Source organism: Streptomyces sp. ITFR-16, from assembly GCF_031844705.1.
Classification (GTDB): Bacteria; Actinomycetota; Actinomycetes; order Streptomycetales; family Streptomycetaceae; genus Streptomyces.
Genome location: NZ_CP134609.1, coordinates 3029429 through 3085959, shown reverse-complemented (window position 1 = coordinate 3085959; position 56531 = coordinate 3029429). Strand labels below are relative to the sequence as shown.

51 protein-coding genes, 1 pseudogene and 3 CRISPR repeat arrays (2 of these 55 running past the window's edge) are annotated in these 56531 nt (G+C 71.6%); of the genes and pseudogenes, 29 read left to right on the top strand and 23 right to left on the bottom strand.

Translation table 11 applies throughout. The features are described 5' to 3' along the window. From RLT58_RS13575 to RLT58_RS13565, 3 genes are all read left to right on the top strand, one after another. Positions 1 to 113, top strand: the end of a protein-coding gene (locus tag RLT58_RS13575; RefSeq protein ID WP_311310662.1) for a hypothetical protein. 457 nt of this gene lie to the left of the window's left edge; the window shows 113 of its 570 coding nt (coding positions 458-570); the start codon falls outside the window, past its left edge; its stop codon occupies positions 111 to 113. A 288-nt stretch (positions 114 to 401) separates the two neighbouring features. Next, positions 402 to 1211, top strand: coding sequence for an RNA polymerase sigma factor (locus tag RLT58_RS13570; RefSeq protein ID WP_311314508.1), 810 nt, complete (start codon positions 402 to 404; stop codon positions 1209 to 1211). Beyond that, positions 1211 to 2344 (top strand): hypothetical protein, encoded by a 1134-nt coding sequence (locus RLT58_RS13565; protein WP_311310661.1) that lies wholly within the window; start codon positions 1211 to 1213, stop codon positions 2342 to 2344. Before RLT58_RS13570 ends, RLT58_RS13565 begins: the two co-directional genes overlap by 1 nt. A gap of 186 nt (positions 2345 to 2530) precedes the next feature. Here RLT58_RS13565 and RLT58_RS13560 read toward each other — a convergent pair whose 3' ends face one another. After that, positions 2531 to 3445, bottom strand: a complete 915-nt coding sequence (locus tag RLT58_RS13560; RefSeq protein ID WP_311310660.1) for a L,D-transpeptidase family protein — start codon at positions 3443 to 3445, stop codon at positions 2531 to 2533. Positions 3446 to 3653: 208 nt separating this feature from the next. Between RLT58_RS13560 and leuE the strand changes: the two genes are divergently transcribed. After that, positions 3654 to 4322 (top strand): leucine efflux protein LeuE, encoded by a 669-nt coding sequence (gene leuE / locus RLT58_RS13555; protein ID WP_311310659.1) that lies wholly within the window; start codon positions 3654 to 3656, stop codon positions 4320 to 4322. Between the two features lie 22 nt (positions 4323 to 4344). Here leuE and RLT58_RS13550 read toward each other — a convergent pair whose 3' ends face one another. Beyond that, positions 4345 to 5769: an FAD-dependent monooxygenase gene (locus tag RLT58_RS13550; RefSeq protein WP_311310658.1), complete on the bottom strand. Its 1425-nt coding sequence runs from the start codon at positions 5767 to 5769 to the stop codon at positions 4345 to 4347. 58 nt (positions 5770 to 5827) lie between these two features. Here RLT58_RS13550 and RLT58_RS13545 point away from each other — a divergent pair, with 58 nt between their 5' ends. Further along, a complete protein-coding gene (locus RLT58_RS13545) occupies positions 5828 to 6472 on the top strand; it encodes a TetR/AcrR family transcriptional regulator C-terminal domain-containing protein (RefSeq protein WP_311310657.1) in 645 nt (214 codons plus the stop codon). A gap of 45 nt (positions 6473 to 6517) precedes the next feature. Here the strand turns inward: RLT58_RS13545 and RLT58_RS13540 are convergent, their stop codons facing one another. Beyond that, the gene (locus RLT58_RS13540) at positions 6518 to 9031 is read right to left on the bottom strand and encodes a YfhO family protein (RefSeq protein ID WP_311310656.1); all 2514 of its coding nucleotides are present in this window, start codon (positions 9029 to 9031) and stop codon (positions 6518 to 6520) included. 268 nt (positions 9032 to 9299) lie between these two features. Between RLT58_RS13540 and RLT58_RS13535 the strand changes: the two genes are divergently transcribed. Together RLT58_RS13535 and RLT58_RS13530 are read left to right on the top strand one after the other, a co-directional pair. Continuing rightward, positions 9300 to 10847 (top strand): hypothetical protein, encoded by a 1548-nt coding sequence (locus RLT58_RS13535; protein ID WP_311310655.1) that lies wholly within the window; start codon positions 9300 to 9302, stop codon positions 10845 to 10847. Further along, the gene (locus tag RLT58_RS13530; protein WP_311310654.1) at positions 10844 to 13174 is read left to right on the top strand and encodes a glycosyltransferase; all 2331 of its coding nucleotides are present in this window, start codon (positions 10844 to 10846) and stop codon (positions 13172 to 13174) included. The genes RLT58_RS13535 and RLT58_RS13530 overlap by 4 nt, the downstream gene beginning before the upstream one ends. Positions 13175 to 13253: 79 nt before the next feature. Here the strand turns inward: RLT58_RS13530 and RLT58_RS13525 are convergent, their stop codons facing one another. Together RLT58_RS13525 and RLT58_RS13520 are read right to left on the bottom strand one after the other, a co-directional pair. Further along, positions 13254 to 14633, bottom strand: coding sequence for a polysialyltransferase family glycosyltransferase (locus RLT58_RS13525; RefSeq protein WP_311310653.1), 1380 nt, complete (start codon positions 14631 to 14633; stop codon positions 13254 to 13256). Next, positions 14630 to 15610 carry a glycosyltransferase family 2 protein gene (locus tag RLT58_RS13520; RefSeq protein WP_311310652.1) on the bottom strand — a complete coding sequence of 327 codons (981 nt, stop codon included), beginning with the start codon at positions 15608 to 15610 and terminating at the stop codon, positions 14630 to 14632. The genes RLT58_RS13525 and RLT58_RS13520 overlap by 4 nt, the downstream gene beginning before the upstream one ends. A 220-nt stretch (positions 15611 to 15830) precedes the next feature. Between RLT58_RS13520 and RLT58_RS13515 the strand changes: the two genes are divergently transcribed. From RLT58_RS13515 to RLT58_RS13460, 12 genes are all read left to right on the top strand, one after another. Continuing rightward, a complete protein-coding gene (locus RLT58_RS13515; protein ID WP_311310651.1) occupies positions 15831 to 17216 on the top strand; it encodes a DUF6716 putative glycosyltransferase in 1386 nt (461 codons plus the stop codon). Positions 17217 to 17332: 116 nt separating this feature from the next. Next, positions 17333 to 18568, top strand: coding sequence for a cytidylyltransferase domain-containing protein (locus tag RLT58_RS13510; RefSeq protein WP_311310650.1), 1236 nt, complete (start codon positions 17333 to 17335; stop codon positions 18566 to 18568). A 10-nt stretch (positions 18569 to 18578) separates the two neighbouring features. Next, entirely contained in the window at positions 18579 to 19514 is a 936-nt protein-coding gene (locus RLT58_RS13505; RefSeq protein ID WP_311310649.1) for an N-acetylneuraminate synthase family protein, read from the top strand. A gap of 11 nt (positions 19515 to 19525) precedes the next feature. After that, positions 19526 to 20584: a hypothetical protein gene (locus tag RLT58_RS13500; RefSeq protein ID WP_311310648.1), complete on the top strand. Its 1059-nt coding sequence runs from the start codon at positions 19526 to 19528 to the stop codon at positions 20582 to 20584. A gap of 163 nt (positions 20585 to 20747) precedes the next feature. After that, a complete protein-coding gene (locus RLT58_RS13495) occupies positions 20748 to 21974 on the top strand; it encodes an amidohydrolase (RefSeq protein WP_311314507.1) in 1227 nt (408 codons plus the stop codon). 138 nt (positions 21975 to 22112) lie between these two features. Continuing rightward, positions 22113 to 23153 (top strand): BMP family lipoprotein, encoded by a 1041-nt coding sequence (locus tag RLT58_RS13490; RefSeq protein WP_311310647.1) that lies wholly within the window; start codon positions 22113 to 22115, stop codon positions 23151 to 23153. 301 nt (positions 23154 to 23454) lie between these two features. After that, positions 23455 to 25089, top strand: a complete 1635-nt coding sequence (locus tag RLT58_RS13485; protein ID WP_311310646.1) for an ABC transporter ATP-binding protein — start codon at positions 23455 to 23457, stop codon at positions 25087 to 25089. Further along, positions 25086 to 26201, top strand: coding sequence for an ABC transporter permease (locus RLT58_RS13480; RefSeq protein WP_311310645.1), 1116 nt, complete (start codon positions 25086 to 25088; stop codon positions 26199 to 26201). The genes RLT58_RS13485 and RLT58_RS13480 overlap by 4 nt, the downstream gene beginning before the upstream one ends. Next, the gene (locus tag RLT58_RS13475; RefSeq protein ID WP_311310644.1) at positions 26198 to 27487 is read left to right on the top strand and encodes an ABC transporter permease; all 1290 of its coding nucleotides are present in this window, start codon (positions 26198 to 26200) and stop codon (positions 27485 to 27487) included. The genes RLT58_RS13480 and RLT58_RS13475 overlap by 4 nt, the downstream gene beginning before the upstream one ends. Continuing rightward, positions 27484 to 27906 carry a cytidine deaminase gene (locus tag RLT58_RS13470; protein ID WP_311310643.1) on the top strand — a complete coding sequence of 141 codons (423 nt, stop codon included), beginning with the start codon at positions 27484 to 27486 and terminating at the stop codon, positions 27904 to 27906. The genes RLT58_RS13475 and RLT58_RS13470 overlap by 4 nt, the downstream gene beginning before the upstream one ends. A gap of 126 nt (positions 27907 to 28032) precedes the next feature. Beyond that, a complete protein-coding gene (locus RLT58_RS13465; protein ID WP_311310642.1) occupies positions 28033 to 29310 on the top strand; it encodes a thymidine phosphorylase in 1278 nt (425 codons plus the stop codon). An 83-nt stretch (positions 29311 to 29393) separates the two neighbouring features. Then, complete coding sequence (locus RLT58_RS13460; protein WP_311310641.1) at positions 29394 to 29738, top strand: STAS domain-containing protein; 345 nt, start codon at positions 29394 to 29396, stop codon at positions 29736 to 29738. Between the two features lie 19 nt (positions 29739 to 29757). Here RLT58_RS13460 and RLT58_RS13455 read toward each other — a convergent pair whose 3' ends face one another. The 4 genes from RLT58_RS13455 to RLT58_RS13440 all read right to left on the bottom strand — a co-directional run bounded on the left by RLT58_RS13455 (position 29758) and on the right by RLT58_RS13440 (position 33313). Continuing rightward, positions 29758 to 30093 (bottom strand): hypothetical protein, encoded by a 336-nt coding sequence (locus RLT58_RS13455; RefSeq protein WP_311310640.1) that lies wholly within the window; start codon positions 30091 to 30093, stop codon positions 29758 to 29760. Further along, positions 30090 to 31082, bottom strand: a complete 993-nt coding sequence (locus RLT58_RS13450; RefSeq protein ID WP_311310639.1) for a sigma-70 family RNA polymerase sigma factor — start codon at positions 31080 to 31082, stop codon at positions 30090 to 30092. The genes RLT58_RS13455 and RLT58_RS13450 overlap by 4 nt, the downstream gene beginning before the upstream one ends. Positions 31083 to 31195: 113 nt before the next feature. Beyond that, positions 31196 to 31903, bottom strand: coding sequence for a L,D-transpeptidase family protein (locus tag RLT58_RS13445; RefSeq protein WP_311314506.1), 708 nt, complete (start codon positions 31901 to 31903; stop codon positions 31196 to 31198). A 105-nt stretch (positions 31904 to 32008) separates the two neighbouring features. Next, the gene (locus tag RLT58_RS13440; RefSeq protein WP_311310638.1) at positions 32009 to 33313 is read right to left on the bottom strand and encodes an MFS transporter; all 1305 of its coding nucleotides are present in this window, start codon (positions 33311 to 33313) and stop codon (positions 32009 to 32011) included. 63 nt (positions 33314 to 33376) lie between these two features. Here RLT58_RS13440 and RLT58_RS13435 point away from each other — a divergent pair, with 63 nt between their 5' ends. Beyond that, complete coding sequence (locus tag RLT58_RS13435; protein WP_311310637.1) at positions 33377 to 34330, top strand: LysR family transcriptional regulator; 954 nt, start codon at positions 33377 to 33379, stop codon at positions 34328 to 34330. A 51-nt stretch (positions 34331 to 34381) separates the two neighbouring features. Then, positions 34382 to 34895: a CRISPR direct-repeat array (repeat unit 29 nt; unit sequence GGGACCATCCCCGCACGCGCGGGGAGCAG). Positions 34896 to 35041: 146 nt separating this feature from the next. On the opposite strand, the gene RLT58_RS13430 is transcribed toward RLT58_RS13435, so the two are convergent. Both RLT58_RS13430 and RLT58_RS13425 read right to left on the bottom strand, forming a co-directional pair. Continuing rightward, positions 35042 to 35239, bottom strand: coding sequence for a DUF397 domain-containing protein (locus RLT58_RS13430; RefSeq protein ID WP_311310636.1), 198 nt, complete (start codon positions 35237 to 35239; stop codon positions 35042 to 35044). Then, positions 35236 to 36083: pseudogene (locus RLT58_RS13425) on the bottom strand (Scr1 family TA system antitoxin-like transcriptional regulator). The gene RLT58_RS13430 and the pseudogene RLT58_RS13425 overlap by 4 nt, the downstream one beginning before the upstream one ends. A gap of 222 nt (positions 36084 to 36305) precedes the next feature. Between RLT58_RS13425 and RLT58_RS13420 the strand changes: the two are divergent. The 4 genes from RLT58_RS13420 to RLT58_RS13405 all read left to right on the top strand — a co-directional run bounded on the left by RLT58_RS13420 (position 36306) and on the right by RLT58_RS13405 (position 38992). After that, entirely contained in the window at positions 36306 to 36668 is a 363-nt protein-coding gene (locus RLT58_RS13420) for an ATP-binding protein (RefSeq protein WP_311310635.1), read from the top strand. 56 nt (positions 36669 to 36724) lie between these two features. Further along, positions 36725 to 36996: direct repeats of the CRISPR family, unit length 28 nt; unit sequence GGACCATCCCCGCACGCGCGGGGAGCAG. Between the two features lie 397 nt (positions 36997 to 37393). Continuing rightward, a complete protein-coding gene (locus RLT58_RS13415) occupies positions 37394 to 37636 on the top strand; it encodes a hypothetical protein (RefSeq protein WP_311310634.1) in 243 nt (80 codons plus the stop codon). Then, entirely contained in the window at positions 37617 to 38144 is a 528-nt protein-coding gene (locus RLT58_RS13410; RefSeq protein ID WP_399131455.1) for a DUF6879 family protein, read from the top strand. The genes RLT58_RS13415 and RLT58_RS13410 overlap by 20 nt, the downstream gene beginning before the upstream one ends. Continuing rightward, positions 38144 to 38992: a helix-turn-helix domain-containing protein gene (locus tag RLT58_RS13405; RefSeq protein ID WP_311310632.1), complete on the top strand. Its 849-nt coding sequence runs from the start codon at positions 38144 to 38146 to the stop codon at positions 38990 to 38992. Before RLT58_RS13410 ends, RLT58_RS13405 begins: the two co-directional genes overlap by 1 nt. A 1461-nt stretch (positions 38993 to 40453) precedes the next feature. After that, positions 40454 to 40970: a CRISPR direct-repeat array (repeat unit 28 nt; unit sequence CTGCTCCCCGCGCGTGCGGGGATGGTCC). A 117-nt stretch (positions 40971 to 41087) separates the two neighbouring features. On the opposite strand, the gene RLT58_RS13400 is transcribed toward RLT58_RS13405, so the two are convergent. Then, complete coding sequence (locus RLT58_RS13400) at positions 41088 to 42755, bottom strand: hypothetical protein (protein ID WP_311310631.1); 1668 nt, start codon at positions 42753 to 42755, stop codon at positions 41088 to 41090. A 141-nt stretch (positions 42756 to 42896) separates the two neighbouring features. After that, positions 42897 to 43682: an alpha/beta hydrolase family protein gene (locus tag RLT58_RS13395; protein WP_311310630.1), complete on the bottom strand. Its 786-nt coding sequence runs from the start codon at positions 43680 to 43682 to the stop codon at positions 42897 to 42899. Positions 43683 to 43785: 103 nt separating this feature from the next. Between RLT58_RS13395 and RLT58_RS13390 the strand changes: the two genes are divergently transcribed. Both RLT58_RS13390 and RLT58_RS13385 read left to right on the top strand, forming a co-directional pair. Then, positions 43786 to 44940, top strand: a complete 1155-nt coding sequence (locus RLT58_RS13390) for an adenosine deaminase (protein ID WP_311310629.1) — start codon at positions 43786 to 43788, stop codon at positions 44938 to 44940. Positions 44941 to 45074: 134 nt separating this feature from the next. Then, entirely contained in the window at positions 45075 to 45401 is a 327-nt protein-coding gene (locus RLT58_RS13385) for a hypothetical protein (RefSeq protein ID WP_311310628.1), read from the top strand. Between the two features lie 82 nt (positions 45402 to 45483). On the opposite strand, the gene RLT58_RS13380 is transcribed toward RLT58_RS13385, so the two are convergent. The 5 genes from RLT58_RS13380 to afsQ1 form a co-directional block, all read right to left on the bottom strand. Continuing rightward, positions 45484 to 45687 carry a PspC domain-containing protein gene (locus RLT58_RS13380; protein WP_311310627.1) on the bottom strand — a complete coding sequence of 68 codons (204 nt, stop codon included), beginning with the start codon at positions 45685 to 45687 and terminating at the stop codon, positions 45484 to 45486. A 91-nt stretch (positions 45688 to 45778) separates the two neighbouring features. Beyond that, positions 45779 to 46327, bottom strand: coding sequence for a VanZ family protein (locus RLT58_RS13375; protein ID WP_311310626.1), 549 nt, complete (start codon positions 46325 to 46327; stop codon positions 45779 to 45781). A gap of 89 nt (positions 46328 to 46416) precedes the next feature. Next, complete coding sequence (locus tag RLT58_RS13370) at positions 46417 to 47034, bottom strand: GerMN domain-containing protein (RefSeq protein ID WP_311310625.1); 618 nt, start codon at positions 47032 to 47034, stop codon at positions 46417 to 46419. Next, complete coding sequence (locus tag RLT58_RS13365) at positions 47031 to 48569, bottom strand: ATP-binding protein (RefSeq protein ID WP_311310624.1); 1539 nt, start codon at positions 48567 to 48569, stop codon at positions 47031 to 47033. Before RLT58_RS13365 ends, RLT58_RS13370 begins: the two co-directional genes overlap by 4 nt. Next, positions 48566 to 49243, bottom strand: a complete 678-nt coding sequence (afsQ1, locus tag RLT58_RS13360) for a two-component system response regulator AfsQ1 (protein WP_026171255.1) — start codon at positions 49241 to 49243, stop codon at positions 48566 to 48568. Before afsQ1 ends, RLT58_RS13365 begins: the two co-directional genes overlap by 4 nt. 192 nt (positions 49244 to 49435) lie before the next feature. Here afsQ1 and RLT58_RS13355 point away from each other — a divergent pair, with 192 nt between their 5' ends. Further along, positions 49436 to 50179 (top strand): SigE family RNA polymerase sigma factor, encoded by a 744-nt coding sequence (locus RLT58_RS13355; RefSeq protein WP_311310623.1) that lies wholly within the window; start codon positions 49436 to 49438, stop codon positions 50177 to 50179. A gap of 187 nt (positions 50180 to 50366) precedes the next feature. Here RLT58_RS13355 and RLT58_RS13350 read toward each other — a convergent pair whose 3' ends face one another. Then, a complete protein-coding gene (locus RLT58_RS13350) occupies positions 50367 to 51044 on the bottom strand; it encodes a uridine kinase family protein (protein WP_311310622.1) in 678 nt (225 codons plus the stop codon). A 140-nt stretch (positions 51045 to 51184) separates the two neighbouring features. On the opposite strand from RLT58_RS13350, the gene RLT58_RS13345 reads away from it, so the two are divergent. Next, positions 51185 to 51601 (top strand): hypothetical protein, encoded by a 417-nt coding sequence (locus RLT58_RS13345; RefSeq protein ID WP_311310621.1) that lies wholly within the window; start codon positions 51185 to 51187, stop codon positions 51599 to 51601. Positions 51602 to 51666: 65 nt separating this feature from the next. Here the strand turns inward: RLT58_RS13345 and RLT58_RS13340 are convergent, their stop codons facing one another. Genes RLT58_RS13340 through deoC form a run of 3 tightly spaced genes read right to left on the bottom strand, consistent with a single transcriptional unit; the run spans position 51667 to position 54945 of the window. Continuing rightward, positions 51667 to 52563, bottom strand: a complete 897-nt coding sequence (locus RLT58_RS13340; RefSeq protein WP_311310620.1) for an aldehyde dehydrogenase family protein — start codon at positions 52561 to 52563, stop codon at positions 51667 to 51669. Beyond that, the gene (locus tag RLT58_RS13335) at positions 52553 to 53992 is read right to left on the bottom strand and encodes an aldehyde dehydrogenase family protein (protein ID WP_311310619.1); all 1440 of its coding nucleotides are present in this window, start codon (positions 53990 to 53992) and stop codon (positions 52553 to 52555) included. The genes RLT58_RS13340 and RLT58_RS13335 overlap by 11 nt, the downstream gene beginning before the upstream one ends. A 5-nt stretch (positions 53993 to 53997) precedes the next feature. After that, the gene (gene deoC / locus RLT58_RS13330; RefSeq protein WP_311314505.1) at positions 53998 to 54945 is read right to left on the bottom strand and encodes a deoxyribose-phosphate aldolase; all 948 of its coding nucleotides are present in this window, start codon (positions 54943 to 54945) and stop codon (positions 53998 to 54000) included. A gap of 123 nt (positions 54946 to 55068) precedes the next feature. On the opposite strand from deoC, the gene RLT58_RS13325 reads away from it, so the two are divergent. Then, positions 55069 to 55707 carry a PH domain-containing protein gene (locus RLT58_RS13325; protein ID WP_311310618.1) on the top strand — a complete coding sequence of 213 codons (639 nt, stop codon included), beginning with the start codon at positions 55069 to 55071 and terminating at the stop codon, positions 55705 to 55707. A gap of 63 nt (positions 55708 to 55770) precedes the next feature. Here the strand turns inward: RLT58_RS13325 and RLT58_RS13320 are convergent, their stop codons facing one another. Then, positions 55771 to 56531: the final stretch of a phospho-sugar mutase gene (locus RLT58_RS13320; protein WP_311310617.1), read on the bottom strand. The gene runs 883 nt beyond the window's last position; only the last 761 of its 1644 coding nucleotides appear in the window; the start codon falls outside the window, past its right edge; it ends in the stop codon at positions 55771 to 55773.

Below are 56531 nucleotides of genomic sequence, written 5' to 3'. Positions count from 1 at the left end.
TCGGCGACGAGGCCCCCAGAGGAGCCGGCCTGCGCCAGGTCCTCGACATCTCGACGGAGGGCCAGAAGGTGCTGCGGGCGGCGGTGTCACGACGGGCCCGGGTGCGGCGCTGAGGCGGGGCGGGGCCGGACGGCGCTCCGCGGGAAGTGACGAGGACGACCGGGGCCGCCACCCCCCACAGGAGAGGCCCCGGTCGTCTTCCGCGGGGCCGCAGGACGACCCCGTACTCATCTCAGCGCCGTGGGTGCGTTTTCTGTCACACCGGAGTCGGGCCGCAGAATGTTGCGGGTTGTACAAGTCATGGACGCGATGCCCGCGAAGGACGTAGCGTGCTGAGTCGCGCAGGGTGGCGCGGCAGTGGTGACCAGCTGCGATTCAGGACAGCAGGGCAGGTTGAGGGAGTGCTGGGGGACGACGCGGGGCTTACTGCCGCGGTGCTCGCGGCGCAGGACGGGGACGAGGACGCCTTCCGTACTGTGTACCGCGCTGTGCAGCCGCGGCTGCTGGGCTACATACGAACGCTGGTGGGCGAGCCGGACGCCGAGGACGTGGCGTCCGAGTCCTGGCTGCAGATAGCCCGGGACCTCGACCGCTTCAGCGGTGACGCCGACCGCTTCCGGGGCTGGGCGGCGCGGATAGCCCGCAACCGGGCCCTGGACCATCTGCGGATGCGCGGCAGGCGCCCCGCCATCGGCGGCGACGAGTCGGAGCTGTCCGAGAAGCCGGCCGAGTCCGACACGGCCGACGAGGCCATCGAGTCCCTGGCCACCGGCCGCACCATGTCCCTCATCGCCCAGCTGCCGCAGGACCAGGCGGAGGCCGTCGTGCTGCGCGTGGTGGTCGGGCTCGACGCGAAGAGCGCGGCGCAGACGCTGGGCAAGCGGCCGGGGGCCGTCCGCACCGCCGCCCACCGGGGACTGAAGCGCCTCGCCGAACTGCTGCGGGCGGACAGCCAGGACGGCTCCGAGAGCCAGGACCGTGCGGACGGTCCGGCGGAAGGCGGCGCTCCGCACGGCGGCGGGGCGGCCGGTGCGGTGGGTGCGCCCCGGGGCCCGGTCGACGGTACGGCCCCGGCCCGGCCCGCACCGGACAACGCGGCAGGCCGGACGGCGGAACTCGGTGCCGTGCCCGCGCAACGCCCCGCCCGCACCGGCCTGGTGGCGCCCGCCGGTGTGACGCATTCGCGTCTGTGGACGCAGAAGGACATGTGATGGCCGACGAGCAGTACGAATGGCTTGACAAGGACGCGGCGGAGAAATTGCTCCGCCGCGAACCGGTCGATCCTGCCGACGGCCGGACCCGGCAGGAAGCCGAGCGCCTCGCGGCGGCCCTGGACGAAGCGGCCCGCTCGGCCCTGCCCGCCACCCGCGAACTGCCCGGTGAGGCCGCCGCCCTGGCCGCCTTCCGCGCCGTCCCCCGCCCCGCTTCCCGTACCGCCGCCGCCCGCTCCGTCGTGGCCGCGGACGATTCGGCCGAGGCCGAGGTGCTCGCACCCGTACACATAGGCAGGGCCGCCTCCGGCGCCGGGCCCGCGGGTTCCCGCGGCGCCCGGCCGATCCGCTGGAGCCGGCCGTTGCGCTTCGGCCTGGTCGCCTCGCTCGCGTGCTGCGCGATCGGCGGGGTGGCCGTGGCCGCCGGGAGCGGGATGCTGCCCGGCCCCTTCGGGCGGCACACCCCCGCACCGGCCACCTCGGTCTCCGCCGCCGCGTCCCCCCAGGAGCTGGGCTCCGGGCTCACCACCGACGACGAGACCTCCGCCCCGCCGCCCGGCGCCCCGGACCCGGGCACCCCGTCACCGAACGCCCCCGACCCCGGCGCCACCACCGGGGCCGAGACCGAACGCCCCGGTCCCACCGGTCCCACCGGCCAGTCCGGCCGCACCGACGGCGAACGGGGGAGCACCGGCGAGGACCGCTCCGGCGGTGCGACGACCGGTCCCGCCGACGGCACGGGCGACAAGGGCGGCGAGGACCGCTCGGGCGACGGCGGTGACAACGGCTCGGGCGCCTGGTACGCCAAGACGCTGAAGGCCTGCCGCGACTACCGCGACGGCAAGCTCGACGACGACCGCAGGCGCCGGCTGGAGGCGCTCGCCAAGGGCGCCCGCAACCTGGACCGGTTCTGCGACCGGATACTCGGCACGGACGACGACCGGGGCGGCGACGAGCAGGGCGGCGAGGGGAACAGCGGGCCGGGCGGCGGCGACGCCTCGGGCTCCCTCCCGGCCGCCCGGTTCACCGTGTCCCCGCAGCCCTCGGTCGCCGGCCTCGTCCCGGGCCCCGGTGCGGGGGACTCCACACCCTCGCTCGCCCCGGAACCGGCCGTCTCCGGCGCGGCCCGCTGAGGGTCCGCACCACCCGCCCGCCACCAGGTGTGACGTTTTTCGGGGCGCGGGCGCAGTACAGAGTGAGCCGACTGGTCATCGGCAGCGCCCGGAGCCGGGGTTCCCCCCGTACCTACGGCTCGGCGCAATGGCGCGGGCGGGACACGTTCCCCCGGTCCCGCCCGCGCCCCTCATCCGCGTCGGCGGTCACTTGTAGATGACGACCTTGTCGCCGTTGCGCACCTGGGCGAACAGCGAGGCGATCTTCCCCTCGTCCCGGACATTGACGCAGCCGTGCGAGGCGCCGTTGTAGCCGCGGGCCGCGAAGTCCGACGAGTAGTGCACCGCCTGGCCGCCGCTGAAGAACATCGCGTACGGCATGGCCGTGTGGTAGATCGTCGAGACGTGGTGCCGGGACTTCCAGTAGACGGAGAAGGTGCCTTCCCGGGTCGGTGTGTACTGCGAGCCGAACCGCACGTCCATCGACGAGACGACCTTGCCGTCGATCATCCAGGACAGCGTCCGGCTGTTCTTGCTGATGCAGATCACCCGGCCCGTCAGACACCGCTTGTCCGGCTTGGCGACCGGCAGTGTGGTCGGCGGGTTCAGCTCGGCGGCCGTGGGCTCGTGCGTCATCCCGAGCAGCTTCTGCCAGGTGACGGTGTCGGTCTTCCCGGTCCGCGCCAGTCCCCGCTTGCCCTGGAAGGACTGCACGGCGGCGACCGTGACGGAGCCGTAGTAGCCCGTGGGGCTGCGGTCGAAGTGGCCGATCTGCCGCAGCCGGGCCTGCAGCTCACGCACCTGCTTGCTCTGCGCGCCGCTCGCCATCAGCACCTGGCCCTGCGGATCGGGGGAGGGACTGGCCTTCGCGGAGGACGAGGGCTTCGCGCTGGGCTTGGCGGACGGACTGGCCGGGGCCGGCTCGCTCGCGCCGGGCTTGGCGTCGTCGGCGGGCGAACTGCTCGCCGGCGCCGACGGGTCGGCGGCCGCGCTGCCGGCGGGCTGCACCTTGCACCCGGCGGTCACGGCGGCCAGCGCCAGAACGGTGACGGCGGCGGCCGCTCCTGCCCCCCGGCCGCCCCTGCGTGCGCCACCGCGCCCGGTCCTGCTGATGCGTATCATCTCGGCCCCCTGAATCTGCGGTATTCCAGGGGACGGATTCCCGCTCCGTCCGGTTGCCGAATCCTGCGGACGGTGGCCGAACCGGTATCGAGACGCATCGGTTACCGGGACGTGGCCGGTGCGGGGCCGGGGCGAGCGCCCCCGCGCCCCGTCCCAGCACGCGAACCCCCCGGCCGCACTGTCGTACCCGCGTGCGACACTCCGTTTCATGCTGGGTGTGACCGATCTTCCGACCTATCTCGCCGGCCTCGTGCTCATCGTTCTGCTGCCGGGGCCGAATTCGCTGTACGTGCTGTCCGTCGCCGCCCGGCGCGGGGTGCGGACCGGGTATGTGGCCGCCGCCGGGGTGTGGACCGGGGACACCGTGCTGATGACGCTGTCCGCGCTCGGGGCCTCGTCGCTGTTGCAGACGACGCCGGTGCTGTTCGCCGTGGTGAAGTTCGCGGGGGCCGGGTATCTGACCTGGCTGGCCGTCGGGATGCTGCGGGCCGCGGTGTCGATGTGGCGCGAGCGGCATCGCCGGGTCGCGGAGATCACGGGTGAGTCGGGGGCCGGGGACGAGACGGCCGGGACCATGGAGCGGCCCTACCGGCGGGCGCTGGTGGTCAGCCTGTTCAACCCGAAGGCCATCCTGTTCCTGATCTCGTTCTTCGTGCAGTTCGTCGACCCGGGGTACGCGTACCCCGCGCTCTCCTTCCTGGTGCTGGGCACCCTGCTCCAGATCGCCAGCTTCCTGTATCTGTCGATGCTGATATTCGGCGGCACCCGGCTGTCCGCCGCGTTCCGCCGCCGCAAGCGGCTCTCGGCCGGGGCCACCTCGGCGGCGGGCGTGCTGTTCCTCGGCTTCGCCGCCAAGCTCTCGCTCAGCAGCGTCTGAGGCGGACGGGGCGTCCCGGCGCTCAGCCCGTCGCGAGCGCGAGCCCCAGCGGCGCCAGGTACTGGGCGAGTCCGGCCGTGTTCTCGCCCGCCCAGCCGATGTAGCCGTCGGGGCGGACCAGGAAGAGGCCCGTGCCGTAGGGCGCGTAGGCCTCGTCCAGCCGGTGCGTGCGGATCGCCGGGGTGCCGGGCTCCGGCAGCTCCGCCTCCGTGCCGACCGCCAGCAGGGTGAAGTGCGGGCCCCGGAAGACGTCGAACAGCCGCCGGTCGCCGGCCGGTCCGTCCGGTGCGCGGTCGCCCGCCTCCAGCGCGCCCGCCCGGCCCGCCGAGAGCGGGCCCTCGCGGTAGCCGAGCCCCAGCTGCTGGGTCGCCGTGCCGCGCTCCTGCTGGCCCCGGTGGATCCGGGTGGACAGGCCGAGCATCTCGGCGGCGACCGGGCGGCGCTCCTGCTCGTACGTGTCCAGCAGGGCGGCGGGCGCCCCGTGGCGCAGCACCTGCCCGAGCTTCCAGCCGAGGTTGTACGCGTCCTGGACGCTGGTGTTGAGCCCCTGGCCGCCTGCGGGGGAGTGGACATGGGCCGCGTCCCCGGCCAGGAAGACCCGTCCCTCGCGGAAGCGGTCGGCCAGGGCGGCGCGCGGGCGGAAGTCGGACGACCAGCGCACCTCGGTGACGTCCGCCGCGTCCAGATGCGTCCGGGCCGCGACCACCGCGCGCACCCCGTCCGCCGAGGTGTCCGGCTCGCCCTCCTTGTACTGGGCGACCAGCTGGAAGTCCTCGGTGCCGGGCAGCGGGCAGAGCGTGATGAACCCCGCGTCGGTGTTCATCATGTGCCAGTTGAGGCGGTCCAGGGCCGCCTCGGCGATCCGTACGTCGGCCACCAGCATCGGCGCCGGGTCCACCGTCTCGCCCGCCATCGCGATGCCCAGCGCCCGCCGGACCGCGGAGCGCCCGCCGTCCGCCGCGACCAGATAGGAGGCCCGGACCGTACCGGTGCTCAGCTGTGCGGTGACCCCGTCGGCGTCCTGGGCGAGGCCGGTCAGCGCGGTCGAGAAGGCGACATCCCCGCCCAGCTCGCGCAGCCGGGCCAGCAGGATCTCCTGGGTCCGCCACTGCGGCATCATCCACGGCTCCCCGTACGGCTCGGGGTCCGTCGGGGGCGCGACCCGGAACATCCGGTGCTCGCCCATCCGCTCGCCGTTCTGCCAGGCCATCCCGACGGGCGCCGGACCGCCGTGCTCGCGGACCGCGGCGCCGACCCCGAGGTCGTCCAGGACCTCCCGGGTGCGGGGCTGGATGCCCTTGCCTCGTGAGCCGGGGAAGAGCGTGGCCGCCTGCTCGACCACGAGGGCGGGCACGCCCCGGCGGGCCAGGTCGCAGGCCAGGGCGAGGCCGCAGGGGCCGGCGCCGACGATCAGGACCTCAGTTTCCTTAACGCTGTTAAGTTCCATGGTCCGAGTCTGACTTTAACGCTGTTAAGTTGTCAAGGGCGGCTGTTAACTTGGCACCGTGGGTACGACGAAGATCGACCGGTCCCGGGTGGCCGACACGGCCTTGCGGCTGCTGAACGAGGTGGGCCTCGACGGCCTCAGCCTGCGCGCCATCGCCAAGGAGCTGGACGTCAAGGCGCCGGCGCTCTACTGGCACTTCAAGGACAAGCAGGCGCTGCTCGACGAGATGGCCACGCTGATGTACCGGCGGATGCTCGACGACGACCTGCCCGGACCGACCCCGGAGTGCTGGCAGGACCAGCTCGTCGCGTACAACAGCGGGCTGCGCCACGCGCTGCTGCGCTACCGCGACGGGGCCAAGGTCTACGGCGGCGCGAAGTTCACCGGCACCGATCACGCCGAGGGGCTCGAGGGCCATCTGCGGACCATGGTCGACGCGGGCTTCGAGCTGTGGCAGGCGGTACGGGCGGGCACCACCGCGTACTCCTACACGATGGGGTTCGTCAGCGAGGAGCAGGGCGTGCGCCCGCTGCCCGACCAGCAGCGCGAGGGCTTCGACGTCGGCGAGCGCGCGGAACGGCTGGCCCGCTACCCGCTGGCCGCCGCGGCGGGACCGGAGATCTTCGCCAACTACGACGAGCGCTTCGAGGACGGCCTGCGGCTGATCATCGCGGGCATCGAGGCCCGGTACGGGAAGCGCTGACGCGCGGGCGCACGCCCCGGGGCCCCGCGCCCGCCCGCCTCGCCGTCACACCCGCACCCGTCCCCGCCGCCCCCGTACCCGGTTCAGGACCGCCGGGGTGAATGCCACGGCCAGCAGGCCCGCCAGTGCGGCCGCCCCCACCGCGCTGCCCGCCCGCAGGCCCGGGGGCCGGAACGCGCAGTCCACCGAGGTCCGGTCCCCGGCCAGTGGTGCCGCGACCAGGCCCAGGTACGAGCCGGCCGGGCGGCCGTCGCAGCTCCAGCCCGCGATCCGGGGCGCGGCCAGGACCGCGATGCCCCGGGCGTGCGGCGGGAGTTCGGCGTGCACACCGCTGCCGGACACCGTCACCCGCACCGCCCCCGTCCGCTTCAGCCCCGCCACCGCCGAGGCCAGCCGCCCCGGGTCCAGACAGCCGACCGCGTCGTGCGGCAGGGTCCCGGCGCGCTCCACCCGCAGCGACACCGTGATCCGGCCCGCGCCCGCGCCGAGCGGCTGGATACCGGCCCGCCGGGCCGGCAGATCGCCCCGGACGTCCTGCGGATCACCCGTCGTCCCCAGCAGTGCGGTGCCGAACAGATCCGGCGCCCACAGGAAGACCCGGCTGCCCGCAGGACAGCTCGCGCTCAGCGTGTACGCGCCGGGCTCCACCGCGTACGCGCGGGCGTTCCGGTCCGTGGCGGGCGCGCCCTCGGCCGACCGCAGGGCGGTCGCCGGCAGCGTGTACACCCGCGCGCCCAGCAGCTTCTCCTGGTTGCGGAACGGCGAGCGCACCCAGCCCGGGGAGCCGGAGCCCGCGGCCCGTACCGTCACCAGCGGGGGTACGTCCTGCCGGGTCACGGTCACCGGCCGGTCGTCGGGGCGGTTCCAGACCTGGTGCGGATCGCGCGGCACATGGACCCGGGCGCCGACCGAGAACACCGCGTCGGTCACCGGGTTGTCCAGGCTCTGCAGCGCCCGCCCGCGCGAGGTCCAGCCGCCGCCGAGCGCGAGGAAGGTGCGGGTCGTCACGTCGGGCGTATGGCTGCTGTAGTACGCCCCGCCCTGGCCGCCGACGGTCAACGGGTCGTTGGCGGTGCTCTGTTCCCGGCCCGGATCGGTGCGGTAGCGCGGCCAGCCGTCGGCGCGGGCGACCGCGTCGGCCTCCAGGCGCTGGCGTTCGCCCCAGGGCGCGTAGTCGTCGAGCTGCTTCAGCCGCTGCCGGTCGGCGTACGCGGTGGTCGCGGCCGCCTGTCCGGCCTGCGCCCCCACCAGCAGCGCCACCGCGAGGACCGCGAACCTCCCGCCGCGTACCAGCGCGAGCGCGCAGAGCGCCGCCACAAGGCCTGCGGCGAACAGCGGATACGTCCACCGGGTGACCAGGTCGCTGGGCGCGGCGCCCGCCGCGATCAGCACCAGCACCCCGCCCCCGCCCAGCAGCGCCCGCCGGTCCGGCCAGCCCCGGGCGACGGCGGTCCAGGCGGCGATCACCACGAGGCCGGAGAGGACGAACGTCTGGCGGAACGGGCTGCCGTTCGGCGTCGCGAAGGCGTGCCACAGCAGATGTGTGGGCCCCCACTGCAACGACAGCGCGACGAGTGCCACCAGCCCCGGCCACACCCACCGCTCGGCGCGCGGCACCCCCCGGTGGAAGGCGAGCGCGCAGGCCAGGAGCAGCGATCCGGTGCCGAGGAAGAGCGCCGGACTGAAGAAGCCGTAGGTGGCCGGCAGCAGGCGGGCGGCGGCGTCCGGCCAGGCGGCCGGGGCGAACTCCCGGGTCCAGCCCGGGTAGGCGTGCCGCGTCCCGAGGAAGACCGGCAGCAGGACCGGCGCGGCCAGACCGATGCCGAGCAGGACCGTGCGGACGGCCCGTGCCAGCCCCCGTACCCGCTCGCGCGAGGTGCCGTCCTCCAGCAGCAGCCGTACCCCCAGCACCAGCGCCGCGCCGAGCGTGGCCATGTACGCGGTGTAGAAGTTCGACACCCAGGCGAGCGTCACCAGAAGCGTGCCCAGGACCGGCCGCCGGCCGGTCCGCGCCCACTCACCGGCCAGGCACAGCAGCGGGAGGGCGATCAGCCCGTCCAGCCACATCGGGTTGTACACGGCCTCGATCACCGACCAGCCGCACAGCGCGTACGAGGCGCCGAGCACCGCCGCCGCCCACTCCCGGCCCCGGCCCCTGCGCAACGCGGTCAGCAGCCAGGTCATGGAGGCCGCCGCCGCGCCCGTCTTCACCAGCGTGACCACGTAGACCGCCAGGTCGACGCGGTCCCTCGGGAACACTCCGACGAGCAGCGCGAACGGGCTGGTGAGATACGTGCCCAGATCCGGCAGGAAGCTGCTTCCGTAGCCGGACTGCCAGTTGAGCAGCAGCCCGCCGTCCGCCTTCCCGTGCAGCAGGTCCCACAGGTGGGCGTGGAACGGGACGAACTGATTGCCCAGGTCGTTCACGCTGCGGGTGCGCGGGCCGAAGGGGTAGCTGCGGGCCACCGCGTCGCCCGCGCAGACGGTCACGACGGCGAGCAGGGCGGCCCAGGCGGCACCCCGGCCGCGCGGCGATCGGAGAAGCGACGGAGTCCTCATGATGCGTCGAATATGTCATCGAACATCGTGAAAACCCGCGGCCGAAAAGGCGGTTCACCCGATGGTCCGCAGGCGTTCATCCGGCCTTCCGGGACCGGCCAACCCCCGCGGACGGCGGGCCGAAACGCAGTTTTCCTCGCCGACAGGGCGAGTTCATCCTGCGGCCGTTCAGGTTTCCTAGCGTGCGACGCAACCGCAAACGGGTGACGAACATCCGTACCCCTCTCCACGCCCCCTCCCCCCACGGGCACCAGACGCTTGGAGCGCCATGACGAAAGCCCGCACCCGTTGGCCACGACAGAGTGAGGCGGAGGAGCCGATACCGTCCGGCGACGGCACGCCCTCCCCCGCGACCGTCCGCCCGACGGAACTGGAGACCTGCCTGCGCGCCTGCGCCGCGCACAGCGGGAAGCTGGTCGCAGGGCTGGACCGGCGGCGCACGGCGCTGGCGGAGGCCCTGCGGAATCTGCTGGCCGCCCACGCCTCGATGGAGCAGACCTCCCCGGACACCGCCCCGGTCCCGCTGCTGCGGCGCGCCTCCCGGAGCGGGCCCGGCTCCGCCCTGGTCCTCGGCGACAAGCTGCTCGACCCGCTGCTCGCGGTCGGCAACAAGGCCCTGGACTGCGGGTACGAGGACGAACTGAAGCTCGCCGTCCTCGTCACCGACACCGTGCTGACCCAGCGCAGGCGCTCCCGGGCGGCCTGGCGGCTGCGGGCCCGCGTGCTGGAGGCGATGGGCGCGGAGAGCGCCGCAGTCGAGGCGTACGAGCGCTACCTCGACCTCACCGACGAGGACGGCTTCGGCATCGCGGCGAAGACCGCCGGGCTGCGGGCCGGCGCCGAGCGCCAGGCCGAGCTGCTGCGGAAGCTGGAGCAGGGCTGCCCCGAGGCGGCCGCCTTCGCCGGTGCCTCCGTCACCGACACCTGGGCCGAGGGCCTGGCCCTGGCCGGACACGGCGACTGGAACCGGGCCCGCTCCCGGCTGATCGGCGCCCTGATCGCCCAGGACCGCACCGGCGCCCCGGTGCCGGAGATCCAGGAGGCGCTGGGCCAGTACGTCGGCCTCGCCCTGGAGGCCGCCGGCGCACCGGGCAGCGGCGGCCGCGCCGCCGCCACGGGCGGCGACCCCGCCCTGCTCACCGAACTCGTCGAGCTCTACGCGGGCCAGCGCCGGGCCCGGATGCGCGGCCCGGTCGCCGACCCGGTCTTCGGCGGCGTCGAGTGGACCACGCTCGGGGAGTTCCGCAACCGCATCGCGGGGAAGTCCATCTGTCTGATCGCCAACTCCCAGCGCGTCGGCAGCAGTTCACTGGGCGCCGAGATCGACGCGTACGACCTGGTCGTCCGCTTCAACTCGTACCGGATCGACCCGGCCGCCACCGGCAGCCGGACCGACATCCACGCCACCATCCACAAGCACGGCTTCAACTGGGACAAGAAGGTCGACACCCGGCTGGTCTTCGGCGGGATCTCCGGCGACTGGAAGTACTCCCTGCGCAACCGGCTGGTGCCGGGCGCCCAGCGGTATCTGGGCGACGAGTCGCTGCGCTGGCCGCTGCGCGACATCGGCAAGGTCGGCACGGACGTCTGGCCGTCCATCCCCACCAGCGGCTTCAACATGCTCTGGCTGCTGGACCACCTGGACGTCAGCACCCGGCTCGACCTGATCGGCTTCGACTTCTACGAGAGCGGCGCCTACCGGCTGCCCGCCGCGATGAAGATGCCCATCACCTCCGTGCACGAGTACACCAGCGAGAAGGCGTGGGTCATGGAACGCGCCCAGAGCGTCACCGATACGAGGATCTCACTGCGATGACGACGACCCCTGCCGCCGCGCCCCCCGCCCCCGCCAACACCCTCACCGGCAAGCGCCGCGTCGCCTTCGCCAGCTTCGTGGACGAGAACTACCTGCCCGGATTCCTCACCCTGCTCCGCAGCCTCGCGCTGTCCAACCCGGGCGTCTGCGAGGACTTCATCGTCCTGCACGACGGGCTGCGCCCGGCCTCCGTCGAACGGATCAGGGCCCTGCACCCCCGCGTCGACTTCCGCCGGGTCGACGCCGCGCACTACGACACGTACGCCAAGGGCGACCAGGACAACTACCTGGTGCGCAAGGCCTACTTCATCCTCGACGTCTTCCGGGTCCGCGACTACGACACCGTGATCACCCTGGACACCGACATGGTCGTCCTCGGCGACCTGGGCGAGCTGCTCAGGCTGCGCGACGGCCTGGCCGCCGTCCCGCAGTTCTTCTACGGGCAGCACAAGCTCAACAGCGGTCTGCTGGTCATCCAGCGCGAGTATCTGAGCGACGCCTTCTGCGCCCGGATCGACGAGACCGGCCGCTCCGGCGCGTACGAGCTGGACAAGCACGACCAGGGCATCCTGAACGCCGTGCTCGACGGCGACTTCGTGCAGCTCGACGCCCGCTACAACTACGTCAAGCGCCGGCTCTCCGGCGACCTCGCGGTGCCCGACACCACGGCGATCCTGCACTTCACCGGGCGCCACAAGCCCTGGCAGGGCGGCGAGGCCGGGTACGGCAAGGCCGAGGAGCGCTGGCGCGACTTCGAGCTGACCGACGCCGAGTTCCACGCCCGGTACCTGGCGGCTTCCGGCACCAAGCACCACGACCTGCTGGTGCACTACGGCACCCCGCACGTCCGGCGCACCGGCGACCCCGAGAGCGCCCGCCGGGTCGCCGCCGCCCACATCGGCGCCGGTGAGTACCAGGAGGCGGCCGACCTCCTCGGCTCGGTCCGCATCCCCGTCGACGAGGCCTGGCCGCACGAGGTCCTCGGCCACGCGCTGATGAGCGTCTCGCGCTACGAGGAGGCCCGCACCCAGCTCCTGCTGGCCGCCGCCGCCCCCAACCGGGCCGCCACCGCCTTCTCCCGCCTGGCCCAGATCGCCTGGATCCACGGCGACGACGAGGCGGCATCGGACTACGCCCTCCAGGGGCTCGGCGTCGACCCCACCCACCGGGCGAACCGGCTGATGCACCTGCGGACCAAGGACGTCCGGCCCCCCGCCGACGGCCCGGCCGACCAGCAGCTCGCCCATGTCGCGTTCTACATGGAACGGCAGGGCAACGCCGGCGACAAGCTGCTCCCGGAGAGCGTCCGGCTGGCCTTCGGCCGCGACACCGGACCGGACCGCTGGCACTCCGTCCACGCCCACCGGCTGTTCGACGAGGCCGCCCTCGAACGGGTCAACGCCCGCCGGGGCCTCGTCATCGGCGGCGGCGGCCTGTTCATCCCGGACACCGCGCCGAACGGCAACAGCGGCTGGCAGTGGAACGTCCCCGACCGGCTGCTGGACCGGATCGACGTGCCCGTCATGGTCTACGCCGTGGGCTTCAACGCCTTCGACGGCCAGGCGTACGGACACGGCCGCGAACGGTTCCTCTCCTCGCTGCGCAGACTGGTGGAGCGCTCCTCGTTCTTCGGCCTGCGCAACCACGGGTCGATCCAGAAGGTCCGCGAGCTGCTGCCGGCGTCGCTGCACGACAAGGTGCGCTTCCAGCCCTGCCCGACGACCGTCACCCGGCAGCTGGTGGAGGGCTGGACCGACCCGGCCGAGCGCGAGGACACCGTCCTGCTCAACGCCGCGTACGACCGGGCGGGGCTCCGCTTCGGCCACGACTACGCACACTTCCTCGCCGAGACGGCCACCGCCGTCCGGGGGCTCGGCAAGCGCGCCGAGGTCAAGTGCGTGGCCCACTCGCTGGACGACGAGCGGATCGCCTTCGACCTGCGCCGCGAGCACGGCATCTCGCTCCCGGTGATCCCGATGTACGACTTCGGCAACGACGAGATCCGGGACACCTACGCCCGCACCAAGCTGGTCATCGGGATGCGCGGGCACGCGGGCATGATCCCGTTCGGCTGCGGCACCCCGGTCATCAGCCTGATCTCGCACCCCAAGATGGCGTACTTCCTGTCCGACATCGACCGGCCCGACTGGGGCATCTCCGTCCACGACCGGCACCTCGGGGAGCGGCTGGTGGAACGGGCGGCCGGGCTGCTCGACGACCACCAGGCGGCGGTCGCCGACGTGCACGGCCGCCAGCAGGAACTGTGGAAGGTCACCGAGGCGAACGCGGCGGACCTGAAGCTGATCGGGCCCGGCATCCGGGTCTGACGGCACGGCACGGCACGGCATGGCACAACGGAGGAGGGGCGGCGGCCAGTTGGCCCCCGCCCCTCCTTCTTGCCCTCTCCTACCGCAGCGCCATCCGCCGCAGCGCCTTCGCCCGCCGGGCCACCCGCCGCACCGCCGCGTTGCGCGGCAGGAAAGCGAACTGCTCGGGCACCCCGCCCGGCAGACCGAGCGACGTCAGCCGCCTGCGCTTGAAGTAACGCCAGGTCGCGGCCGTGAGCCGGGCCGTGAGATACCGCTCCGCGACCGGCCGCAGCTCCGGATAGATCTTCGGCTGCATGGCGAAACCGACCGCCGTCACCAGGTCGTTCAGCTCGGCGGGCGCCCCCGCCGCCGCCTCCGGGGCGCGGTCCGCGCCCGCGCCCTCCAGGTCCGGCACCAGCGCGTCCACCAGCGTCACCGGCACCCGGTTGCTGTTCTCGAACGGGGTCAGCCGCTCCAGCAGCTTCTCCGTACCGACCCGCGCCACCGGCAGCCCGTAGAACGCCGACGCCGTGAGCAGCGCGGTCGAGAAGCAGCCGACGACCAGCGCCGGCCGCATCCGCCGGTACAGCACCTCGGCGAGGACCGGGGCGGTCAGCACCCCCGCGTCCAGCAAGGTCAGTTCGGCGCCGAGCCGCTCCGCCTCCGCCTCCATCGCCCGCGACCACTGCGCCGGGGCCGTCGGATGCGGCTTGAACACCAGCCGGGTGTGGCCCCGGCGCACCGCACCGCGCATCATCCGCAGATGCAGCTCCTCCTCCTCCGCCGCGCTGATCAGCCCGAGCGCGGAGAGGTACTGGCCCAGCAGCAGCGCGGGCGACTCCACCGACGGCACCCCGGCCACGACCTCGGCCGCGTCGCCCAGCTCGCCGAGCACCTTCAGGAAGGCGTCCGTCGGCACGGTCTCCGGGGCCACCCCGAACTCGGTGAGCAGCAACGGCCGCAGCCCCGGCACCAGATCCAGGTGGAGCAGCCGCCCCACCCGGGTGCCGACCAGCGGATCGATCTTGTTCCTGGTCGGGCCGTAGCTCATCAGCCCGTCCGCGTACACATCGAGGGGCACGCCGGTGAAGATCTGGCAGAGGGCCATGGCCGGGTTGACCTGGATCGACTCCACGGCCAGCTCGACGGCGTCGTCGCCGAGCCCCCAGGCGAGCCGCAGATGACGCTCCCACAGGGGGATGTCGTCGGGGCGCGGGGCCCAGGCGCTCGGGTGGTGGGGCGCGATCGTCGCGTTCCACGACACGACGTCGTCGAACCGGGTGCGCAGCGCGTCGAACCCGGGCATCGCGTCGACCGCCGGGGTCGTCTCCGGCACCGACGCGTTGTTCGCGACGAGCAGGATCCTGCGCCCGGCGTCCGGGAAGAGGCCCGCGTCCAGGGCGGCGGCGAGCGTCGCCGTGCCGTAGAGCGTGGAGGCGAGGAAGATCTGCGTCGTACGGCTCCGGCTGCTGCTCACGCGGCCGCCACCTCCTTCGCGGTGGACCGGCGGCGCAGCCGGCGCAGCAGGGTCGCGCGCTTGACGTCCATCGAGTCGAGGGCCTCGGCCAGCACGTCCTGCGGCATTCGCGCGAGCGCGTCCGCGCTCATCGATTTCAGTGCACGGGCCACCGAAGGTTCGAACCTTTCCACCGAACTCATGTGATGGGAAATGATCGCGCAATAGTTGCGCACGGCTTTCGGCAGCAGTTCCCGTGCGTCACGGTCCGCCGCCGTTTCCCGTACGACCTGGTCGAACGAGCGAATGAAATCGAGCTGGCGCATGTCGCCGATCTGGGTCAGTGACGAGGCGACGCCCCGCCGGTAGAAGATTCCGAGAAGTCCCAGCACCGCGAAGGAATCCGCCTCGCGGTGCAGCCGCCAGATCCACGGCCGGTCCTCCGCCGTGCGCAGACCGTCGGTGAAGTGCAGCAGCCCCCGGTCCAGGAGCCGGCGGTGGTAGAGGCCCGCCCAGGCGTACGCGTAGTCGACCGACGTGGTGCGTGCGGCGGGCAGGATCGCGTCCCGGGGGGCCATGACCTCGCCCCTGCGGCCGTGCGGGACGCGGTGGACCGTACGGTTCCTGCCGTCGGCCTGCACATGGTCGGTACGGACGAAGTCGCAGCCCAGGGCCTCCGTCCTGGCCAGCAGCTCGGCGTAGAAACCGGGGGCCAGCCAGTCGTCGCCGTCCAGGAAGGCGAGGTATTCGCCGCGGGCCGCGTCCAGACCGGTGTTCCGGGCGGTGGCCAGTCCGCCGTTCCGCTCGTGTCTGCGGACGACCACCCCCGGAATCTCGTCCTGGGCGCGGCGCAGTATGTCCGCCGTCCCGTCGGTCGAACAGTCGTCGACGAGGATGAACTCGAAGTCCTCGCGGGCATTGGCCCGCAGACTTCTGAGGGTGTCGGGCGCGTATGTCTGCACGTTGTAGAACGGCACGATGACGGAGAGCTTAACCACCCGCTTCACGCTAGTTCCGGGCCGGGCATTCGCCCTGTCGGCCGTGCGGCCGGTAGGTGAACGGCATCCGTCGGAACAGTGAACCGACAGGCCCACGACGGTATTCTTCTCCGCTTTTCAACGAGCCGGGCGGCCGGTTCGGCAATCGTCGGCGGGCTGTTAACCCTTTGTTGCTTTCACGTTGGGCTGCCCACCCCCCGGCCTTCCTAACGTCTTGGACGTGCCCCTCAGCAACAGCAATTCGGCTTCTCCAGCAGCGCTGGAATCCACGGACACGCCGTCCCCGGCGCTCCGGGTGGCCGTGCTCGCCGACTCCGACACCCGATGGAAGTGGGGTGCGCTCACCGCGCGCCGGCTGACCTCGGGAGACGGCCGTGCGGGCGCGCCCCGCGCACGGATCAGCGGACTGCTGCTGCGGGGCCGGGCCACTCCGACGGCCCGCCAGCTCGCCGAGGTCGGCGACGTCGGCATCGACACCGGGGTGCGCGAGGTCACCGCCGTCGAGTTCCTGCACACCGTGCGCGACGAGGGCTACGACCTGGTGGTCCTCGCCCTCGTCGGCGGCGGCGTCCAGGCGATGCTGCACGGCCTGGCCGCACTCCGGCTGCCGAAGCGCCCCGTCGTCGTCACCGGCTATGTCGGTGTCGTCTACGAGAAGCTCGCCGACGGACTGCTGCTGCGGCACGGCGCCGACGTCGTCCTCGCCAACTCCCGCCACGACGCGGAGCGCTTCCGCGCGGTGTACGAGGGGGTGGGCGCCGACGCGTCGGCCGTCACGGAGGCCGCCCTGCCGTTCCTCGGCGGCGCCCCGTACCGTCCCGAACAGGGCCGCGACACCGTGGTGTTCGCCGCGCAGCCCTCCGTACCGGCCTCCCGCGCCGACCGCACGTACCTGCTGCGCCGGCTCGTCGAGCACGCCCGGCTGCACCCGGAGCGCGAGGTCGTCCTCAAGCTGCGGTCCCGGCCCGGCGAGCACACGACCCACATCGAGGAACTTCCGTACCAGCGGCTCGCCGAGAAGCTGCCCGGCGGCCTCCCGCCCAACTTCCGCCTGGTGTACGGCCACATGGGTGAGGTCCTGGACCGCACCGACCTGCTGGTCACCGTCTCCTCGACCGCCGCCCTGGAGTCCCTGCACCGGCGCATCCCCACCGCCGTCCTCACCGACCTCGGGGTGCGCGAAGCACTCGGCAACCACCACTTCGTCGGCTCCGGCCTGCTCACCTCCTGGGACCACCTCGACGGCGGGGCGCACCCCGAGCCGGACGCCGTGTGGCTGGCCGGCCAGGGCGTCGCCGCCGACGGCAGCTACGACACGGCCTACGACACCGCCCGCGCCCGGGTCACCGCGCTGCTGGCCGAGGACCGGCTGCCGGACCTCGCGCCGTACTACACACCCGCCACCGCCCCCGGCTACCTCCCGGGCATCCTCGCCCGCCACCACCTGGCCCCCGACGGCCACCCGCTGCCCGGCGCCGCCGCGCCCAGGGAGACCGGCCGGGTCAGGGGAGCGGTGCGCGAGGCGGTGCGCGAAGCGGCCCGGGGCGCGTACCGCCAGGGCGTCCAGCGCGTCGCCCCGGTCATCCGGCGGATGGGCGAGCTGTGAACACCACCAAGAGGGGGCGTCAAACGGGAGGCGGCGCCGCAGGTCCGGGCACCCGGACCCGCTCCTTCTTCCACCCCCCGATCGACGACCCCTCCACGACACCCACTGGAGCAGCGATGACGCAGCCCACCGTGCTCGCCGTGATCCCCGCCCGCGGCGGATCCAAGGGCGTACCGGCCAAGAACCTCGCCCAGGTCGGCGGCGTGCCGCTGGTCGTCCGCGCGGTCCGCGCCTGCCTCGCGTCGAGCGAGGTGACGGACGTCGTCGTCACGACCGACGCCCCGGCCGTCGCGGAGACCGCCCGGGCCGCCGGCGAGGCGCTCGGCGAGAGCGCCCGGCTGCACTGCGTGCAGCGCCCCGAGGCCATCGCCGGCGACACCGCGACCAGCGAGGCCGCCGTGCTGCACGCCCTGGACACCTATGAGGCCGAGCACGGACGGACCGTGGACGTCGTCCTGCTCGTCCAGTGCACCAGCCCCTTCGTCGCCCGCGAGGACATCGACGGCGTCGCCGCCGCGGTCGCCCGGGAAGGCGCCGACACGGCCGTCACCGTCGCCCCCTTCCACGGCTTCCTGTGGCGCGACGGCAGCGCGGTCGAGGACCACAACTACGGCGTCAACCACGACAAGCGGGTCCGCCCCCGCCGCCAGGACCGCCCCGAGGACCTGCTGGAGACGGGCGCCGCCTACGCGATGGACGCGGCCGGGTTCCGCGCCCACCGCCACCGCTTCTTCGGCCACACCGCCCTGGTGCGCACCGACCCCGCGCGGGTCCTGGAGATCGACGACCCGCACGACCTGGCCCGCGCCCGCGCGCTCGCGCCGCTGCTCGACCCGGCGCCGCTGCCCACCCGCGCGGACATCGACGCGGTCGTCCTCGACTTCGACGGCACCCAGACCGACGACCGGGTCCTCATCGACGCCGAAGGACACGAGACCGTCGCCGTGCACCGGGGCGACGGACTCGGCATCGCCGCGCTGCGCAAGGCCGGACTGCCGCTGCTGATCCTGTCCACGGAGCAGAACCCGGTCGTCGCCGCCCGCGCCAAGAAGCTCCGCGTCCCCGTCCTGCACGGCATCGACCGCAAGGACCTGGCGCTCAAGCAGTGGTGCGACGAACAGTCCATCGCCCCCGAACGCGTCATGTACGTCGGCAACGACGTCAACGACCTCCCCTGCTTCGCACTCGCCGGCTGGCCCGTCGCCGTCGCGAGCGCGCACGACTCGGTACGCGCCGCCGCGCGCGCCGTGACGCACACCCCCGGCGGCTTCGGCGCCATCCGCGAGATCGCGGCCTGGCTGCTGGGCCCCACCCTCACCACTTCCCCGGTCAACACCCCCCTCCCCAAGTAAGGAACGCACCATGAGCACCTCCCGTCTGCGCACCCTCGGCAACCGCACCGCGGGCCCGGGCCACCCCGTCTACGTCACGGGTGAGATCGGCATCAACCACAACGGCGACCTCGACAACGCCCTCGCACTGATCGACGTGGCCGCCGAAGCCGGCTGCGACGCCGTCAAGTTCCAGAAGCGCACCCCGGAGATCTGCACCCCGCGCGACCAGTGGGACATCGAGCGCGACACCCCCTGGGGCCGGATGACGTACATCGACTACCGCCACCGCGTCGAGTTCGGCGAGACCGAGTACCGCGCCATCTCCGAGCACTGCGCCGAGCGCGGCATCGACTGGTTCGCCTCCCCGTGGGACACCGAGGCCGTCGCCTTCCTGGAGAAGTTCGACGTCCCCGCCCACAAGGTCGCCTCCGCGTCCCTCACCGACGACGAGCTGCTGCGCTCGCTGCGCGCCACCGGCCGCACGGTGATCCTCTCCACCGGCATGTCGACCCCGCGCCAGATCCGCCACGCGGTCGAGGTCCTCGGCTCGGACAACATCCTGCTCTGCCACGCCACGTCGACGTACCCGGCGAAGGCCGAGGAGCTGAACCTCCGCGTCATCAACACCCTCCAGCAGGAGTACCCCAACGTCCCGATCGGCTACAGCGGCCACGAGACGGGCCTGCAGACCACGCTGGCCGCCGTCGCCCTCGGCGCCGCGTTCGTCGAGCGCCACATCACCCTGGACCGCGCCATGTGGGGCTCCGACCAGGCCGCGTCCGTCGAGCCGCAGGGCCTGACCCGCCTGGTCCGCGACATCCGCACCATCGAGGCCTCCCTCGGCGACGGCGTCAAGAAGGTGTACGAGTCCGAGCTCGGCCCGATGAAGAAGCTCCGCCGGGTCCCGGGCGTCGTCGCGGAGAGCGGTGAGACGGCCCCGGCCGCCGAGCCGCTCGCGGTCTGACGGGCCGACCGGTGAACCTCGCCTTCGTCGAGAGCCCGGTCCAGCTCCTGAACGTCCTGGAGTGGGCCACCACAGAGGGAGGCGGCGGCCGTGTCCTCTCGGACGTCACCGTCGTCGTCCTCCCTCCGGTCGACCCGATGTCGCGCGGTCAGCTGCGCCGGATGGCGGAGCTGGCCCGCGACGAGGGCATGACCGTGCGCTGGCAGGAGGCGCGCGGCGACTCGGGCACCCCCCTGAAGTCGCTGCGCGCCCTCACCAAGCTCGTACGGAACGCCGACCACATCGTCATCGGGGACCCGTTCTCCCGTTACGTGCAGCTGCTGCTCTCCCTGGTGCGCCCCCGCCGGCTCACCGTGGTCGACGACGGCACCGCCACCATGGAGTTCGTCGCCCAGCTGACCCGGGGCGAGCGCCTGGTGCGCTGGCACCGGCGCGGCGGCTCCGGCCCCCGCGACCTGGCCCTGGCCCCGGTCACGGCCACCGCCCGCCGGCGCTTCACCCCGACGGCGGCTCGCGAGGTCGAGCTGTTCACCGCCATGCCGGTGATCCCGCCGCCCGGCATCACCCTCATCCCCAACACCTTCTCCTGGACCCGCTCCCGCTTCGGCCCGCCCCTGCTCACCAAGGGCGCCGACATGGTCGGCACCTCCCTGGTCGAGACGGGCGTGGTCGACCGGGCCCGGTACCTGGAGGCGGTCGCGGCGCTGGCCCGCGCGCACGGCGCCACCCGCTACTTCGCCCACCGCCGCGAGTCCACCGAGAAGCTCCACGCCCTGGAAGCCGCCACCGGCCTGGAGATCGTCCGCCCCGACCTCCCCCTGGAACTCATCGCCCGCCGCGGCCCCATCGGCCGCACGGTCCTGAGCTTCCCCTCCACGGTGGTCCACACCCTCCCGCTGGCCCTGGTCGGCACCGAGGTCAAGGTGGCGGTCTGCGACATCGCCCCGGAATGGCTCCGCGAAACGGCATCCCCCCGAGCGGAGGGCTTCCTCGCGGGCGTCACCGAAACAGCCCGCGACGTCCAGCGCCTGGCCCCGTGGCGGGTGACGGCGGTGACATCGGAGGCATGAGGAGCGCGAGTGCGGCGCGGCGCCCGGCGGGCGAGTGTACCCATCCCCTTCGCACGCCACACGCCCCGCCGCCGCCTTTTGTTCCTCTATGCGGCTGAAGTTTTGTTGATCTGTGGTCAGTTGACGGGGCAAGGGGCCTACCCTTCAACGGGTGAACCAGTTGATGTCCCGTGAGTCCGATGCCGACCTGCCCGGAGGCCGGGTGCTGCCCGGTACGTTGCCCGAAGAGCTGCGTGCCGAGCTGATCGCCTTCCGGCGCGATCTCCACATGCACCCCGAGCTGGGCAACCAGGAGTTCCGCACCACCGCGGCGATCAAGGCCCGGCTTGAGCTCGCCGGGCTCGCGCCGAGGGTGCTGGACTCCGGGACCGGGCTCATGTGCGACATCGGGACGCCGGGCGAGGGGACGCGGCCCATGCTGGCGCTGCGGGCCGACATCGACGCGCTGCCGATCCCGGACAGCAAGGCGGGCGTCCCGTACCGCTCCACCGTGCCCGACCGGGCGCACGCCTGCGGGCACGACATCCACACCACCGTCGTCCTCGGCGCCGGCCTCGTCCTCGCCGAGCTCGACCGGCGGGGGCTGCTGCCCAACCCGGTGCGGCTGATCTTCCAGCCCGCCGAGGAGGTGCTGCCCGGCGGCGCGCCCGACGCGATCGAGTCCGGAGTGCTGGAGGGCGTCGGGCGCATCGTCGGGGTGCACTGCGACCCGAAGGTCGACGTGGGGCGCATCGGACTGCGGGCCGGGGCGATCACCTCCGCCTGCGACCGGCTGGAGGTCACCATGGACGGGCCCGGCGGCCACACCGCCCGCCCGCACCTGACCACCGACCTGGTCACCGCCGCCGCCAAGGTGGTCACCGAGGTCCCCGCGCTGCTGGCCCGCCGGGTCGACGCGCGGGCGGGGCTCGCGGTGACCTGGGGGCGGCTGGAGACCGGCCACGCCTGCAACGTCATCCCGCAACACGCCGAGCTGTCCGGCACGGTTCGCTGCCTGGATCTGACCGCCTGGCGCGACGCGCCCGACCTGGTGCACGCGGCGATCGACGAGGTGGCCGGAATGCACCGGGCCAAGACCGTGATCGACTACATCCGGGGTGTCCCGCCCGTGGTGAACGACGCGGAGTCGATCGATCTGCTCGCCGGCGCGATGGCCGCGCGCCGCGGATCGTATGCGATCGAGGACACCGAACAGAGCCTGGGGGGCGAGGATTTCTCCTGGTATCTGGAGCATGTGCCGGGCGCGATGGCCCGCCTCGGCGTGCGTACCCCCGGCGACACGCGCGGGCTGGACCTGCACCGCGGCAACTTCGACGCGGACGAGGAGGCGATCACCGTTGGGGTCGAGCTGTTCACCGCCTGCGCGTTGCTCGACGGCAATCGTCCGTAACCGGACAGGCCACCCCCGGTTCGCGACGATCCGATAACGGCTTCCGTACAGGGCTTTATCTGACATCTACGCGCGTTACGATCGCCGCGAAACCAGCGCCGGAAGAGGCGCTTCGGTCAGGTTTGAAGGAGCCTTCCCTTGCGCCGGGTATCCAAGATCACCGCAGCTTGTGCCGTTACCGCGGCGCTGGCGCTCACCGCCACCGCGTGCGGCAGCTCGTCCGACGAGAGCAGCAGCTCCGACGACGGCAAGATGAAGATCGGCATGGCCTACGACGTCGGCGGCCGTGGCGACAACTCGTTCAACGACTCCGCCGCGCGCGGTCTGGACAAGGCCAAGGCCGAGTTCGGTGCCGAGACGAAGGAGCTCACCGCCAAGACCGGTGAGAGCGCGGCCGACCGCGACCAGCGCCTCCAGTCGCTCGCCGAGGGCGGCTACAACCCGGTCATCGCGATCGGCTTCGCGTACAAGGAGGCCGTCGACAAGATCGCCCCGAAGTACCCGAAGGTCAGCTTCGGCCTGGTCGACTCGGTGTCCGACGCCAAGAACGTCACCAACATCGTCTTCACCGAGGAGCAGGGCTCCTACCTCGCCGGTGTCGCGGCGGCCCTGAAGTCGAAGGACGGCAAGGTCGGCTTCATCGGCGGTGTGGACCTCCCGCTGATCAAGAAGTTCGCCGCCGGCTTCCGCCAGGGCGTCCTGGACACCAAGCCCAAGGCCTCGGTGCAGATCCAGTACCTGTCCACCGGTTCGGACCTGTCCGGCTTCGGCAGCCCCGACAAGGGCAAGGCCGCCGCCAAGGGCATGCTCGACAAGGGCATCGACGTCATCTTCGCCGCCGCCGGCGGTTCGGGTGCCGGTTCGATCGAGGCAGTCGCCGGCCAGAAGGGTGCCTGGTCCATCGGCGTCGACTCCGACCAGGCCCTGGACCCGGCCCTGGCGAAGTACAAGGACACGATCCTGACCTCGGTCGTCAAGAACGTTGACTCGGGCGTCTTCGACCTGGTCAAGTCCGTCAAGGACGGCAAGCCGCTGACCGGCACGCAGACCTACTCCCTGGCCAAGGGCGGCGTCAGCCTGACCCCCACGGGTGACCACCTCAAGGACATCCAGGCCCAGCTCGACGAGGCGAAGAAGAAGATCGTCGACGGCACCATCAAGGTCAAGACCACGACCTGATCCGGCCCGTCGATCGGGGCCCGGGTGAGCGGCTTCCGCCGCCCGCCCGGGCCCCGATTCACGTACCCCCGGCATGGGAGTACCCGGCCCCGGTCCGCCACCTGTGATCAGGTGGCCAACGATTCGGTGGCGCTACGCGCGTAGCGTCGGCCTCGGCGCGGTACCTTTTTCCGCCCCGCCCGCACAGCCCCGCCTACGCCATCGAGCCCCACCCGCCCCTCCCGTCTCCGTCCTCACCGCCTCCGCCCTCCGCTCCTGCCAAGGAGAGTGCGTCATCAACGCGTCCAGCAGTCCCCATGCCGTGGAGCTCCGCGGCATCACCAAGCGGTTCCCCGGGGTCGTGGCCAACCACGACATCGACATCACCGTGCGCCGCGGCACCGTCCACGCCCTCGTCGGTGAGAACGGCGCCGGCAAGTCCACTCTGATGAAGATCCTGTACGGCATGCAGAAGCCGGACGAGGGCACCATCGCGGTGGACGGCGAACAGGCCACGTTCTCCAACCCGGGCGACGCCATCGACCGCGGCATCGGCATGGTGCACCAGCACTTCATGCTCGCCGACTACCTCACCGTCCTGGAGAACGTCGTACTCGGCTCCGAGAAGCTGTACGGCATCGGCGACCGCGCCCGCGCGAAGATCAAGGAGATCTCCGACGCGTACGGCCTCGGCGTCCGCCCGGACGCCATGGTCGAGGACCTCGGGGTCGCCGACCGCCAGCGCGTGGAGATCCTCAAGGTCCTCTACCGCGGCGCCCGCACCCTGATCCTCGACGAGCCCACCGCCGTCCTCGTGCCCCAGGAGGTCGAGGCGCTCTTCGGCAACCTGCGCGAGCTCAAGGCCGAGGGCCTCACCGTCATCTTCATCTCGCACAAGCTGGGCGAGGTGCTGTCCGTCGCCGACGAGATCACCGTCATCCGGCGCGGCACCACCGTGGGCACCGCCGACCCGCGGAGCACCACCACCAAGCAGCTCGCCGAGCTGATGGTCGGCAGCGAGCTGCCCTCGCCGGAGACGCGCGAGTCGACGGTCACCGACACCCCGATGCTCACCGCCGACGGGCTGCGGCTGACCGCCACCGACCCGGACGGCGCGGTGCGTGCCGTGCTCGACGGCATCACCTTCACCATCCACAAGGGCGAGGTCCTCGGCATCGCGGGCGTCGAGGGCAACGGCCAGTCCGAGCTCGTCGACGCGATCATGGGCATGCGCACCCTCGACACCGGCACCCTCACCCTGGACGCCGCGGACATCTCCCGCACCCCGACGCGCGAGCGCCGCGAGAGCGGCATGGCCGTCATCCCCGAGGACCGCCACCGCCACGGCCTGCTCCTGGAAGCCCCGCTGTGGGAGAACCGCATCCTCGGCCATGTCACCGAACGCCCCAACAGCAAGGGCGCGTTCCTCGACCTCAAGGCGGCCCGCGCCGACACCGAGCGGATCGTGCGCGAGTACGACGTCCGCACGCCCGGCATCGAGGTCACCGCGGCCTCGCTCTCCGGCGGCAACCAGCAGAAGCTGATCGTCGGCCGCGAGATGAGCCACGCGCCCAAGCTCCTGATCGCCGCGCACCCCACCCGGGGCGTGGACGTCGGCGCGCAGGCCCAGATCTGGGACCAGATCCGCGAGGCGCGCCGCGAGGGCCTCGCCGTGCTGCTGATCTCCGCCGACCTGGACGAGCTGATCGGGCTCTCCGACACCCTGCGTGTCATGTACCGCGGCCGCCTGGTCGCGGACGCCGACCCGGCGACCATCACCCCGGAGGAGCTCGGCTCCGCCATGACGGGTGCGGCCAGCGGCCACCTCGAAGCGCCGGAGGAGCCGTCGCAGGAGCCGTCCGACGAGCCCCCGGCCCCGGGGAAGTCACTCGCCCCGGACGACCCGGCGGCCGACCGCACCGACACCGACCCCCGGAACGGGGGAGAGGACCGATGAAGAAGATCGACAAGGAGCGGCTGCTCCTGGGGATCGCGGCCCCCGTACTCGCGATCGTGGTCGCCTTCCTGGTGACGGCACTCGTGCTCGCCGCCACCGGCAAGGAGCCGTTCAACGCCTTCGGCATCATGTTCGACTACGGCCTGAAGTCGGACAGCCAGGTCTACATCCTGAACAAGGCGACGACCTACTACCTCGCGGGTCTCGCGGTGGCCGTCGGCTTCCGGATGAACCTCTTCAACATCGGCGTCGACGGCCAGTACCGCCTCGCGGCCTTCTTCGCCGCCGCGCTCGGCGGCGCCCTGACCCTGCCCGGCGCCCTCCAGATCCCGCTGATCATCCTCACCGCGATGATCGTCGGCGCGATGTGGGCGGGGATCGCCGGTGTCCTCAAGGTCACCCGGGGCGTCAGCGAGGTCGTCTCGACGATCATGCTGAACTCCATCGCCACCGCGATCATCGGCTATCTGCTCCAGCAGAACCGCCTCGGCCACCTCGACGAGGCCGGCACCAAGATCTCCACCAAGCCGCTCCCGGAGTCCTCGCACTTCTTCGAGTTCCCGACCACCCCGACGCCCGTCTGGGGCTTCATCGTGGTCGCGGTCGTCGCCGGCATCGCCTACTGGTTCACGCTCTCGCGCACCCGGTTCGGCTTCGACCTGCGCACGGTCGGCGCCTCCGGCTCCGCGGCCGAGGCCAGCGGTGTCAACGTCAAGAAGATGGTCGTCACCTCGATGCTCATCTCGGGTGCCGTGGCCGGCCTGATCGGCATGCCCACGCTGCTCAACGACAGCTACGAGTTCAGCGGCGACTTCCCGGTCGGCATCGGCTTCACCGGTATCGCCATCGCCCTTCTCGGCCGCAACCACCCCATCGGCATCGCGCTCGGCGCGCTGCTCTGGGGCTTCCTGGAGCGCGGCACCGGAAAGCTGGAGTTCGAGGGGTACGACAAGGAGATCGTCGGCGTGATCCAGGGCGTCATCGTCCTGTGCGTCGTCATCGCCTACGAAGTCGTCCGCCGCTACGGACTCAAGCGCCAGCAGAGCAAGGTCGGCGCGGAACTCGCCGCACAGGCCGCCCGTAACTCCGACCAGCAGGAGGTGTCGGCGTGACCGTCACGGCGACTTCCACCCCGCCCCCCGCGGCCCCCAAGGTCTCAGGCGGCAAGAGCGGCCGTACCCGTCTCTCCTTCCCCGTCATCCTGCTGATCATCGCCGGAGCGCTGCTCGCGCTGTCCGCCGTGCGCGCCATCACCGGCGCGGAGGACGTCACCTCGGCCGGGCAGATCAGCGCGGCCCTCGCGATGGCCGTGCCGATCGGCCTCGCCGGTCTCGGCGGCCTCTGGTCCGAACGCGCCGGCGTGGTCAACATCGGCCTCGAAGGCATGATGATCCTGGGCACCTTCTTCGGTGCCTGGGCCGGCTGGCAGACCAGCCCCTGGCTCGGCGTCCTCGCCGGTGTCATCGGCGGCATGCTCGGCGGACTGCTGCACGCGGTCGCGACCGTCACCTTCGGCGTCGACCACATCATCTCCGGTATCGCCATCAACATCCTGGCGCTCGGCTTCACCACCTACTTCGCCAAGCTCTGGTTCAACACCGGCGAGGCGGCGGCCAAGGGCGGCTCACCGAAGCAGTCCCCGCCGGCCGACGACATCACCTCGGTGACGATCCCCGGCCTCTCCTCCGGACTCCACTCCATCGAGAAGCACCACTGGTTCTTCGTCTCCGACCTCGCCGGTGTCATCGGCGGCCTCGTCACCAACGTCTCGCTGCTGACGATCGTCGCCGTGGTCCTCTTCGTCGCGACGTTCTTCATCCTGTGGAAGACGGCCTTCGGCCTGCGGCTGCGCTCCTGCGGCGAGAACCCGATGGCCGCCGAGTCGCTCGGCGTCAACGTCTACACGTACAAGTACGTCGCGGTGATCGTCTCCGGCGGCCTGGCCGGACTCGGCGGCGCCTTCCTGTCCCTGGTCACCTCGCACATCTACAACGAGGGCCAGACCGGCGGCCGCGGATACATCGGTCTCGCCGCGATGATCTTCGGCAACTGGCGGCCCGGCGGACTCGCCATGGGCGCGGGCCTGTTCGGCTTCGCCGACGCGCTCCAGCTGCGCAACGGCGGCGAGTCCGTCCACGCGCTGCTCCTGCTGCTCTTCGTGGTGCTGGCAGGCATCGCCGTCTGGAAGCTCTACCGCAAGAGCTTCGTGCAGGGCGTCGTCAGCGCGGTCATCGCCGCCGCCGTCCTGGTCTGGTACCTCGCCACGGACACGGTGCCCACGGAGTTCGTGAGCGCCACGCCGTACATCGTCACGCTGCTCGTCCTCTCGCTCTCCGCGCAGCGGCTGCGGATGCCGAAGGCGGACGGTATGCGCTACCGCAAGGGCCAGGGCAAGTGACGCCCACCTCCGGGGCGGGCGCCACCGCCGTGGCCGGGGCCGACTGGGACGCCCTGCGGGCCGCGGCCCGCGAGGCCATGTCCCGGGCGTACGCGCCCTACTCCGGCTACCCGGTCGGCGTCGCCGCCCGGGTCGACGACGGCCGCACGATCGTCGGCTGCAACGTCGAGAACGCCTCGTACGGGATCGGGCTGTGCGCCGAGTGCGGCCTGGTCTCCCAGCTGCACGCCACCGGCGGCGGCCGGCTGACCCACTTCACCTGCGTGGACGGGTCGGGCGAGATCCTGGTGCCGTGCGGCAGGTGCCGCCAGCTGCTGTACGAGTTCGGCGGGCCGGAACTCGTCCTGGAGACCCCGGACGGCTTCCGCACCCTGGACGAGATGCTGCCCCAGGCCTTCGGCCCGTCGCACCTCGGCTAGCAACCCGCCGGGTGGGCCCGCACACGGGCCCACCCGGCGGCTCTTTTTCTCTCTATGCGCGTAGAGTCAACGGGACTCATGCGTACCCATCGCGCACGCACGTACCGGCCGGAAGGACGCCAGACCATGGATGCCATCTCCGTCATCCGCACCAAGCGGGACCGAGGCGAGCTGACCCCCGAGCAGATCGACTGGGTCATCGACGCGTACACCCGCGGCGAGGTCGCCGACGAGCAGATGTCCGCACTGGCCATGGCGATCCTGCTGAACGGCATGAACCGTACGGAGATCGCCCGCTGGACCGCCGCCATGATCGCCTCCGGCGAGCGGATGAACTTCGACGCGCTCTCCCGCCCCACCACCGACAAGCACTCCACCGGCGGCGTCGGCGACAAGATCACCCTGCCGCTCGCCCCGCTGGTCGCCGCCTGCGGCGCCGCCGTACCGCAGCTCAGCGGCCGCGGCCTCGGCCACACCGGCGGCACCCTCGACAAGCTGGAGTCCATCCCCGGCTGGCGCGCCCACCTCAGCAACGCCGAGATGCTGAACGTCCTCGACACCACCGGCGCGGTCATCTGCGCGGCCGGCGACGGCCTGGCCCCCGCAGACAAGAAGCTGTACGCGCTCCGCGACGTCACCGGCACCGTCGAGGCCATCCCGCTGATCGCCAGCTCGATCATGTCCAAGAAGATCGCCGAGGGCACCGGCGCCCTGGTCCTGGACGTCAAGGTCGGCTCCGGCGCCTTCATGAAGACCATCGAGGACGCCCGCGAGCTGGCCTCCACCATGGTCGCGCTGGGCACCGACAGCGGCGTCCGCACGGTCGCCCTGCTCACCGACATGTCCACCCCCCTCGGCCTCACCGCCGGCAACGCCCTGGAGGTCCGCGAGTCCGTCGAGGTCCTGGCCGGCGGCGGCCCCCGGGACGTCATCGACCTCACCCTGGCCCTCGCCCGCGAGATGCTGGACGCGGCGGGCCTCAAGGACGCCGACCCGGAGAAGGCCCTCGCGGACGGCTCCGCGATGGACGTCTGGCGCCGGATGATCTCCGCCCAGGGCGGCGACCCGGACGCCACGCTCCCCGTCGCCCGCGAACAGCACGTCGTGACGGCCCCCGCCTCCGGCGTCCTGACCCGCCTCGACGCGTACGACGTCGGCGTGGCCGCCTGGCGCCTGGGCGCGGGCCGCGCCCGCAAGGAGGACCCGGTCCAGGCCGGCGCGGGCGTCGAACTGCACGCCAAGCCCGGCGACACCGTGACGGCGGGCCAGCCGCTGCTGACCCTGCACACGGACACCCCGGAGAAGTTCGACTACGCCCTGAAGGCCCTGCCGGACGCGTACGACATCGCGGCCCCGGGCACGGCGTTCACGGCGGTGCCGGTGGTGCGGGAACGGATCGCCTGACGCGCAGCCCCCGGCCGGGGCGACGGCACGGCCGGGCGGCGATGAGTTTTCGCCGCCCGGCCGGTCTCCCTGATGTGGATGCCATGACCCCGATCGTTCTGGTCGTCTCCGGACGCGTCACCCGGGCCGCCGTGCCCGGACTCTGCGCGGAGCTGGAGACGCTGTTGCACGCGCCCGGGGAAACCGCCCGTGCCCGGCCGGTGGACTGCGACGTCGGCGGGGTCGAACAACCGGATCTGGCCCTGGTCGAGGCGATAGCCCGACTGGGGCTCGTCGCACGCCGGGCCGGCGGCCCCAGACTCCGGCTGCGCCGCGTACCGCCGGAACTCCGGACCCTGCTGGACCTGGTGGGCCTGGCGGACGTCGTGGGCCTGGACGACGACGGGCCCCCGGCGGCGGAGCGGCCGGCCCCGGCCTCCGGCGGCTGATCCGGGGAACGGCGTCCCGTCAGTTGCTGAACACCACCGTGTCGCAGGTCTCCGCGTAGAGCAGGGCCTTCGCGCCGTCCTCGGCCGCAGCGTCCGGAGCCGTGCCGGCCGGCGGCAGTCCCGTGGCCGAAGGGGCGGGCGGGCGGGTCGGCTCCGCGGCCCGTATCGCCTTCTCGCAGTCGTTCGCGGGGTCCGGCTGCGGCCCCGGCTCCGCCTCCGGGGCCGGCGGAGCTACGGAACCGGGGGCCGGGCCCGGCGTGGCCGCCGGTTCGCCCAGCCACTGCGCGGCTCCCCATCCCGCGACGGCGAAGGCGACCCAGCCCGCCACCAGCCCCCGCACCGCACCACGTCTCACGCGGCACCGGCCTCCAGGTGGTCCGGCAGACCGAACAGCGGGAACCAGCGCGGGGTGTCCAGGAAGCAGTGCATACCCGTGATCGCGCCGTCCCGGATGTCGATGACCTGCACCGCCCACGGCACGAACCCGGGGCCGTCCGGATTCGGCTTGTAGTGGGCGAAGGCCGGGGTGCCGTTCGCGGACGTCGCGATCAGGCGGGAGCCGGCGCAGCTCGCGCCGAAGGACGTCATGAAGCCGGTGATGTCGTCGTGCCCCTGGAGCCAGAGGTCGAACGGCGGCATCGTCATCACAGCGTCCTCATGGAGGAGCGCGGTCAGCGCCGCCATGTCGTACCCCTCGAACGCCGCCACGTACCGCTCCAGGAGCTTGCGCTGCTCCTCGTCGAGCGGGTCGGCCGCGTCGGCGGGGGAGTTCTGCTGCTCGGTCAGTGTGGCCCGCGCGCGCTGGAGGGCGCTGTTGACCGAGGCGACCGTGGTGCCGAGCAGTTCGGCGACCTCGGCCGCCTTCCACGCGAGCACCTCGCGCAGGATGAGCACCGCCCGCTGCTTGGGCGGCAGATGCTGGAGCGCGGCGACGAACGCGAGCCGTACCGACTCGCGCGCCACGGCGGCCTCGGCCGGGTCCGCGACCGAGGGCAGGATGCGCCCGTCGGGCATCGGCTCCAGCCAGGTGTTCTCCGGAAGCGGGTTGAGCGCGGCCTGTGCGAGGGGCGTCGGGCCGGAGAGGTCGACGGGCCGGGCCCGCTTGTTGCCCGCGTTCAGCATGTCGAGGCAGACGTTCGTCGCGATGCGGTACAGCCACGACCGCAGCGACGAACGTCCCTCGAACTTGTCGAAGTTGCGCCAGGCGCGCACCAGCGTGTCCTGGACCGCGTCCTCGGCCTCGAAGGCCGAGCCGAGCATCCGGTAGCAGTAACCGGTCAGCTCGACCCGGTGCCCCTCCAGGCGGCTGTCGATATCGGCCGTCGCCGCCGTCAGATCACTCATCGCGTCGTTCACCCCTGCCGCGCGTCATCGCGCTGTGACACCGCTCACTTCCGTCAACACTTCGGAAGCTACCGCAGGGGACTGACAACGGGGGCGGGAAGAGCGGAAAGCGGTCAGGTCCCCAGCTTGCGCCCGTACACGTACACGTCGTCGCCGTTCTTCAACAGGTTCCAGTATGACTTCGCGTCGGCGGTGCGCATGTTGACGCAGCCGTGCGACCCCGGCGGGTTCCACATCTTCACGCCGACCGCGTGGAAGGCCTGGCCGCCGTCGAAGAACTGCGAGTACGGCATGGACACGTGGTAGATCGACGAGACGTGGTTCTTGTGGCGCCAGTAGATCTTCTTCGCGCCGGTCCGGGTCTCGTACTTGTCCCGTCCGGTCCGCACCGGCACCGGCCCGAACTTCAGCTTCTTGCCGTCCTGGATCCAGCTGATCTGCCGCGTCAGGTCGACGCACGCGATGCGCCCCTTGTTGGTGGGGCACTTCCCGGCCTTGTTCGGGTTCTTCCCGGCCGCCTTCTGGGCGGTCAGCGTCTGCATGGTGCGCCACGTGACGGGCCCGGCGTAGCCGATGGTGGGGGTGACCCCGTAGGTGCTCTGGAACGACCGGATCGCCTTGCAGTCGGCGGCCGACTGCTTGCCGTCGACCTTGAGGTGCAGGTACTTCTCGGCCTGCTTCTGGTACGGCCCCTTGGAGGCCGTGCAGGACGCCGCCTGGGCGGTTGTGCCCGTGCCCAGGACGAAGGCCGGTATCGCGGTCAGGCCGGCGACGGACAGCGCGAGGCCGCGCCGTGCTCGTGCGCCCGATATGTTCCACATGTTCCCTGTGACTCCCATGTACGCCAACTCCCCTTCACGCGCGCAGTGCGGTGATTCCGCCTGCTAGACGCGTGCCGGGGAGTGGTTGGTTGTGCGCCGAATGTCTCAGTTCTGTACGGAGACCACCCGCGCGGGCCGCAGCCGCTCGGCGCGGGCGGCCCTCGTCCCGTACAGCGTGATGGAGACGACACCGAGCACGGCGAGCAGCCCCAGCGAGACCGTGCCCGCCCAGCCGCCGGCGTGGAAGGCGACCGCGCCGAGCGTGCCGCCCGCGCTGGAGCCGAGATAGTACGCCGACTGGTAGAGCGCGGACGCCTGGGCGCGGCCCTTGGTCGCCGTACGGCTGACGGAGGACGAGGCGACCGCGTGCCCGGCGAAGAAGCCGGCCGTGATCAGGACCAGGCCGACGAGTACGGCGGCCAGCTGGTCGGCGAGCGAGAGCAGCAGGCCGGCGGCCGTCGTGGAGACGGCGAGGTACAGCGCACCGCGGCGCCCCAGCCGGGCGACGAGCCTGCCCGCCGCGGCGGAGGAGACCGTACCGACGAGGTAGACGAGGAAGATCGAACCGACGATCCCCTGCGGAAGGTTGAAGGGGGCGTCCACGAGCCGGTAGCCGATCACTGTGTACACGGCGCCGAACACCGTCATGAACAGCGCGCCGATCGCGTACAGCCGGCGCAGCAGCGGGTCGGCGAGGTGTCCGCCGACGGTCTTCGCCAGGGCCTTCGGGTTCAGCGAACCGGGGGTGAAGTGCCGCGCCCGGGGGATCATGAAGTGGAAGACGACGGCGCAGGCCGCGGCCAGCAGCCCGACCGCGCCGAGCGCCGCGCGCCAGCCCCACAGCTGGGCGATCCAGCCGGTGAGGATCCGGCCGCTCATCCCGCCGATGCTGTTGCCGGCGACGAAGAGCCCGATCGCGGCGACCAGCGCCTTCGGCCGTACCTCCTCCGCGAGATACGCCATCGCGGAGGCGGGCAGCCCGGCGAGCGCGGCGCCCTGCACGGCGCGCAGGGCGATCAGCCAGCCGAGCGAGGGTGCGAACGGTACGAAGAGGCCCACGGTCACCGCGACCACCAGCGAGGCGGTCATCATCTGCCGCCGCCCGAACCGCTCGGACAGCGCGCTCATCGGCAGCACGCACAGCGCCAGCGCACCCGTCGCGGCGGACACCGTCCAGCTCGCCTGCCCGGCCGTGGCGCCGAAGGAGGCGGAGACGGCGGGCAGCAGCGCCTGGGTGGAGTAGAGGAGCGCGAACGTCGCGACGCCGGCGGCGAAGAGCGCGAAGCTCATCCGGCGGTAGCCGGGGCGACCGGGCTCGAGCCGGTCGGGGGCGGTGGCGGTGGCGACGGAGGACGACGGGGCAGAGGCGGCCACGGTGAGGGTGGACGCCCCGGTACTGGCGGGAGGCATGCCATGAACGTAGGCGGCCTCCTCTTCATGCGTCCAATGCACAAACCCCCGATAATCAATCCCATGGCGCATCAACGCAGCTCACAGCCTCGGCTGTCACCAAGCAGTTACGAAGAAGACATTCGGGCTGTCCTGGCGCCGCGCCTGGCGTACTTCGAGGCGGTGGCCCGCCACGAGCACGTCACACGCGCGGCGCAGGAGCTCGGCGTCCCCCAGTCCACGCTTTCGCGTGCGATGGTCCGGCTGGAACAGGACCTGGGCGTGGCCCTGTTCGCCCGCAGGGGCCGCACGGTCTCCCTCACCCCCGCCGGCCGCACGTTCCTCGGCTCGGCGGAGCGGGCGCTCGCGGAGGTGGAGAAGGCGGCCGACTCGGTACGGGCGGACGCGGACCCCACCGCGGGCCGGGTGGCCTTCGGCTTCCTCCACACGATGGGCTCGGAAACGGTCCCGTCCCTGATCCGCGCCTTCCGCGCGGACCACCCGAGGGTCCGCTTCCAGCTGGTCCAGAACTACGGCGAGGCCATGATCGAACGCCTCCGCGCCGGCGGCCTCGACCTCTGCCTCACCTCACCGGTCCCGGACGCCCCCGACCTGGTCACCCGCCGCCTGGACGAACAACGCCTGCGCCTGGTCGTCCCCGACGACCACCGCCTGGCCACCCGCCGCCGCATCCGTCTGGCCGAGGCCGCCGACGAAACCTTCGTCACCCTCGAACCCGGCTACGGCCTGCGCCGCATCACGGACGACCTCTGCGCGGAGGCGGGCTTCGTCCCCCGCGTTGCGTTCGAGGGCGAGGAGGCGGAAACGCTGCGCGGCCTGGTGGCAGCGGGCCTGGGCGTGGCCCTGCTCCCACCCCCGGCGGTGGCCCGCCCCGGCGTGGTCGAACTGACGGTAACGGCCCCCCGGGCCGCCCGCGAGATCGGCGTCGCCTGGCTGGACGGCCACCCGGACACACCCCCGGTGGCGGCGTTCAAGACGTTCCTGCTGTCACGGCGGGGGTGTTTGTTGCCGGAGTGAGGGGGTGGGGGTGAGGGGGTGGGGGTGGGTGTTTGCGTTCTGGGGTGCGGGTGGGGTGTCCCCGCATGGGCGGGGAGCGGGAGGACAGCTCCTTCAGCCCCTGCTTCTCCGGGGGCCATCCCCGCGCGCGGGGAGCAGGTCGCCATTGTCTACGTCAAGGACCCCGAGACGGGACCATCCCCGCACGCGCGGGGAGCAGGCAGCTCCTGCACCACCTGGAGGTACGGCGGCGGGACCATCCCCGCACGCGCGGGGAGCAGTTGCAGCGGGCGTACGCCTGGACCGTGGACCGGGGACCATCCCCGCACGCGCGGGGAGCAGTCGGCCGGGTGCGGGCAGCGGCAGGGCGCCGTGGGACCATCCCCGCACGCGCGGGGAGCAGCGGGCCAGCGGCGGGAGCCTCGACAGCGGTTAGGGACCATCCCCGCACGCGCGGGGAGCAGCTCCCCACTGCTCCCGGCCGGGCCCGACGCGTGGGACCATCCCCGCACGCGCGGGGAGCAGGCGGGATCGTGCCCGGTTCCGCCGTACCCACGGGGACCATCCCCGCACGCGCGGGGAGCAGACTGCTTGACCTGCGAGTTCATTGGGTCGGCGTGTGAATTTCTGCCAACTTCGCTGAATCCGTCATAGGCGCCAAAAGCCTCAGATGGTGTTGTTGGCTCTGACGCGCTGATCGCATCGAGGATCTGCCGTTGCCCCACAGTCGACCTAGCAGACCTCGCTGCTTGACGCGTACGCGGTGAAGTCGGCCCAGGCGCTGCCGGAGACGGCCAGAGGAAGAAGCGCGATGTCCTTGGAGTCGCGGATGTGGATGGTCTCCGCATCCGCTGCGACCTCAATGCAGTTGTCGCCGTCGCCGCCGCTGTAGCTGCTCTTGAACCAGTTCAGCTCTGTGGTCGTGCTCATAGCGCTCCTCGCATCCGTTCCAACAAGCTTGCCGTAGCCCGGCAATCCAGGGCCTGGGAACGCAGCTTGCCACAGCGCTGAAGCAGGATGCTTACTTCGCTGGAAGCGGTGATCAAGGCACTCGAACGATGCCCCTCGGTATAGCCGAACCACTGATTGTCCGGGCTCTCCGCCAAGTACATCTGCCCGTCGACGCCGGAGTGATCCTCCTGTACGACCGGCATGACCTGGATCTCGATGTTGTGTGGCGCCCGGCGTTCAGCAAGTGGTCGATGACTTGGCGGGTTACGTCCGGCCCGCCCACCTGCCGCTGCAGAATGCTCTCCTCAATGATTAAGCTGAAGGCGGTGTTTGGGTGTTCGGTCAGGAGCCGCTGACGCTCGACTCTGGCTGACACCTGGCGCGCGATCTGCGCTTCGGTAAGAGGCGGGAGTTGGCGTTCAAACACTGCCTGGATGTACGCCTCCGGCTGTAAGAGCCCCGGAATGCCCCGGCACTCGTACGCGTACAGCGTGATCGCTTCCTCCTCGATCCCCGCCCACTGCAGGAACCAGGACGCCAGGCCCGCCTTCCTGCGTAGGCTCCGGGCCGCTGCCGCGAGCACTTTGCCGGCGACCGGCCCGAGGGCCTCCGTCGCCCGCTCCGGCAGGTTCTCTGGCGGGAATCGCTTGCCCTGCTCGATCTTGGCGACGTTGGCCGACGAGTACCGCACCCGGGGCGCGAACTCCTCCTGTGTGAGGCCGGCCGCCTCGCGCAGGGCCTTCATGACCGCCCCGTAGGTCTTCAGGCTGTCGGACAGCTCGAGCTCACCATTGGTCGTGGTGCTGTCGTGGTCCGCCGTCATCGCCGCCCCGTCTTTCGCGCATCGATCAACCCAGTCAGGATCACGGAGGGTTACTCACCCTGTCCAGAGGGTCAACCCATACAGGAGAATCCGTATGGGTGTTGTTCCTGCTGGTGGAGCCGGTCGAGGCGGAACGCTGGGCGCATGACAGCTCTGCAAGCCCAACCACCCGTGACCGTAAGTGTGTTCGTCCAGTGATGCTCCGCCACCCGCCGCGGGGCGATGCTGGCGCGGCGCCTGGCCGTATGGAAGCTCGATGAGTGGGAAATCCCGTACGGCAGTCCGCTCTCCGACACTGTGGCGCTGATCGTCGCGCAGCTTGCGGCGAACGCGGTTCTCCATGGGCGTGTACCGGGGCGCGATTTCGAGCTGCGGCTCGTGTATCCGTACGAGTCCGGGCTCGTACGGATCGAGGTGTCGGACACGCATGAGGACTGGCCCGATGCTTCACCGGTGCCGCAGCCCGACCCGGACGCCGACGGAGGCCGGGGCCTGCTCATCGTGGAAGCGGTGGCCGCTCGTTGGGGTGTGAGCGACCGGATCGGTCCGGGCAAGACGGTGTGGGCGGAGGCGGGCCGGCCTTGAGGGGCGGCAATGGCGAAGGTGGCACCCGTATCCTCGGACGGCTCTTCCGCGAAATCGGGATATCCCCGCAGGCGTGGGGAGCAGTGGTTGATCGCGCGCTTGGCTCCGAGCCCCGCAGGACCATCCCCGCACGCGCGGGGAGCAGCCCCGCGACCAGCGCCGCCACGCTGCTCTGTCGGGACCATCCCCGCACGCGCGGGGAGCAGGCCATTGTCCGAGATGCGAAGTTCATCGAAGCGGGACCATCCCCGCACGCGCGGGGAGCAGCCGATGGTCCCGCTCCGGCAGGTGCTGGATGAGGGACCATCCCCGCACGCGCGGGGAGCAGACTGTGCGACCTGCGGTCTTAGGGAGCCGGGGTGCTGTCTTCAGTCAATTTCATTGATTGTGGCATAGCGGTCAAAGCCCTCAATCCGGCAATCGGTTTGCAGTATCGCGCAGAAAGTGAGGGGCGAAGTCGGGGATGGAGATGGTTCGAGGCGGCGGACACCGTGCTGCAGGACGGCCGCGTCCGGAAGCCTAGTCTCACTGCCCGGTCCAGCCCTAGGCGTCCGCCGCTGAAACGCTGCGGTCGTGGCCTCTTGGCGCCCAGTCGCTCGCTTGTGCGCTGAGCGACGCGGGACTTGCGTGTCTCGGACATCTGGCAAGAAGTGCGTCCTTGACTGCCCCATCGGGCCACGCAAAGGTCGTGGAATTCTGTGCAATCCACTCGGAGGGTATCCGCCATGGCACTGCGCCTCCTCGATGGCGACCTGACCAGGCCGGTCGACCGGGCGACCGGCATCTGGCAGGACGACACCACTGGTGACCCGATCATTCAGTCGTACAGTGTCGACGGCGGCGCCATTGATCCGGCTCAGGCCGTGGGTTCGAGCCCCGGGCACTCCACCGCCCCTCAGAGCGAGGCGGTCATCCGGCTCCCCGCGTACATGCTGTCCGGAGAGGCCAGTGCACCCACCCGCACGTGAGGCTCGCGCACGTGCCCAACGCGGCGCTGTGCAAATGGAGATGCGCGACGGCTACGTCCTCGACGACCCGAGATACCTCGCCTGGTGGAACAGGCAGGGGGTCTATCTCGCCGACCGGGCATCGTGGTGGGGGTCGAGGCATGACCATGTCGGGGAAGTGGCCGTCCCAGGTGTCATGGCTCGCCGGGACCTGATCGTCTCGGAGCCCGTTACCGACTATGTGCGCTACGAGCACGACCTGACGCCCACCAACCTCGCCGCCGGCGAAGAAGCACGCTGGTTGCCGCGCCGGTGGACGACTGCTCTTGCCCTGCCCGTCGTGGATTTCCGGGTGTTCGACGACGAACTCGTACCGTTCCGTCATTTCGTCGGAGGCGGCGGCGAACTCGCTGTGAAAGGACGGGAGTACGTCACCGGTCCGAGCCGGGCCAAGCCGTCCTGTGCAAGAGAAGCGTCGGAGGCTGTTCGGCGGCGGGCCGTCCCGCATGCGGAGTGTGACCCCGTCTGATGGACGCCTCTCCGTCATCGAGCGTTCAGGCCGCCCGACAGGATCTCGCAGACCGGCTGGGCGAGATCCGTCGAGACGCCGGCCTGTCCGGTAAGGGCTTGGCCGCGCGCCTCGGGTGGTACCCCTCGAAGGTCAGCCGGATCGAGAACGCCCGCACCGCGCCGTCGGCGGAGGATGTCCAGGTCTGGTGCGACGCGTGCGACGCAACGGATCAGGCCGCCGACTTGGTGCGCTCGCTGCGCACGGTCGAGGGCATGTTCGTCGAGTGGCGCCGCATGGAGCGAGACGGACTGCGGCAGGCGCAGGTCGCCGTCCGCCCGCTGTTCGAACGTACATCGCGATTCCGGTCCTACTCGCCATCGGTGGTGCCCGGCCTGATACAGAGCCGCGCCTACACCGAGGCCGTCCTGCGGGCGGTGCAGCGGCGTCGTGTCGCGATCGACGATGTCGCAGCCGCGGTGGACGCCCGGGTGGAGCGGCAACGCGTGCTGCACGATCCGGGCAAGGTATTCGCGTTCCTGCTCGAGGAGTCCGTGCTGCGCGCGGGAATCGGTGGCCGCGAGGTCATGGTGGGGCAGCTTGGCCACCTGATCACCGCAGGGGCGCAGCCGAATATCAGTCTCGGTGTCATCCCGGCGCGGCCGGACCGCACCCACATGCCCGTCGAAGAGTTCTGGATCTTCGATTCCTCCCGGGTGACGGTTGAGCTGGTTTCGGGGTACCTCACGGTTTCGCAGGCGCACGAGGTGAGCCAGTACGCCTCGGCGTTCGCCGAGTTGTCCGATCACGCTGTGTACGGAGGCGAGGCGCGAGCGCTCATGATGGACGCTCTGCGACGGCTCGGGTGAATTCATAGAATTTCGTGGAATCCACTACCTTCCGAGAGGCTCGAATTCCTATCGTCGCTGCATGTACACGCGCGAACGCAGTCTTCTCTCGGCTTCCGCACGGTGGCCGGCCCGTTGCTCGGCATCGGGGTCCAGCGGTCGCGCCGCACGGACGGCCGGAGACTCCGTGGTCACCCCGATCGGGGCGGCCCACTGCCTCGCGGATGAGGCACCGCCGCCGCTGAGCGTGGACGCGTTGGACGGGGGCGGTGCGGATCGGGCCGCCTCCGTGCGCGCGTACCGGATAGCGGAGCCGGCATGGCGTCAGATTGCAGCGGTCGGCATCGAGGCTCGCAGGTGCGTAAGGAAGTTGGGGCACCGACCCGCCGGGTCGCGGATGGGCTGCCGGCCGGGGCGGCGCCCGGAAGCGGTCGATGTGTGGTCGGAGGAGGAGGCGGCTGCGGCCGGCTGGTCCGACCGGGTCACGCAGCCGTACGCGCTGGGTGTGGCCGTGGGGTGGGACGGCTCACCGCACTCGCCGCCCCAGACGTTCTGTTGACCGCTGCCGACGCGTACGGTCTCCCCGACTTCGCTGGGCTCACCACGCTCCAGCGGCGGGGTGTCCGGTGCGTGTGGTGCGAAGGCCCTTTGTTCAACGGGACCGCGCACGACCTGGGGGTCCGCGTGGTCGACCTCGACGGCTGCCCGGTCCGCTGGTTCCCGCGCGCGTGCCCGTCCTGTCTGGAAGGACAGTCCCGTGATCACACCGACCAAGCGGTCGGCGGCTGATGCCGCATACCGCGAATACGTCAGGCATACGTACGGCTGCGAACGCTGCCGCGCCGCCCGGGCCTGCTCTGAGGCATCCCGGTTGCGTGCTGCGTGGCGGGTGAAGCGATCGTGCGGCCGTTGAGGTAGCCGCCGCTCCGTCGGCAGGACGCGGCCTACCGTGCCGACGGAGCGATCCGCCCTGGAGTAGTGGTGTGGGTGCCCGAGGAGGGCGGGGGCTCTCTGCGTCGAGCCTGGCGTGGCTGGATGGCTGGGCTGGCTGGGGCGTTCCCGCATGTGCGGTGGGTGGCTGGCGATCGCGTCGGCGGCGCCGGTTGTGAGGGGGCATCGCTGCGGGCAGTGAGCGGAATTCTTCACTTACGGCATCACGCGTCGGACTCCGGGCCGCCGTTCTGCGACACCTTCCGAGAACCCGGCAATTCGGCTCAACACAAGGCCGGGAGTAAGTGTCACGCTTGGCGGCCGTGCAGACGACCACGGGGGTCGCGGCGCAGAGTTGGTCACACGTCTCGCCGTTGAAGCGGTGACGGGCATAGGGCGAGTGCGACTCGCAGGAGGGGTAGGGGCGCTACGGTGCTGCCGTGGGGCGCGATCATCTGTGTTCCGATTCGGGAGATCACGTCTGCTATGTCGTACTCGGTGAAGTTGGCAGGAATCGGCATGGCCGCGCCATAGAACCGCAGGTCGCGCAGTCTGCTCCCCGCGCGTGCGGGGATGGTCCCGTATTGCACGTGCAAGACATTAGACGGCACTGCTGCTCCCCGCGCGTGCGGGGATGGTCCCAGGTTCCGGTCCCGGTCGTGGAAGTCGGCCATCTGCTCCCCGCGCGTGCGGGGATGGTCCCTGGGCCGCCGACGACGACCTTCAGGGGTACCTCTGCTCCCCGCGCGTGCGGGGATGGTCCCCGGGCCACCTGTCGGCTGCTGCCCGCGTCCCCCTGCTCCCCGCGCGTGCGGGGATGGTCCTGCGGTGCGCTCCGGGGCGGGAGGGGCCGATGCCTGCTCCCCGCGCGTGCGGGGATGGTCCCTGACATTGTTTCAGGTCATCAAATCGGACCTGCTGCTCCCCGCGCGTGCGGGGATGGTCCTATGGTCGTCTACGACCACGACCGCTCGTCGTCCTGCTCCCCGCCCGTGCGGGGATGGTCCCGGCGACACCGTGACCGCCCTCGGCGGACGTTCCTGCTCCCCGCGCACGCGGGGACGACCCCACCAGCAACACCACGCCGACCCGTCACCCACCCACCCGGCCGGCCGAGAATCGGCCGGGCCGGGTAGGGCCGGGAGGCGGGCAGCGGCTTCGGGAGGCGGGGGTTGCGAGCTCCGCCTCACGGGCTGCTGAACCGTACCTCCTTGGGGTCGTCCTCATCCCGCGTGTAGTTCCCCGCGAAGCCCCAGTTCTTCCAGCCGCCGTCTCCGTTGTTGATGATCGTGCCGTCCTTGACCGCGAAGATGTCGACCCCGTCCACCACCGCCAGGTGTTCCAGGCCCGAGACGCCGGAGAAGGAGATCTCGTTGAAGTTCTTCACCGCGATGATGTTCGTGTCCGGGAAGCTGCGGCTGTACTCGTCGATCAGGGACTGGGTGCGCTCGGAGTCGTCGCCCGGGACCTTGCCGGTGTAGTCCGTGCCGGGGTACGGGCCCTTGTCCGTGTCCGTGTACTTCGGGGTGCCGTCGTTGAAGTCCACCGACTCCGTGCCGGTGGAGGTGGAGTCCGCGTCCAGGTCCGCCGGTTCGGGCTGGTTGAACGTGGCTTCCTTGCCGTCCCGGGTGACGTCGCCGTAGTAGGCCCAGTTGGTGTAGCCGCCGTCGCCGTCGTTGCTGAACTTGCCCTTGTCGAAGACGTAGACGTCGAAGACCGCGCGGCCCGAGTCGATGTCGTTGCCGGATTCGTCTTCGTGGTACTCGGGGTCGTTCAGGCGGAACCGGCTGTGGTTGATGAGGTTGTCCGGCTCCTCGGCCCAGTGCGAGGACTGTTCCGAGTGCATGGCGACCACGTTGTAGTCGGGGTAGCAGCGGCGCATGTCGTTGACGAGCATGCGGACCGCCTGGGCCGAACCCTCGTTGTCCAGAGGGGAGTACGTGTTGTAGTAGCGGCTGCGGTCCGGGGGCTCCTGGCCCTCGATCTGGCAGCCCTCGTCGCCCGGCTTCCAGTCCTTCTTGCGCTTCGGGCGCGGCGGTTCCTCGAAGGTGACCGTGCGGCGGTCCTCGCTGACGTCGAACACGCCCTTGAACGCGCGGTTCTTCCAGCCCAGGTCGGCGTCGTCCGCCCAGGTGAACTTGCCCTTCTTGAAGGCGTACACGCGGTACGTCGTGCCGCTGATCTCGACCGTCTGGATCATCGCCGCGCCGTCCATCTGCTGCAGATTCCCCTCGTGGGGCTGCGCGATGACGATGTTGTAGTCGGGGAGGCAGTAGGAGAGGTCGTCGAGCGCCAGCTTGACCCGCTTCTCCTTGTTCTTCTCGTTGTTGATCTTGTCGATGACAAAGTTGACCAGGTACGAGTACCCCCAGGCGGCCGCCGTGCCGACGGGTCCGCTGCCGGGAACGGAGACTTTGGAGTTCGAGGAGCGTTCCCTCGGCTCGAAGCACAGGCTGGGCAGCGCGTTGCCCTTGTCCTCGTCCTTGTCGTCGCCGGGGGGTGCGGTCGCGCCCGGGTTGCCGCCGGGGATTCCGCCCGGCTCGCCCGGGTCCGCTCCCGGTGCGTCCGCCGGCTCCACGGACCCGTCCGGGGACGGCCGGCCGCCGTCCCCGACATCGTTGTCAGCCTGGCTGTCCTCGCACCCGCCCCCGCCGTCGCCCCATTGCAGGACGCGGCAGACCTGCTGCTCCGCCGTGTCGGCGATGTCGCCGCCGAGGTTGGTGGCGAGGAGTGCGACGACCAGGGCGGTGACGAGTACCACCATCGCCACGTACTCCGTCGCCGCCTCGCCCGTGCTCGTACGTACGCCTCGGAGCAGCCGTACGCCTCGGCGTATCCGTTCGCTGCTATGCACGTGTCACCTCGTCGTGGCTCGGTCGGGTCGCCGGGAGCCTGGCAGCCGCCGGAATGTCCTCCCACGACGGTAGCGACGGCACGGGGGCCCAGGGACAGGGCCCGAAGGCCCACGGCGGGACCCAATTCGGCCCGAAACCCCTCAGCCCCGCAGCGACTTGCCGAAACCTGCCGCCAGCGGCATCCGCAGCCCCAGTGGCGGCGGCGCCGCGAGTGCGTCGGCGACCGGGCGGGCGTAGGCGTGGCCGAACAGTGCGCCGCGTACGAAGTCCGAGGCGAGAGCGGCCACTTCGGCGTGGTGCTGGCGCAGTGCGTGGCCGTCCGAGTGGACCTCGAAGCGGCAGGTGTCCCGGTTGGCCTTCTTCGCGCGCTGGGCCAGCCGGAACGACAGCTCCGGGTCGCAGCGCGCGTCATTCGTGCCGTGCACCAGCAGCACCGGGCGGCCGGAGAGGTGTTTCACCGGCTCGGGGACGTCGGCCGCGTCGCCGTCCCCTTCCGTGTTCCCGTCCGGCGGCAGCCAGGGGGCCAGTGCCAGGACCGCCGCCACCGCCGGGTGGCCGCCGGCGCGCAGGGCGGCCCGGGCGCCCATGCCGTGGCCGGCCAGGCAGACGGGGACGTCGCCGTAGCGGCGCACCACCTCCTCCACCGCCCATTCGGCGTCCGCCGCCGGATGCGCGTCCGCCGTGTTCCAGCCGCGGCAGCGGTAGTGGACCAGATGCGCGGCCAGGCCGTCGTCCCGGCCCGCGCGGGCCAGGGTGCGCGCCAGCGGGAGCTGGAGGGCGTACGCCAGGGAGGAGGGGCGGCGGTACGAGTAGGGCTCGCCGTCCGGGAGCAGCAGGACCACGCCGCTGACCGCTGTCGATGATCCGGCCGTCCTGACGGCCCGTCCCAGCCTCGCAGCAGGCAGGGGGAGTGCGCGCTGTGCCATGACGTAACAGTGTCAGAAGGGCAGGTGTACGCCACCCGTATTCGCGGTCTCTGTTACGCATCGGCGAGCAGCGCTCTACGCGCGTAGGCGTTAGAGTGCGTGAATGATGAGCCCGACCCTCAATGTGCCCGGCCAGGACCAGATCCGGCGTGCCCCCAAGGTCCTTCTCCACGACCACCTCGACGGCGGACTGCGCCCCGGGACGATCGTCGACCTCGCCCTGGCGAGCGGATACGACGGACTTCCCGAGACCGACGCCGACAAGCTCGGCATCTGGTTCCGCGAGGCCGCCGACTCCGGTTCGCTGGAGCGGTACCTGGAGACGTTCGCGCACACCTGCGCCGTCATGCAGACCCGTGACGCGCTGGTCCGGGTCGCCGCCGAGTGCGCCGAGGACCTGGCCGCCGACGGCGTCGTCTACGCCGAGGTGCGGTACGCCCCCGAGCAGCACCTGGAAGCCGGACTGACCCTCGAAGAGGTCGTCGAGGCCGTCAACGAGGGCTTCCGTGAGGGCGAGCGGCGGGCCCGGCAGGACGGCAACCGGATCCGGGTCGGTGCCCTGCTCACCGCGATGCGGCACGCCGCCCGCTCGCTGGAGATCGCCGAACTCGCCAACCGCTACCGGGGCCAGGGCGTCGTCGGCTTCGACATCGCGGGCGCCGAGGCGGGCTTCCCTCCCACCCGGCACCTGGACGCCTTCGAGTACCTCAAGCGCGAGAACAACCACTTCACCATCCACGCGGGCGAGGCCTTCGGCCTGCCGTCGATCTGGCAGGCCATCCAGTGGTGCGGCGCCGACCGGCTCGGCCACGGGGTCCGGATCATCGACGACATCGAGGTCGCCGAGGACGGCAGCGTGAAGCTCGGCCGGCTCGCCTCGTACGTACGGGACAAGCGCATCCCGCTGGAGCTCTGCCCGACGTCGAACCTGCAGACCGGCGCCGCCGCCTCGTACGCCGAGCACCCCATCGGGCTGCTGCGCAAGCTCCATTTCCGGGCCACCGTGAACACGGACAACCGGCTGATGAGCGGGACGAGCATGAGCCAGGAATTCGAGAAGCTGACCGAGACCTTCGGATACACGCTCGACGACATGCAGTGGTTCACCGTCAATGCGATGAAATCAGCATTCATTCCTTTCGATGAACGTCTGGCGATGATCAGTGACGTCATCAAGCCCGGATACGCCGAGCTGAAGTCCGAATGGCTCTTCGAGCAGACCGCTGCGACCAGCGTGTCTACCTCGGTTTCCGAGTGACGGCAGGTTGACGCGAAAACGGCCGGGAGGGAAATCCCGGCCGTTTTCCGTGTTTCTGGATGTTTGCGGGACGGGGTGTGGGCTGACTACGTTGCAGAGCCGCTCACATCCCCTTCCCCAAGGATGAATGTCATATGAAGCAGTCTGCTGCCAGGACTCTCGGCGTCGCCGCTCTCGGTGCCGCTTTCGCCGCTGCCGCCGCCGGCACCGCGTCGGCCTCCGCGCTGCCGCTGGACACCGCCACGAGCGCCCTGCCCGTGGCCGGCGCCCTGGCGAACGCCACGTCGACCCTGCCGCTCCAGGACACCGCCACCGAGCTCCTCGGCACCAGCCAGGCGAAGGTCGTCGACGACGTCACCGCCCCGGCCAAGGGCCTCCTCGGCGGCCTGCCGACCGGTGTGCCCCAGGGCGGCCTGACCACCAGCGGCCTGTCCGCCAACGGTCTGCCCCTCGGCCACTGAGCACGCCCCGCTCCACGCCTGTGGGCGGGCACCCCGACCGGGTGCCCGCCCACAGGCGTGCGTACGTACGGAACAGGCGCGGCTACCAGGCCGCCGAGGCCGAGCCCTCCTCCTGCGGCAGCAGCAGCCACAGCGCCAGATAGAGCAGGAACTGAGGCCCCGGCAGCAGGCACGAGACCAGGAAGATGACGCGCATGGTCCCCGCGGAGGTGCCGAAGCGTCGTGCCAGCGCTGCGCACACTCCGCCGATCATGCGTCCGTCGCGGGGGCGGGCAAGTGCGGCCATGGTGAGCTCCTTCGCGAACCGTTGCGGGGAGCCGTCGGTTGTGCTCCCGATGTATCCAGCATCGCGCGCACAACAGGGGCAAAGCGTCGCTCTACGGGGCGATACCGACCCTGGAAATCGTCGGGGTCGACCCCTGAGGGGCCTCGTGGCCGGTCCGGCGGGCCGGCCGGACCCGCTCCCCGCCGCGCCGGCGCAGCCGCGCCCGGCACGCCGGTACGACCAGGACATGGGCGAGGGCGATGCCGATGGTGTTCAGGAACAGCGAGTCGACGTCGACGACCTGGCCGGGCACCCCGGTCTGGCCCAGCTCGATCGCGAGCGAGATCAGCGAACCGGCCGCGACCGTACGGGCCAGCGAGGCCCACGGGGAGACGTGCAGCCGGCCGCCGGCCATCGGGAGCAGCACACCCAGGGGCGCCAGCAGCAGGAGGCCCTCACCGATCCGGCGGGCGGCGGCGGCCGGGCCGAGGGACAGATCGGCCTTGATGCCGGCGAACGGCGAGAGGTTGGCGGCGGTCACCCACGGCACGTCCAGCGGGCGAAGAGTCAGCCACCCGACGAGCAGCAGATGCGCGAGGAGGAGAGACACCCCGACCGCGCGGAAGCGGATGACGGCTTGGCCGCCCGAACCTTGACGCACGCCACCCAAGACGCGGGCTGCGGCAGGATCGGTTCCGCACGGACCGGGGAGACCTGGCTCACCGTTCAGCAGAGGCGGTCCGCCCCGGCCTACAGCAGGCCGACGGCACCCTGCGTCGGCACGGTCTTCGGGCTGGCCTTCGTCTCCGCCGTGCACAGATAGCCGCGCGCCGGGTAGTTCCCCGGGCCGCCCAGCCGCACCGTCTCCTTGGGGACGAGCGCCTCGCTCTCGGTGAACGTACAGACGATCTGGGCCAGTGCCTCGGACGGCAGGTCCTCCGGCTGTTCGCTGAGCCGCAGGGTGTCCTTGCGGTCGCCGGCGCGCGGGCCGGCGACCCGCAGCGTCTTCGGGACGTCCGTGGAGAAGCCCGCCTGCCGCTCGTCGGCCGGCGGCTCCTGTTGCAACTGGTCCAGCAGCGCCGTGGCGATCCGGAGCCGGTCGGACTTGGCCTCCTGGACCTGCACCGCGCGGTCCACGGTGACCAGCTGCGAGGCGCAGACCAGATAGACCTGTACGGGGATGCCCTGCTGGGCCTGGGACGCGACGTCCTCGGCGGGCATCGCGCACGGCACCCGGGACGGGGCCGCGCCCGCGTCCACCGGCACCGAGGTCGTCCGGATTCCGCAGCCCGCCGCCAGTACGGCACAGAGTGCGGCACCGGCCAGGGCCGCGGCCGTGCGGCGTCCCCGTCGTTCGCTGCGCATCACGTCGCGTCGTCCTCCTGGTCCGGGTGGACCGCGTCGTCGTCCCCGGTGGTGCGGCCCAGTGCCTCGGCGTCGCGCGGCAGGCGCAGGACGAACACCGCCCCGTCGCCGTCCGGCGAGTTCGCGGCGGTGATGTCACCGCCGTGGATGTGCGCGTTCTCCATGGCGATCGAGAGCCCGAGCCCGCTGCCCTCGGAGCGCGGCCGGGAGGCGCTGGCCTTGTAGAAGCGGTCGAAGACGTGCGGCAGGACGTCCTCGGGGATGCCGGGGCCGTGGTCGCGCACCTCGATGACGAGGTCGTCGCCCTCGGTCCGCACCGCGACCCGTACCGGCGAACCGCCGTGCTTCAGCGCGTTGCCGATCAGATTCGCCAGGATCACGTCGAGCCGGCGCGGATCGAGGCGGACCAGCATGCCGCGCTCGGCGTCCAGGTCCACCGCGTCCAGCCAGGCGCGGGCGTCGATGCAGGCGGTCACCTGGTCGGCGACGTCGACGGTGTCCAGGACCAGACGGGCCGTGCCCGCGTCGAAGCGGGTGACCTCCATCAGGTTCTCCACCAGGTCGTTGAGCCGCCGGGTCTCGCTGACCACCAGGTGCACGGCGGGCGCGATCATCGGGTCGAGGCTGTCGGCCTCGTCCTCCAGCACCTCGGCCACCGCGGTGATCGCGGTGAGCGGGGTGCGCAGCTCGTGCGACATGTCGGCGACGAAGCGGCGGCTGGCCTCCTCCCGCGCGCTCATGTCCGCGACCTTCTTCTCCAGCGAGCCCGCCGTCCGGTTGAACGTACGGGAGAGGTCCGCGAGTTCGTCCGTGCCGGACACCACGAGCCGGGTGTCGAGCTTGCCCTCGCCGAGCTTGCGCGCGGCGTCACCGAGACGCTGCACGGGCCGCAGCACCGTCGTGGCCGCGGCCTGCGCGAGCAGGGCGGAGCCGACCAGGGCGAGCGCCGTGGCGATCCCCAGCGACCAGGCCAGCGAGCTCAGGTCCTGGCGCTCCTGGTCGAGCGACTTGAGCATGTACCCCGTCGGACCGCCGCCGATGATCTTCGTACCGGCGACGAGGTACGGCGTGCCGCGGATCGAGGTGCGCTGCCAGAACAGGTGGTACTCGTACTTGTTGCCCGCCTTGACCGGCTGCTTCCTGCTGACCTGCTTCTGCAGCGAGAGCGGAACGTTGCTGCGGGTGAAGGTGTCCAGGTCGGAGTTGCCGACGATGGGCTTGCCGGGGTCGCGCTCGTCGATCAGCAGCACGCTGTAACCGGGGCTGCTGCTCGCCATCTGCACGGCGGCGGTCTGCAGGTCCTCCTTGGTGGGCCGCAGCGGCAGCGAGGCCGCCCGGCTCTGCATCTCCTGGCGGAAGTCCCCGAGCGCCGAGTCCTGGGTACGGGTCAGCACCGCCTCGCGGTTCAGCCAGTACGCGATCCCGGACGCCGACACCGCGGCCGTCAGCGCGACCAGCGCGAACACGACGACGAGCCGCAGCCGCAGGCTGGTCCAGCGGAGCCCGGCGAGCAGGCTCCGCCGCACAGCCGTGCTCACTGCGGCGAGTCCAGCCGGTATCCCACGCCCCGCACGGTACGGATCAGGGTCGGCGAGGAGGGGACGTCCTCCACCTTCGCGCGCAGCCGCTGGACACAGGCGTCCACCAGACGGGAGTCACCCAGGTAGTCGTGCTCCCAGACCAGGCGCAGCAACTGCTGGCGGGACAGGGCCTGGCCCGGCCGCCGGCTCAGTTCGAGCAGGAGTCGCAGCTCGGTCGGCGTGAGCTGCAGGTCCTCCCCGTTCTTGGTGACGGTCATGGCGGACCGGTCGATCACCACGTTCCCGAACGTCGCGGAGTCGGTGGACTCCCGTTCGCCGCGGCGCAGCACCGCGCGGATGCGGGCGTCGAGCACCCGCCCCTGCACGGGTTTGACCACATAGTCGTCGGCGCCGGACTCCAGTCCGACCACGACGTCGATGTCGTCGCTTCGCGCGGTCAGCAGGATGATCGGCAGCTGGTCGGTGCGCCGGATGCGCCGGCACACCTCGAAACCGTCGATCCCGGGCAGCATCACATCCAGCACTACCAGGTCGGGCCGCTGCTCGCGCAGCAGGTTGAGGCCGTCCTCTCCCGTCGCCGCGGTGGCCACACGGTGGCCCTGGCGTGACAGCGAGAGTTCGAGGGCCGTGCGGATGGCGTCGTCGTCCTCGATCAGCAACAGGAAAGGCACGTTGGTCATTCTGACCCATGGGGGAGCCCTAGTTCGACAGTTGGTCCCCTCTCATGCATCCGACGGCCCCGGATCGTGTCGTCGCCGGGCCCTGTGACAGGGCTGTGACAGTCGGCGGACAGCGCCATGAAACTGCCCCGGCAAGCTCGTTGACACAAGGAACGGCCGGACTCCACCGATGGGGGGCGCGAGATGAACGCAACTCACAGCATCACCGCAAGCGCAGTTGTCACGCGTCTCCACGACGTCGGGCGGAGCACGGAGAAGTCCGGCGCCGCAGTGAACGGACGGGGGTGCGTTCGAGGCGCCGGGCGTCAGCATCCGTCGTTCATGACGGTCGTTGACGCGGGCAACGGGGGAAGCACGTACGGGGAGGCCACGGGGGAGCGGAAGCCCGCGGCGCAGACCGAGGACGCCGAAGCGGCGTTCACGGCCTACGTCCAGGAGCGCCGCGCCTCCCTGTACGCCACCGCCTACCACCTGACCGGTGACCGGTTCGAGGCCGAGGACCTGCTGCAGAGCGCCCTCTTCTCGACCTACCGGGCGTGGGACCGGATCAGCGACAAGGCGGCGGTCGGCGGTTATCTGCGCCGCACCATGACCAATCTGCACATCAGCGCCTGGCGCAGGCGCAAGCTGAACGAATACCCGACCGAGGAGCTGCCGGAGACGGTGGGCGACACGGACGCGATGCGCGGTACGGAGCTGCGCGCCGTGCTCTGGCAGGCGCTGGCGCGACTGCCCGAGCTGCAGCGCACCATGCTGGTCCTGCGCTACTACGAGGGCCGCACGGACCCGGAGATCGCGTCCATCCTCGACATCAGTGTCGGCACGGTGAAGTCCAGCATCTGGCGGTCGCTCCGCCGGCTGCGCGAGGACGAGGTCCTCAGCTTCGGCCGTGACGAGGAGGAGTCCTTCGGCGAGCTGGTGGCCTGAGGGGACGGGGGGAACGGGGGAAACAACGGGGGAACGGGGATACGGGGGAGCACGGGGGGTTACGGGGGAACGGTCGTCGCTTCGGGGGAGGCGGCGGTGCACGGGGGAAGCTGTGGGGTCGGACGGGCCGGGGGGTCCTGTCCGGCCCCGCGGCGCGTTCCGGGTCCCGGGGGCGCCCCCGCTCCTCTCAACCGCCTGAGGGGCCCGATTTCGCCGCTGCGGCGGCCGTGGAGGGGCTGGGGGCGGCAGGTGTGCGGCAGCGGCCCGCTGCCGCCGCTGCCAGGCGGCCCAGGGCCTCGGGCTTGTTGCAGGGGTAGGCGCCCAGTTCCGTCTGGCGGGCCACGATGCGGCGTTCGGCCCGCATCAGGCGCCAGCCGCGCCGCAGCAGGAACGGCACGGACTTCCGGCCCTCGCGCAGATCCCGCAGCAGCCGGCGGCGGAATGTCGTGGACGGACGGCCGCGCAGGCACAGGGCGTCCGCCAGCAGGCCCAGGGACTGGCAGCGCTCGACTATGTCCGCCGCGAAGATCCCCTCGGCCACGAAGAGCGGGGTGCGCTCGATGTGGAAGGTCTCGTGCCCGGTGCGGGAGCTGGTGGAGAGGTCGTACACGGGGACATCGGTGTGCCCGGAGCGGCACAGCTCGGTGATCGCGGTGACCGCCGCGTCGGCGTCCCAGGACTGTGCGGAGTCCCAGTCGATGTCCGTACTGCCGGGGACGAGCGGCAGCGTGGGGTCGCCCGCCTCCTTGTAGAAGTCGTCGAGCCGCAGCACCGGAAGGCCGGTGCGTGCGGCGAGGGAGGACTTGCCGGAGCCGGAGGGGCCCGCCAGCAGGACGACGCGGGTCGAAAGCGCTTGGGAACTCACAGGACACGAGTGTGAGGCATTGACCCGCACAGGGGATCCCCCGGAGGTCGTGTTGGTATCGAGCATCACACCTCAACTACGCTATGCACTCAGACGATTACTCGATTGATGGTTCGAACGGCCGATCAGGTGGGAAATCCATGGCACGTCACGCACTTTCCAAGTCCCGGCGCCGCACGCTGCTGCGCGCGGGCCTGACCGTCACCGCGGTGGGCGCCGCACTCGGCGCGGGAGGTGCGGCGGCCCAGGCCGCGCCGCTGCCCCTCGTGCAGGAGACCGGCACCGACACCAGCCTCGGCGAGGCCACCGAGGCGGCGGGCGGCGCGCTGACCGGGGCGCTCGGCCAGTCGCTGGACAACAGCATCGCCCCGGTGACGCACCTGCGGCTCGACCCGCTGGCCGGTACGGGAGTGGACCCGCTGGACAACGCGGTGGGCACCCAGATCGCCGACTTCAAGCCCATCTCCACCGCCCTGGTCACCGACCCGGTGACCAGCGGCGGCGCGCTGAAGGACCTGCCCGTGGTGGGCCAGGTCGTGGGCGCGCTGCACAGCTGACAGGGAAGCGGCCCGTACCCCGGGGTTCCCGGGGCACGGGCCGCGCCCGTACCGGCGTCAGGGCGTCAGTACGAGGAGCCCGACACGCCCAGCGCGCCCGTCGGGTGCCAGACCGTCTTGGTCTCCAGGAACGCCGTCAGCCGGCGCGTACCGGGATCGGCCGACCATTCGTCGCCGTCCACAGCCTGTGGGCGGGAGACGCGCTTCAGGTTGTCGGCCGCCGCGATCTCCAGCTCCGTGGCCAGCTCCGCGTCCGCGCCCGTGAGGTCGATGCCGTTCACGTCCTGGTGGGAGGCGAGCGGCGTGGCGATCTCCGCGGTCCTGCCCGACAGGATGTTGACCACACCGCCCGGCAGGTCCGAGGTGGCCAGCACCTCGCCCAGCGACAGCGCGGGCAGCGGGGACCTGGCGGAGGCCACGACGACCGCCGTGTTGCCGGCCGCGATCACCGGGGCGAGCACCGAGACCAGGCCCAGGAACGAGGACTCCTGCGGTGCGAGCACGGTCACCACGCCCGTCGGCTCCGGGGTCGAGAGGTTGAAGAACGGCCCCGCGACCGGGTTCGCCCCGCCCACGACCTGGGCGATCTTGTCGGTCCAGCCCGCGTACCAGACCCAGCGGTCCACCGCCGCGTCCACGACGGCCGCCGCCTTGGACTTCGACAGGCCCTCGGCCTCCGCCACCTCGCGGACGAACTGCTCCTTGCGGCCCTCCAGCATCTCCGCGATGCGGTAGAGGATCTGGCCGCGGTTGTACGCGGTCGCGCCCGACCAGCCGCCGAACGCCTTGCGGGCGGCCACGACGGCGTCGCGCGCGTCCTTGCGGGAGGACTGGGGCGCGTTCGCCAGCCACTTGCCCTTGGAGTCCGTCACCTCGTACACCCGGCCGCTCTCGGAGCGGGGGAACTTGCCCCCGACGTACAGCTTGTAGGTCTTGAAGACGCTCAGACGGTTATCGGACATCGAGGTACGCCTCCAGGCCGTGACGGCCGCCTTCGCGGCCGAAGCCCGACTCCTTGTAACCGCCGAACGGCGAGGTCGGGTCGAACTTGTTGAACGTGTTGGCCCAGACGACGCCGGCCCGGAGCTTGCCGGCCACCGCGAGGATGCGGGAGCCCTTCTCCGTCCAGATGCCCGCCGACAGGCCGTACTGGCTGTTGTTGGCCTTGGCGACCGCCTCGTCCGGGGTGCGGAACGACAGCACGGAGAGCACCGGGCCGAAGATCTCGTCCCGGGCGACGGTGTGCGCCTGGGTGACGTTGGTGAACAGCGTCGGGGCGAACCAGTAGCCCGCCGAGGGCAGTTCGCACGGGGCGCTCCAGCGCTCCGCGCCCTCCGCCTCGCCGGTCTCCACGAGCGCGGTGATCCGGGAGAGCTGCTCCGCGGAGTTGATCGCGCCGATGTCGGTGTTCTTGTCCAGCGGGTCGCCCAGGCGCAGCGTGGTCAGCCGGCGCTTGAGGGCGTCCAGCAGCTCGTCCTCGACCGACTCCTGGACGAGCAGCCGCGAGCCCGCGCAGCAGACCTGGCCCTGGTTGAAGAAGATGCCCGTGACGATGCCCTCGACGGCCTGGTCGATGGGGGCGTCGTCGAAGACGATGTTGGCGCCCTTGCCGCCCAGTTCCAGCGTGGCCTTCTTGCCCGTGCCCGCGATGCTCCGGGCGATGGCCTTGCCGACGGCGGTCGAGCCGGTGAAGGCGACCTTGTTCACGTCGGGGTGCTCGACGAGCGCCTGGCCCGCGTCCCCGTACCCCGTGAGGATGTTGACGACGCCCTTGGGCAGGCCCGCCCGGCGGCAGATGTCCGCGAAGAACAGCGCGGACAGCGGGGTCGTCTCGGCGGGCTTGAGCACCACCGTGTTGCCGGTGGCGAGCGCCGGGGCGATCTTCCACGCGAGCATCAGGAGCGGGAAGTTCCACGGGATGACCTGGCCGGCCACGCCCAGCGGGCGCGGGTTCGCGCCGTAGCCCGCGTGGTCGAGCTTGTCGGCCCAGCCCGCGTAGTAGAAGAAGTGCGCGGCGACCAGCGGGAGGTCCGCGTCGCGGGTCTCCTTGATCGGCTTGCCGTTGTCCAGGGTCTCCAGGACGGCCAGTTCGCGGCTGCGCTCCTGGATGATCCGGGCGATCCGGAAGAGGTACTTGGCGCGCTCGGAGCCGGGCAGCGCCGACCACTTCTCGAACGCCCGGCGGGCGGCCTTCACGGCCCGGTCCACGTCCTCGGCGCCGGCCCGGGCGACCTCGGACAGCACCTCCTCGCTGCTCGGCGAGACCGTCTTGAAGACCTGGCCGTCGGCCGCGTCGGTGAACTCACCGTCGATGAACAGGCCGTACGAGGGCGCGATGTCGACGACCGACCGCGACTCGGGAGCGGGTGCGTACTCGAATGCAGATGCCATGGGGATCAGTCCACCGTCACGTAATCGGGGCCGGAGTAACGGCCGGTGCTGAGCTTCTGGCGCTGCATCAGCAGGTCGTTCAGCAGGCTGGAGGCGCCGAAGCGGAACCAGTGGTTGTCCAGCCAGTCCTCGCCCGCCGTCTCGTTGACCAGGACCAGGAACTTGAGCGCGTCCTTGGAGGTGCGGATGCCGCCGGCCGGCTTCACGCCGATCTGGACACCGGTCTGCGCACGGAAGTCGCGCACCGCCTCCAGCATCAGCAGGGTGTTCGCGGGCGTGGCGTTCGTCCCGACCTTGCCGGTCGACGTCTTGATGAAGTCCGCCCCGGCCAGCATCCCGAGCCAGGAGGCCCGCCGGATGTTGTCGTACGTGGACAGCTCGCCGGTCTCGAAGATCACCTTGAGGCGGGCGGTCCCGCACTCCGCCTTCACGGCGAGGATCTCCTCGTACACCTTCAGATAGCGGCCGGAGAGGAAGGCGCCCCGGTCGATCACCATGTCGATCTCGTCGGCACCGGCGGCCACGGCGTCACGGACGTCCGCGAGCTTCACGTCGAGCGCGGCGCGCCCGGCGGGGAAGGCCGTCGCGACGGACGCCACCTTCACGCCGGAACCGGCCAGGGCGGCGACGGCGGTCGCCGCCATGTCGGGATAGACGCAGACGGCCGCGGTGCGCGGGGTCGTGCGGTCGGTGGGATCGGGGTTGACGGCCTTGGCGGCGAGAGCCCGGACCTTGCCCGGGGTGTCCGCGCCTTCCAGCGTCGTCAGGTCGATCATCGAAATGGCCAGGTCGATGGCGTACGCCTTGGCCGTCGTCTTGATCGAACGGGTTCCGAGCGAGGCGGCGCGCGCTTCGAGGCCGACGGCGTCGACGCCGGGCAGCCCGTGCAGGAAGCGGCGCAGCGCAGTCTCGGACGCCGTCGCGTCGGCGAATGCGGGGGCAGTGGTGGGCATGGTCACCAGGGGAGCATATCTACGCGCGTAGCGGCCTGTACAGGGGCCCAGGTCAGCCGCACATCGCGCGACGCCGGGAGGCCCGCCGCCCCTCCCCGGCACACGTCAGGCAGAATCGGGCTCATGACGAGCCCCACGCCCCCCTCCGAGCCCACCTACGCCGACCGGACCTTCCGGTCGCCCGCCGGGCTGGTCGGGGGCGCCCTGCTGCTCCTGCTCATCTGCTGGATCGGCGGGGACGCCGCCTTCCGGGGCGAGGGCCGGGTGCCGTGGCTCGCGCTGGCCGGGCTGCTGACCGTGATCCCGCTGGTGGTCGCCTTCACCCTGCGCCCCGTGGTGTTCGCGGGCGAGCGGCGCATCAGGATCCGCAACCCGTTCCGGACGATCACGCTGCCGTGGACCGAGGTCGCCGACGTGCGCGCCGGGTACTCCAGCGAGCTGTTCACCCAGGACGGGACGAAGTACCAGCTCTGGGCCGTCCCGGTGTCGCTGCGCCAGCGCAAGAAGGTCGCGCGCCAGCAGTCCCGGCAGTCGATGGACGACCCCTACCGCAGGACGTCCGTGACCGCCGACGTCCGCGACACCAAGGCGCGGGTGGCCGCTGCCGACCAGGCCGTGGTGGACCTGCGGGAGCTGTCCGAGCGCGCGGGCGACAAGCCGGTCGAGGGCGATCCCGTGACGTCGGTGCGCTGGGCGTACGAGGTCATCGCGCCGGCCGTGGTGGGCGCGGTGCTGCTGATCGTCCTGGGCGCGCTGGGCTGAGGACGCCGGGACGGACGGGCCTCCTGCCGCCCGCCCGCCCCGTTCACCGGTGTCCGGCGGCCGTCAGATGCCTGCCGCGGCCGCGAGGTCGCGCTTGATGCCGGCCAGGAGCTCCGCGCCCCTCGCACGCGCCGCGGGCAGCCCGTCCGCCGAGGCGACCGGCACCACGACCTCCAGATAGCACTTGAGCTTCGGCTCGGTGCCGCTCGGGCGGACGATCACCCGGGCGCCGTCCAGCCGGTAGCGCAGTCCGTCGGTGGGCGGCAGCAGCGCGCTGCCGCGCGACAGGTCCTCGGCCGAGGTGACGGCCAGCCCGGCCAGCTCGGCCGGGGGCCGCTCACGCAGGCGGCGCATGGCGTCCGCGATGACGGACAGATCCTCGACCCGCACCGACAGCTGGTCGGTGGCGTGCAGGCCGTGGGCCAGGGCGAGGTCGTCCAGCAGGTCCAGGAGGGTGCGGCCCTGCTCCTTGAGCACGGAGGCGAGCTCGGCGACCAGCAGGGCCGCCGTGATGCCGTCCTTGTCGCGGACGCCGTCCGGGTCCACGCAGTAGCCGAGCGCCTCCTCGTAGCCGTAGCGCAGTCCCTCGACACGGGCGATCCACTTGAAGCCGGTCAGCGTCTCCTCGTGGCCGAGGCCCGCCTTCTCGGCGATCCGGCCCAGGAGCGAGGACGAGACGATCGACTCGGCGAACACGCCGGTGGCGCCCCGGCGCACGAGGTGGGCGGCGAGCAGCGCGCCGACCTCGTCCCCGCGCAGCATCCGCCAGCCGCCGTCGGCCGCCGGGTCCGGGACGGCGACGGCACAGCGGTCGGCGTCCGGGT

Excerpts from the sequence above, each read along its gene's own strand:
- RLT58_RS13565 (WP_311310661.1), top strand. The coding sequence starts at position 1,211 with ATGGCCGACGAGCAGTACGAATGGCTTGACAAGGACGCGGCGGAGAAA.
- RLT58_RS13560 (WP_311310660.1), bottom strand. The coding sequence starts at position 3,445 with ATGATACGCATCAGCAGGACCGGGCGCGGTGGCGCACGCAGGGGCGGC.
- leuE (WP_311310659.1), top strand. The coding sequence starts at position 3,654 with ATGCTGGGTGTGACCGATCTTCCGACCTATCTCGCCGGCCTCGTGCTC.
- RLT58_RS13550 (WP_311310658.1), bottom strand. The coding sequence starts at position 5,769 with ATGGAACTTAACAGCGTTAAGGAAACTGAGGTCCTGATCGTCGGCGCC.
- RLT58_RS13540 (WP_311310656.1), bottom strand. The coding sequence starts at position 9,031 with ATGAGGACTCCGTCGCTTCTCCGATCGCCGCGCGGCCGGGGTGCCGCC.
- RLT58_RS13535 (WP_311310655.1), top strand. The coding sequence starts at position 9,300 with ATGACGAAAGCCCGCACCCGTTGGCCACGACAGAGTGAGGCGGAGGAG.
- RLT58_RS13530 (WP_311310654.1), top strand. The coding sequence starts at position 10,844 with ATGACGACGACCCCTGCCGCCGCGCCCCCCGCCCCCGCCAACACCCTC.
- RLT58_RS13510 (WP_311310650.1), top strand. The coding sequence starts at position 17,333 with ATGACGCAGCCCACCGTGCTCGCCGTGATCCCCGCCCGCGGCGGATCC.
- RLT58_RS13505 (WP_311310649.1), top strand. The coding sequence starts at position 18,579 with ATGAGCACCTCCCGTCTGCGCACCCTCGGCAACCGCACCGCGGGCCCG.
- RLT58_RS13495 (WP_311314507.1), top strand. The coding sequence starts at position 20,748 with ATGTCCCGTGAGTCCGATGCCGACCTGCCCGGAGGCCGGGTGCTGCCC.
- RLT58_RS13480 (WP_311310645.1), top strand. The coding sequence starts at position 25,086 with ATGAAGAAGATCGACAAGGAGCGGCTGCTCCTGGGGATCGCGGCCCCC.
- RLT58_RS13465 (WP_311310642.1), top strand. The coding sequence starts at position 28,033 with ATGGATGCCATCTCCGTCATCCGCACCAAGCGGGACCGAGGCGAGCTG.
- RLT58_RS13460 (WP_311310641.1), top strand. The coding sequence starts at position 29,394 with ATGACCCCGATCGTTCTGGTCGTCTCCGGACGCGTCACCCGGGCCGCC.
- RLT58_RS13450 (WP_311310639.1), bottom strand. The coding sequence starts at position 31,082 with ATGAGTGATCTGACGGCGGCGACGGCCGATATCGACAGCCGCCTGGAG.
- RLT58_RS13445 (WP_311314506.1), bottom strand. The coding sequence starts at position 31,903 with ATGTGGAACATATCGGGCGCACGAGCACGGCGCGGCCTCGCGCTGTCC.
- RLT58_RS13440 (WP_311310638.1), bottom strand. The coding sequence starts at position 33,313 with ATGCCTCCCGCCAGTACCGGGGCGTCCACCCTCACCGTGGCCGCCTCT.
- RLT58_RS13435 (WP_311310637.1), top strand. The coding sequence starts at position 33,377 with ATGGCGCATCAACGCAGCTCACAGCCTCGGCTGTCACCAAGCAGTTAC.
- RLT58_RS13430 (WP_311310636.1), bottom strand. The coding sequence starts at position 35,239 with ATGAGCACGACCACAGAGCTGAACTGGTTCAAGAGCAGCTACAGCGGC.
- RLT58_RS13420 (WP_311310635.1), top strand. The coding sequence starts at position 36,306 with ATGCTGGCGCGGCGCCTGGCCGTATGGAAGCTCGATGAGTGGGAAATC.
- RLT58_RS13415 (WP_311310634.1), top strand. The coding sequence starts at position 37,394 with ATGGCACTGCGCCTCCTCGATGGCGACCTGACCAGGCCGGTCGACCGG.
- RLT58_RS13405 (WP_311310632.1), top strand. The coding sequence starts at position 38,144 with ATGGACGCCTCTCCGTCATCGAGCGTTCAGGCCGCCCGACAGGATCTC.
- RLT58_RS13395 (WP_311310630.1), bottom strand. The coding sequence starts at position 43,682 with ATGGCACAGCGCGCACTCCCCCTGCCTGCTGCGAGGCTGGGACGGGCC.
- RLT58_RS13390 (WP_311310629.1), top strand. The coding sequence starts at position 43,786 with ATGATGAGCCCGACCCTCAATGTGCCCGGCCAGGACCAGATCCGGCGT.
- RLT58_RS13385 (WP_311310628.1), top strand. The coding sequence starts at position 45,075 with ATGAAGCAGTCTGCTGCCAGGACTCTCGGCGTCGCCGCTCTCGGTGCC.
- RLT58_RS13380 (WP_311310627.1), bottom strand. The coding sequence starts at position 45,687 with ATGGCCGCACTTGCCCGCCCCCGCGACGGACGCATGATCGGCGGAGTG.
- RLT58_RS13355 (WP_311310623.1), top strand. The coding sequence starts at position 49,436 with ATGAACGCAACTCACAGCATCACCGCAAGCGCAGTTGTCACGCGTCTC.
- RLT58_RS13345 (WP_311310621.1), top strand. The coding sequence starts at position 51,185 with ATGGCACGTCACGCACTTTCCAAGTCCCGGCGCCGCACGCTGCTGCGC.
- RLT58_RS13340 (WP_311310620.1), bottom strand. The coding sequence starts at position 52,563 with ATGTCCGATAACCGTCTGAGCGTCTTCAAGACCTACAAGCTGTACGTC.
- RLT58_RS13335 (WP_311310619.1), bottom strand. The coding sequence starts at position 53,992 with ATGGCATCTGCATTCGAGTACGCACCCGCTCCCGAGTCGCGGTCGGTC.
- deoC (WP_311314505.1), bottom strand. The coding sequence starts at position 54,945 with ATGCCCACCACTGCCCCCGCATTCGCCGACGCGACGGCGTCCGAGACT.
- RLT58_RS13325 (WP_311310618.1), top strand. The coding sequence starts at position 55,069 with ATGACGAGCCCCACGCCCCCCTCCGAGCCCACCTACGCCGACCGGACC.